This is a genomic window from Labrenzia sp. THAF35 (assembly GCF_009363595.1).
In the GTDB taxonomy this organism is placed as follows: Bacteria; Pseudomonadota; Alphaproteobacteria; order Rhizobiales; family Stappiaceae; genus Roseibium; species Roseibium algicola.
The window spans coordinates 1-55,946 of sequence record NZ_CP045380.1; the positions used below are offsets into that span (position 1 = coordinate 1).

Annotated in this window: 58 protein-coding genes (1 of these 58 running past the window's edge); 29 read left to right on the plus strand and 29 right to left on the minus strand. The window is 59.5% G+C overall.

Translation table 11 applies throughout. The features are described from left to right. Together dnaA and FIU93_RS00010 are read left to right on the plus strand one after the other, a co-directional pair. Complete coding sequence (dnaA, locus tag FIU93_RS00005) at positions 1–1,464, plus strand: chromosomal replication initiator protein DnaA (protein WP_152504519.1); 1,464 nt, start codon at positions 1–3, stop codon at positions 1,462–1,464. Positions 1,465–1,882: 418 nt separating this feature from the next. After that, positions 1,883–2,314 carry a glyoxalase superfamily protein gene (locus FIU93_RS00010; protein WP_023001881.1) on the plus strand — a complete coding sequence of 144 codons (432 nt, stop codon included), beginning with the start codon at positions 1,883–1,885 and terminating at the stop codon, positions 2,312–2,314. 107 nt (positions 2,315–2,421) lie between these two features. Here FIU93_RS00010 and FIU93_RS00015 read toward each other — a convergent pair whose 3' ends face one another. Both FIU93_RS00015 and FIU93_RS00020 read right to left on the minus strand, forming a co-directional pair. Next, complete coding sequence (locus FIU93_RS00015) at positions 2,422–3,297, minus strand: methyltransferase (RefSeq protein WP_152504520.1); 876 nt, start codon at positions 3,295–3,297, stop codon at positions 2,422–2,424. Positions 3,298–3,375: 78 nt separating this feature from the next. Then, positions 3,376–4,134: an SOS response-associated peptidase gene (locus FIU93_RS00020; RefSeq protein ID WP_152504521.1), complete on the minus strand. Its 759-nt coding sequence runs from the start codon at positions 4,132–4,134 to the stop codon at positions 3,376–3,378. 114 nt (positions 4,135–4,248) lie between these two features. Between FIU93_RS00020 and FIU93_RS00025 the strand changes: the two genes are divergently transcribed. From FIU93_RS00025 to FIU93_RS00040, 4 genes are all read left to right on the plus strand, one after another. Further along, a complete protein-coding gene (locus tag FIU93_RS00025) occupies positions 4,249–4,761 on the plus strand; it encodes a hypothetical protein (RefSeq protein ID WP_031269690.1) in 513 nt (170 codons plus the stop codon). A gap of 59 nt (positions 4,762–4,820) precedes the next feature. Then, positions 4,821–5,267 (plus strand): NUDIX hydrolase, encoded by a 447-nt coding sequence (locus FIU93_RS00030; protein WP_152504522.1) that lies wholly within the window; start codon positions 4,821–4,823, stop codon positions 5,265–5,267. Positions 5,268–5,327: 60 nt separating this feature from the next. Continuing rightward, positions 5,328–5,738, plus strand: a complete 411-nt coding sequence (locus tag FIU93_RS00035) for a TIGR02301 family protein (RefSeq protein ID WP_077290665.1) — start codon at positions 5,328–5,330, stop codon at positions 5,736–5,738. Positions 5,739–5,929: 191 nt separating this feature from the next. Next, positions 5,930–6,202 carry a hypothetical protein gene (locus FIU93_RS00040; protein ID WP_006933467.1) on the plus strand — a complete coding sequence of 91 codons (273 nt, stop codon included), beginning with the start codon at positions 5,930–5,932 and terminating at the stop codon, positions 6,200–6,202. An 80-nt stretch (positions 6,203–6,282) separates the two neighbouring features. Here the strand turns inward: FIU93_RS00040 and FIU93_RS00045 are convergent, their stop codons facing one another. Further along, complete coding sequence (locus FIU93_RS00045) at positions 6,283–6,936, minus strand: LysE family transporter (protein WP_023001887.1); 654 nt, start codon at positions 6,934–6,936, stop codon at positions 6,283–6,285. A 211-nt stretch (positions 6,937–7,147) separates the two neighbouring features. Between FIU93_RS00045 and FIU93_RS00050 the strand changes: the two genes are divergently transcribed. Together FIU93_RS00050 and FIU93_RS00055 are read left to right on the plus strand one after the other, a co-directional pair. Then, positions 7,148–7,837: a hypothetical protein gene (locus FIU93_RS00050; protein ID WP_152504523.1), complete on the plus strand. Its 690-nt coding sequence runs from the start codon at positions 7,148–7,150 to the stop codon at positions 7,835–7,837. Between the two features lie 182 nt (positions 7,838–8,019). Next, positions 8,020–8,232, plus strand: a complete 213-nt coding sequence (locus tag FIU93_RS00055; RefSeq protein WP_077290667.1) for a hypothetical protein — start codon at positions 8,020–8,022, stop codon at positions 8,230–8,232. Between the two features lie 92 nt (positions 8,233–8,324). On the opposite strand, the gene FIU93_RS00060 is transcribed toward FIU93_RS00055, so the two are convergent. After that, entirely contained in the window at positions 8,325–10,130 is a 1,806-nt protein-coding gene (locus FIU93_RS00060) for a tetratricopeptide repeat protein (protein WP_152504524.1), read from the minus strand. Positions 10,131–10,346: 216 nt separating this feature from the next. Here FIU93_RS00060 and FIU93_RS00065 point away from each other — a divergent pair, with 216 nt between their 5' ends. The 8 genes from FIU93_RS00065 to FIU93_RS00100 all read left to right on the plus strand — a co-directional run bounded on the left by FIU93_RS00065 (position 10,347) and on the right by FIU93_RS00100 (position 18,029). Beyond that, complete coding sequence (locus tag FIU93_RS00065) at positions 10,347–10,625, plus strand: hypothetical protein (protein ID WP_152504525.1); 279 nt, start codon at positions 10,347–10,349, stop codon at positions 10,623–10,625. 41 nt (positions 10,626–10,666) lie between these two features. Next, on the plus strand, positions 10,667–12,274 hold the full coding sequence (locus tag FIU93_RS00070) for an arylsulfatase (protein ID WP_082809831.1): 1,608 nt from the start codon (positions 10,667–10,669) through the stop codon (positions 12,272–12,274). Positions 12,275–12,384: 110 nt separating this feature from the next. Further along, entirely contained in the window at positions 12,385–13,353 is a 969-nt protein-coding gene (locus FIU93_RS00075) for an HAD family hydrolase (RefSeq protein ID WP_152507457.1), read from the plus strand. A 107-nt stretch (positions 13,354–13,460) separates the two neighbouring features. Continuing rightward, positions 13,461–13,814, plus strand: coding sequence for a hypothetical protein (locus FIU93_RS00080; RefSeq protein WP_145915829.1), 354 nt, complete (start codon positions 13,461–13,463; stop codon positions 13,812–13,814). Beyond that, positions 13,811–14,179 (plus strand): hypothetical protein, encoded by a 369-nt coding sequence (locus tag FIU93_RS00085; RefSeq protein WP_152504526.1) that lies wholly within the window; start codon positions 13,811–13,813, stop codon positions 14,177–14,179. The genes FIU93_RS00080 and FIU93_RS00085 overlap by 4 nt, the downstream gene beginning before the upstream one ends. Positions 14,180–14,323: 144 nt before the next feature. Next, on the plus strand, positions 14,324–16,279 hold the full coding sequence (locus FIU93_RS00090; RefSeq protein WP_152504527.1) for a multiheme c-type cytochrome: 1,956 nt from the start codon (positions 14,324–14,326) through the stop codon (positions 16,277–16,279). 134 nt (positions 16,280–16,413) lie between these two features. Further along, on the plus strand, positions 16,414–17,205 hold the full coding sequence (locus tag FIU93_RS00095; RefSeq protein WP_152504528.1) for a transporter: 792 nt from the start codon (positions 16,414–16,416) through the stop codon (positions 17,203–17,205). A gap of 23 nt (positions 17,206–17,228) precedes the next feature. Next, entirely contained in the window at positions 17,229–18,029 is an 801-nt protein-coding gene (locus FIU93_RS00100) for a hypothetical protein (RefSeq protein WP_152504529.1), read from the plus strand. Positions 18,030–18,113: 84 nt separating this feature from the next. On the opposite strand, the gene FIU93_RS00105 is transcribed toward FIU93_RS00100, so the two are convergent. Further along, positions 18,114–18,434 (minus strand): DUF1330 domain-containing protein, encoded by a 321-nt coding sequence (locus tag FIU93_RS00105; protein WP_062490148.1) that lies wholly within the window; start codon positions 18,432–18,434, stop codon positions 18,114–18,116. Between the two features lie 12 nt (positions 18,435–18,446). Further along, positions 18,447–18,860, minus strand: a complete 414-nt coding sequence (locus tag FIU93_RS00110) for a hypothetical protein (protein ID WP_152504530.1) — start codon at positions 18,858–18,860, stop codon at positions 18,447–18,449. A 130-nt stretch (positions 18,861–18,990) separates the two neighbouring features. Here FIU93_RS00110 and FIU93_RS00115 point away from each other — a divergent pair, with 130 nt between their 5' ends. Beyond that, positions 18,991–19,809, plus strand: a complete 819-nt coding sequence (locus FIU93_RS00115) for a helix-turn-helix transcriptional regulator (RefSeq protein ID WP_152504531.1) — start codon at positions 18,991–18,993, stop codon at positions 19,807–19,809. An 18-nt stretch (positions 19,810–19,827) separates the two neighbouring features. Here FIU93_RS00115 and FIU93_RS00120 read toward each other — a convergent pair whose 3' ends face one another. Together FIU93_RS00120 and FIU93_RS00125 are read right to left on the minus strand one after the other, a co-directional pair. Then, positions 19,828–20,553 (minus strand): class I SAM-dependent methyltransferase, encoded by a 726-nt coding sequence (locus FIU93_RS00120; RefSeq protein ID WP_152504532.1) that lies wholly within the window; start codon positions 20,551–20,553, stop codon positions 19,828–19,830. A gap of 257 nt (positions 20,554–20,810) precedes the next feature. Further along, positions 20,811–21,521, minus strand: coding sequence for a helix-turn-helix transcriptional regulator (locus tag FIU93_RS00125; protein ID WP_152504533.1), 711 nt, complete (start codon positions 21,519–21,521; stop codon positions 20,811–20,813). Between the two features lie 91 nt (positions 21,522–21,612). On the opposite strand from FIU93_RS00125, the gene FIU93_RS00130 reads away from it, so the two are divergent. Both FIU93_RS00130 and FIU93_RS00135 read left to right on the plus strand, forming a co-directional pair. Then, a complete protein-coding gene (locus FIU93_RS00130; protein WP_152504534.1) occupies positions 21,613–23,220 on the plus strand; it encodes an FAD-dependent monooxygenase in 1,608 nt (535 codons plus the stop codon). Continuing rightward, on the plus strand, positions 23,217–23,396 hold the full coding sequence (locus tag FIU93_RS00135) for a hypothetical protein (protein ID WP_023001905.1): 180 nt from the start codon (positions 23,217–23,219) through the stop codon (positions 23,394–23,396). Before FIU93_RS00130 ends, FIU93_RS00135 begins: the two co-directional genes overlap by 4 nt. 223 nt (positions 23,397–23,619) lie before the next feature. Here FIU93_RS00135 and FIU93_RS00140 read toward each other — a convergent pair whose 3' ends face one another. From FIU93_RS00140 to FIU93_RS00185, 10 genes are all read right to left on the minus strand, one after another. Next, entirely contained in the window at positions 23,620–23,970 is a 351-nt protein-coding gene (locus tag FIU93_RS00140; protein ID WP_023001906.1) for a RidA family protein, read from the minus strand. A 36-nt stretch (positions 23,971–24,006) separates the two neighbouring features. After that, entirely contained in the window at positions 24,007–25,107 is a 1,101-nt protein-coding gene (locus FIU93_RS00145) for an FAD-binding oxidoreductase (RefSeq protein ID WP_152504535.1), read from the minus strand. Further along, on the minus strand, positions 25,104–26,126 hold the full coding sequence (locus FIU93_RS00150) for a histone deacetylase family protein (RefSeq protein ID WP_152504536.1): 1,023 nt from the start codon (positions 26,124–26,126) through the stop codon (positions 25,104–25,106). Before FIU93_RS00150 ends, FIU93_RS00145 begins: the two co-directional genes overlap by 4 nt. Beyond that, positions 26,123–26,611: an N-acetyltransferase gene (locus FIU93_RS00155; RefSeq protein WP_023001909.1), complete on the minus strand. Its 489-nt coding sequence runs from the start codon at positions 26,609–26,611 to the stop codon at positions 26,123–26,125. Before FIU93_RS00155 ends, FIU93_RS00150 begins: the two co-directional genes overlap by 4 nt. A 2-nt stretch (positions 26,612–26,613) precedes the next feature. After that, positions 26,614–27,543: a 3-keto-5-aminohexanoate cleavage protein gene (locus tag FIU93_RS00160; protein ID WP_062490162.1), complete on the minus strand. Its 930-nt coding sequence runs from the start codon at positions 27,541–27,543 to the stop codon at positions 26,614–26,616. Between the two features lie 10 nt (positions 27,544–27,553). Next, positions 27,554–28,909 (minus strand): aspartate aminotransferase family protein, encoded by a 1,356-nt coding sequence (locus FIU93_RS00165; protein WP_023001911.1) that lies wholly within the window; start codon positions 28,907–28,909, stop codon positions 27,554–27,556. Further along, the gene (locus tag FIU93_RS00170) at positions 28,906–29,991 is read right to left on the minus strand and encodes an ABC transporter ATP-binding protein (protein WP_055657954.1); all 1,086 of its coding nucleotides are present in this window, start codon (positions 29,989–29,991) and stop codon (positions 28,906–28,908) included. The genes FIU93_RS00165 and FIU93_RS00170 overlap by 4 nt, the downstream gene beginning before the upstream one ends. Positions 29,992–30,077: 86 nt before the next feature. Beyond that, positions 30,078–31,217 carry an extracellular solute-binding protein gene (locus FIU93_RS00175; protein ID WP_062491878.1) on the minus strand — a complete coding sequence of 380 codons (1,140 nt, stop codon included), beginning with the start codon at positions 31,215–31,217 and terminating at the stop codon, positions 30,078–30,080. Positions 31,218–31,269: 52 nt separating this feature from the next. Then, positions 31,270–32,055, minus strand: a complete 786-nt coding sequence (locus FIU93_RS00180; RefSeq protein WP_077290682.1) for an ABC transporter permease — start codon at positions 32,053–32,055, stop codon at positions 31,270–31,272. Then, positions 32,055–32,921, minus strand: coding sequence for an ABC transporter permease (locus tag FIU93_RS00185; RefSeq protein WP_031269698.1), 867 nt, complete (start codon positions 32,919–32,921; stop codon positions 32,055–32,057). The genes FIU93_RS00180 and FIU93_RS00185 overlap by 1 nt, the downstream gene beginning before the upstream one ends. A gap of 107 nt (positions 32,922–33,028) precedes the next feature. Between FIU93_RS00185 and FIU93_RS00190 the strand changes: the two genes are divergently transcribed. The 3 genes from FIU93_RS00190 (at position 33,029) to FIU93_RS00200 (ending at position 36,755) form a co-directional block, all read left to right on the plus strand. After that, positions 33,029–33,997: a LysR family transcriptional regulator gene (locus FIU93_RS00190; protein WP_023001916.1), complete on the plus strand. Its 969-nt coding sequence runs from the start codon at positions 33,029–33,031 to the stop codon at positions 33,995–33,997. A gap of 162 nt (positions 33,998–34,159) precedes the next feature. Next, positions 34,160–35,242 carry an OmpA family protein gene (locus FIU93_RS00195; protein ID WP_152504537.1) on the plus strand — a complete coding sequence of 361 codons (1,083 nt, stop codon included), beginning with the start codon at positions 34,160–34,162 and terminating at the stop codon, positions 35,240–35,242. 7 nt (positions 35,243–35,249) lie between these two features. After that, positions 35,250–36,755 (plus strand): caspase family protein, encoded by a 1,506-nt coding sequence (locus tag FIU93_RS00200; protein WP_152504538.1) that lies wholly within the window; start codon positions 35,250–35,252, stop codon positions 36,753–36,755. Between the two features lie 48 nt (positions 36,756–36,803). Here the strand turns inward: FIU93_RS00200 and FIU93_RS00205 are convergent, their stop codons facing one another. The 4 genes from FIU93_RS00205 to FIU93_RS00220 form a co-directional block, all read right to left on the minus strand. Further along, positions 36,804–37,460: a class I SAM-dependent methyltransferase gene (locus tag FIU93_RS00205; protein ID WP_152504539.1), complete on the minus strand. Its 657-nt coding sequence runs from the start codon at positions 37,458–37,460 to the stop codon at positions 36,804–36,806. A 32-nt stretch (positions 37,461–37,492) separates the two neighbouring features. Continuing rightward, positions 37,493–38,755 carry a DUF3419 family protein gene (locus tag FIU93_RS00210; RefSeq protein WP_055657939.1) on the minus strand — a complete coding sequence of 421 codons (1,263 nt, stop codon included), beginning with the start codon at positions 38,753–38,755 and terminating at the stop codon, positions 37,493–37,495. Between the two features lie 244 nt (positions 38,756–38,999). Beyond that, the gene (locus FIU93_RS00215; protein WP_208992242.1) at positions 39,000–40,208 is read right to left on the minus strand and encodes a L,D-transpeptidase; all 1,209 of its coding nucleotides are present in this window, start codon (positions 40,206–40,208) and stop codon (positions 39,000–39,002) included. A gap of 264 nt (positions 40,209–40,472) precedes the next feature. Beyond that, positions 40,473–41,804, minus strand: coding sequence for a dihydroorotase (locus FIU93_RS00220; RefSeq protein ID WP_152504540.1), 1,332 nt, complete (start codon positions 41,802–41,804; stop codon positions 40,473–40,475). Between the two features lie 195 nt (positions 41,805–41,999). Here FIU93_RS00220 and FIU93_RS00225 point away from each other — a divergent pair, with 195 nt between their 5' ends. From FIU93_RS00225 to FIU93_RS00245, 5 genes are all read left to right on the plus strand, one after another. Next, positions 42,000–42,914, plus strand: a complete 915-nt coding sequence (locus FIU93_RS00225; RefSeq protein ID WP_209010257.1) for a folate-binding protein YgfZ — start codon at positions 42,000–42,002, stop codon at positions 42,912–42,914. A gap of 23 nt (positions 42,915–42,937) precedes the next feature. Continuing rightward, complete coding sequence (locus FIU93_RS00230) at positions 42,938–43,600, plus strand: HD family hydrolase (protein ID WP_152504542.1); 663 nt, start codon at positions 42,938–42,940, stop codon at positions 43,598–43,600. A 54-nt stretch (positions 43,601–43,654) separates the two neighbouring features. Further along, a complete protein-coding gene (locus FIU93_RS00235) occupies positions 43,655–44,161 on the plus strand; it encodes a tyrosine phosphatase family protein (protein ID WP_023001925.1) in 507 nt (168 codons plus the stop codon). Positions 44,162–44,181: 20 nt separating this feature from the next. Then, positions 44,182–45,225, plus strand: a complete 1,044-nt coding sequence (locus FIU93_RS00240; RefSeq protein ID WP_023001926.1) for an NAD regulator — start codon at positions 44,182–44,184, stop codon at positions 45,223–45,225. 313 nt (positions 45,226–45,538) lie between these two features. Then, on the plus strand, positions 45,539–46,708 hold the full coding sequence (locus FIU93_RS00245) for a cell wall hydrolase (RefSeq protein ID WP_023001927.1): 1,170 nt from the start codon (positions 45,539–45,541) through the stop codon (positions 46,706–46,708). Between the two features lie 87 nt (positions 46,709–46,795). Here FIU93_RS00245 and FIU93_RS00250 read toward each other — a convergent pair whose 3' ends face one another. The 6 genes from FIU93_RS00250 to dctP form a co-directional block, all read right to left on the minus strand. After that, entirely contained in the window at positions 46,796–47,299 is a 504-nt protein-coding gene (locus tag FIU93_RS00250; protein WP_055657928.1) for a YqhA family protein, read from the minus strand. 125 nt (positions 47,300–47,424) lie between these two features. Then, positions 47,425–48,942, minus strand: coding sequence for a malonyl-CoA synthase (locus FIU93_RS00255; RefSeq protein ID WP_152504543.1), 1,518 nt, complete (start codon positions 48,940–48,942; stop codon positions 47,425–47,427). Positions 48,943–49,034: 92 nt separating this feature from the next. Then, entirely contained in the window at positions 49,035–50,300 is a 1,266-nt protein-coding gene (locus FIU93_RS00260) for a malonyl-CoA decarboxylase (RefSeq protein ID WP_023001930.1), read from the minus strand. Further along, positions 50,300–51,616 carry a TRAP transporter large permease gene (locus FIU93_RS00265; protein WP_152504544.1) on the minus strand — a complete coding sequence of 439 codons (1,317 nt, stop codon included), beginning with the start codon at positions 51,614–51,616 and terminating at the stop codon, positions 50,300–50,302. The genes FIU93_RS00260 and FIU93_RS00265 overlap by 1 nt, the downstream gene beginning before the upstream one ends. Then, on the minus strand, positions 51,616–52,164 hold the full coding sequence (locus tag FIU93_RS00270; RefSeq protein ID WP_055657921.1) for a TRAP transporter small permease: 549 nt from the start codon (positions 52,162–52,164) through the stop codon (positions 51,616–51,618). Before FIU93_RS00270 ends, FIU93_RS00265 begins: the two co-directional genes overlap by 1 nt. Before the next feature lie 75 nt (positions 52,165–52,239). After that, entirely contained in the window at positions 52,240–53,226 is a 987-nt protein-coding gene (dctP, locus tag FIU93_RS00275; RefSeq protein WP_075282301.1) for a TRAP transporter substrate-binding protein DctP, read from the minus strand. Positions 53,227–53,359: 133 nt separating this feature from the next. Here dctP and FIU93_RS00280 point away from each other — a divergent pair, with 133 nt between their 5' ends. After that, entirely contained in the window at positions 53,360–54,016 is a 657-nt protein-coding gene (locus FIU93_RS00280) for a GntR family transcriptional regulator (RefSeq protein ID WP_023001934.1), read from the plus strand. A gap of 6 nt (positions 54,017–54,022) precedes the next feature. On the opposite strand, the gene FIU93_RS00285 is transcribed toward FIU93_RS00280, so the two are convergent. Then, on the minus strand, positions 54,023–54,958 hold the full coding sequence (locus tag FIU93_RS00285; RefSeq protein WP_023001935.1) for a GlxA family transcriptional regulator: 936 nt from the start codon (positions 54,956–54,958) through the stop codon (positions 54,023–54,025). 402 nt (positions 54,959–55,360) lie between these two features. On the opposite strand from FIU93_RS00285, the gene FIU93_RS00290 reads away from it, so the two are divergent. After that, positions 55,361–55,946: the 5' portion of a HupE/UreJ family protein gene (locus tag FIU93_RS00290; RefSeq protein ID WP_152504545.1), read on the plus strand. The gene runs 8 nt beyond the window's last position; only the first 586 of its 594 coding nucleotides appear in the window; its start codon is at positions 55,361–55,363; its stop codon lies beyond the right edge, outside the window.

Consider the following 55,946-nt stretch of genomic DNA (forward strand, 5'->3'; position numbering starts at 1 on the left):
ATGCAGGTTCAGAACTTAGCTGGTTCGGATCAATGGGATCGTGTGAAAAAGGAACTGAGAAACGAGCTCGGTGACGATGTATTTTCCAACTGGTTCGGCAGAGTAAACCACGAAGAAACCACGGGCGATGCAGTCCGCCTGTCGGTGCCCACCCGCTTCCTGAAAAACTGGATCCAGAACAACTACGAGAAGCAGCTCGTTGGGCTCTGGAAACGTGAGCAGGACGATATCAACCGTATCGAGCTGACCGTTCGCGGTGCTCTGCGTCCTCGTCAACTCAATGTCGGCCTTGCCCCCAAGGCGATCTCCGCCCGGCGGATCAGCGGCCGTCCCGGCCCCTTCAGCAGCACGCCTCAATTCGGCGCGGCCCATGGCATGTCGGTCATTCCGTGCCTTGCGGACAGCAACGAGGATGCGGCGGCGGATTTCCTGAACGGTGCGTCTCTCAATCCAAAGCTGACCTTCGACACCTTTGCCGAAGGCGCCTCGAACAGCCTTGCCTGTGCCGCCGTGCGCCAGATGGCTGCCGGCCACCAGGGCACACTGGACCTGCTCTATATCCATTCGTCCACCGGCATCGGCAAGACCCACCTGCTGCAGGCAGCGGCGGCCGAAGCTCGCAAGACGGGACGGCAGGTTGCCTATCTGTCGGCCGAATTCTTCATGTACCACCTGGTGCCTGCTCTCAGAACGCCGGCCTTCCCGGTGCTGCGCCAGGCAATGCGCTCCATCGACCTGCTCCTGGTTGACGATCTCCAGTTCCTGCATGGCAAGCAGGCCGCGGACGAGTTCAGCAAGACGCTGGAACTGCTCATGGAGTCGCCGACCCAGATCATCATGGCAGCCGACCGCTCGCCTGAAGACCTCGATACGCTTGGCGATGCGCTGCGCTACCGGATCCAGAAAGGTGAAGTCGTCGGCATCCAGTCAACCGATTATGCGCTGCGCCACGATATCCTGAAGAAGCGGATCACCGCGGCGCGTCGCACTCATCCGGGCTTCTCCGTTCCCGAAGATGTCGCCGACTACATTGCCCGCTACGTGATCGCTTCGGCCCGCGACCTGGAAGGCGCTCTCAATCGCCTGTTCGCTCACAACCAGCTGACGAAACAGCCGGTGACGATAGACCTGGCGGAAAAGACCCTGCACGACCTGGTGCGGATCGGCGAGCCGCGCTCCATCAAGGTGGAAGAGATCCAGCAGGTGGTGTGCAAGCATTTCAGCGTTACCAAGGCGGACCTCCTGTCGTCGTGCCGGGCGCGTACATTGGTCCGTCCGCGCCAGATCGCGATGTATATCGCCAAGGTGATGACCGGACGCTCGCTGCCGGAAATCGGCCGGCGGTTCGGCAACCGTGATCACACCACCGTGTTGCATGCGGTCCGCAAGATCGAGGACATGGTGTCCAAGGACAAGGCCCTTGCACAGGAAGTCGAACTCCTGAAGCGGCTGGTCCACGCCTGATCTGTTTCCGGGGACACCCCTCCCTCGGAAAACCTGCGGCGGCGGGCTTGCCCGTCTCCGCGATTGCCCTGCCCCCAATTCAGGGCAATCACCCTTCTGCGTCCGACGGGGCGCGGTCGAACTCAGGCGGTAAGAACCGCCGGGTGTTTCATCTTAACCTCCCTCTCCTTGAAGCCGCGCCAGCGGCTTTCTTTTTGCCGCGTTGACAGAGCTGGAGCCGGGGCGTATGCCTTGCGCCGGTTTGAGGGAACCGGCCGCCCGCAGGCTTCGGCCATGGTGAATTCCCTTGCGCAAGACATCTTGCAGCTTTGATCGACCTTCACGAGACAGTGCAGGCTGATGGCAACGCGGGCCCCATGACGGGTCGCCGCCAATTGGCGAACACCTTACCGCCTGCCTTTCTTGGAAAGGTAATCCCATGACGCTGCCCAGCGTTGCCAATCTCAAAGCACAGGCCAAGCGCCTGCGCGCCGCGCTAGCTGCCAAGGGGCAGGATATCTCCCACAGCCAGGCGCTCGAACTCCTGTCCGCCCAGTACGGCTTCAAGGACTGGAACACCGTATCCGCGACAGCCGCCAGACCAAACCAGATGCAGTTTGCCGTCGGCAACCGTGTCTCGGGCACCTACATGAAGCAGCCTTTCGAAGGAGAGGTGCTGTCGCTGACACGGGTTGGTCCGGCAGGCCAATACCGGGTGACCATCAAGTTCGACACGCCCGTGGATGTGGTCACCTTCGACAGTTTTTCTGCTTTTCGCAGCCGGGTTGTCGTTCTGATCAACGGTGACGGTGTCGCCGTCAAGCGAACGTCCGACGGTGAACCCTATCTGCGCATGCAAAGGGCCGACTGACGGAAAGGCAATAGTCTGCCGTGCCATCGGCCACGATGGAACGGCAGATGATCCTTGGCCTTTCCGTTGAATATCGAACCGGAGAGATGCTCTTCAGCGCATGGGCTCTAGCGCAGCCGCGCAATCACAAGGTGCCCGGGGACAGGGTCTCCGTCCTCGAGACGAACGGTGATGGGGTCCATCGCGAGAATGTCGAAGCCAGCCGCATCCAGAGATGAGCGAATATAGCCTTCCCCTTGCGCAAACCGGCTTTTCGGCCCGACCATGTAGGGACGCCCTTCAAGTGCTTCTTCAGACAGGGTTTCGGTGGAGAAAGCCAGGTAACCGCGTGGTTTCAGACGGTCAACTGCACCGGCAAGAAATGGTTCAACCGCCCCCAGATAGGGAAACACGTCGGTTGCCGCAATCATGTCCCAGCCGGGACGAGAGCCATCGTCTTCCTCGAACTCCTCAAGGAATGCGACGGCCTCGCCCACATAAAGGTCGTCATAGACTTCCCGGTCATAGGCAAGTTCAACGATCCGCTCAGAGAGATCGACGCCGGTCCGGTGGCCCGTGCAATCGGCAAGAGCCATACCTGTAAGACCCGTGCCGCAGCCGAGGTCGAGCAATCGATCGAATGGGCCAATCTCGAGCTTCTGGACGAGATCGCGAACCAGCAGAGGCACGCAGTAACCGAGCTCATCGACCAGAATGTCGTCAAACACATCTGCGTGCTGATCGAATAGGGTCGCGACATAGGCATCAGGCATTTTCTGGGGGGCGGCTTCCGCGCCGATTGCCGCCAGACGAATGCTGACGCCGCCCGGGTCGTCCGGATCCAGCGCAAGGGCTTCGCGATAGGCCTGCGCGGCACCTGCCAGATCGCCCGATTTCTGCAGGGCGAGACCTCGATTATAGGCTTCGGCCAACGCTTCGTTCTCCGATGCGTCGTCTTCCAAGGCCTCGTCTAGCTCAAATTCAGGCGTGTCGTCGTTGCTCATGATCCATCCTTGCGGCTGAGCCCCTGCCCTACAGCCATGAGCAGACTTTTGCACGGCAATTCTGATGCCTGCGACGGTTCAGAACAGATCGAGCTGGTTCTTGTCCTCCTGCGATTTCTCCGTGGCTGACGGCTTGGCAACCTTTTTCAAGGGCACCGACATTTCTTCCGGCGATATCTCGCGCTGCACATCAGCATCGTCATTGACCACCTTGTTCACCCGGTTGGAAACCGGCGTCGCGACCAGAAAATCGTCTTCTACCGGCTGCAGCAGCTTTTCGGCTTCACGCCTGTCGACGTTGGCAACATCCAGCCACGTTCCGAAATCTTCCCGTTTCAGGATCACCGGCATCCGGTGATGGATCGCAGACATCATCCGGTTGGACTGGATCGTCAGGATTGCACCCGTGTCGATGTCACCACCATCGGGATCCGACCAGGTTTCCCAAAGGCCGGCAAAGCCCATGACGTCGCCCTTCGCCGGACGGATCCAGAAAGGCTGCTTGCCTTCCGGCGTGCGACGCCACTCGTAAAAGCCGGACGCCGGCACGAGGCACCTGTGATGACGCATGGCATTGCGGAACGACGGTTTTTGCGACGCTGTTTCCGCCCGGGCATTGATCAGAAGCGTGAAGCTTGCCGGGTCCTTGACCCAGGGCGGCATCAAGCCCCAACGCACAAGATGAAAGCGGCGTGTGCCGTCGAGCGTCTGCCGCACAATGGCCAGCGGCTGGGTTGGCGCAATGTTGTATCGCGGCGGAAAATTGGGCTGATCGACATAGTCGAAGAAGCTGCGCACAGCGTCCGGTGGTGTCGTCAGAGCCAGGCGGCCGCACATCGTTTTTCTCCGGTTGGGGCCCCTGAAGCGGGGCAAACAGGGTTCCGCCAAGTTAGGCAATTGGAAATAAAAAAGAAGTACCGTAGGCCCCAAGTCAATAACAGGGGGACCGGTATGGAATGTTTGCATCCAGTTTTGGGCGCCGGGGAGCTGGCAGCCGAAAGGCTGGAACAGGCAAACATTAATCCCCAAACCGGTTTGGCGACCGATTATCTCAATCATTTCAATGAAGTCATGATGCTTCTGGAAATGCTGCCGGATATGCCGGATTGCGCCGAAGATGTTCTGGAGTGGGAGCCGCTGGACTATGAGGGCCACTTCGAGAACTCGAGTTTCAAGGACAAGAACCTGGCCATCATGGCCTATCATGCCGCCCCTAACTTCTTGCGCGAACACCTGGAAAAACAGGTTGCGGGCATAAACAGGCTCGTGGGCAAGATTCAGGACCAGCTGCGCGAGACACCGGATCCCGCAATGATTGCGACTGACATTGCCGACCGGGCCACGAACGAAATCAAGCCGCTGATAGCCGTTGCCGGCGCCGTCATCCACGGCCATGTGGAACCCGAAGCGACGCAGCACGAAGGCGAAGGCGCACAGGCGGAAATCGACGCTCTGTTCGCATAACGCCTTGGGGCTTATTGTGCCCGGGCAGAATCAGCCGTCTTTCCGTCCGCCGAGGTTCCATGTCCAGGTTTTATCCGGAAGCGCCACGCGCCAGTGTCAGTGTCCTGTGCCATCGTGATGGCCGTGCCCTGCTGGTGAAGCGCGGCAGGCCTCCTTTCAAGGATCACTGGAGTTTGCCTGGTGGAGTGATCGAGCTTGGGGAGACCCTTCAGGAAGCGGCCGCGCGTGAACTGCTGGAGGAAACCGGTGTCACTGCCGCGATCAGCGAGCCTGTCGAGACCTTCGATTCCATCCAGAGAGATGATGACGGCCGTGTCGTCACTCACTTCATCCTGACTGTCTTTTGTGGACCTTATGTATCGGGAACTGCAGTTGCCGCCGATGATGCCGCGGCGCTCGAGTGGGTCGGCCTGGAAGATCTCGACGGGCTGTTGACCACACCCGGTACGCCGGACCGCATTCGGCGGCACCTGGCTATCCCTTCAGCCGAGCAACCAGACCTCTAATCTTTGGATCAACTTGCCATAGTGCTTGCGGTGCGGCGCCGGGTTCAGCATGATCCGCCCATGATCAAACGCCGAATGCACGTTTTCCTGTCCCGGACTGCTGTTGTTCTGGCCCTTGCGGCCATGTGCCCGGTGCAGGTTGTATCGGCGCAGGAAACCGCGATCGACGCGCCCCCTTACGAACAGCAACTCATGCGTCTGTCGGAGATATTCGGAGCGCTGCATTTCCTGCGACCGCTGTGCAAGGAAAGCGATAACCCGAGCTGGCGTGACCGCATGGAAGATTTCCTGGACGCTGAAACGCTGGACGAGAATCGCCGCCGAAGGTTCATTGAGCGATTTAACCAGGGTTATCGTGGTTTCTCAGTTGCTTACCGAGAGTGCACAGAGGCTGCCCGTCTCGCAATGGGACAGTACTTGAGCGAAGGCGAGGTCATCATCAGCGACGTCACCAGTCGCTATGGTCGGTAATTTTCGCAGAAATCTTCAAATCGTTACGAGTTGGTTAACCTTTTGAATCAAATTTGTGGGTGGCCGTTAAGTTTGCGTTCACGGTTACTTATCAGCGCGGTTCGCCGTGCTAGGATCATTACTCAAGATTCGGGGCAGGAACACGCGGGAGTTGTCCCTCTTGCGTTCGGGAAGGACCGGTAAGGAAGCGAATGATAAACGACGATTACGCCGACGCGGCAATGGAAGCCGAATTTGCTGAAGACGAAGACATCAGACGTGCTGCACTCGGCTTCATTTCCGACGCCTGGGCCGAAGCCATCGCCAATGGTGTAGATGCGGACGCCGTCGCTCACGCGGCGATGTTCACTGCACTTGCGGATCTGGTTGCTGCCTATGGTGAAGATGCCGTGGCCAAATTGGCTGAAGGCCTGCCGGACCGCATCCTGCAGGGCGACTACACCGTGAACCGCGTACTTCAGTAAAACGCACGCTCACGACACGCATTCTGAAGAGGCCGGTCGCCCGGCCTTTTTGATTCAGGTGTATTTACGCCAGGCCCGTGCTACGTGATCAGCCCAACGCCTGCCGCTTCGAGCGCCAGCTTGAGATAGATCAGCGCGCCGAACACGACCAGCAGAAATCCGGCAATATGGTTGGCACGATCCAGCCAGAGATCGTCGATACGCGACTTGAAGTGTGAAACGGACGCCGAGACCAGCACCCACCAGGTGGTCGCCCCTGCCGTGACACCGGCAACCATCACCAATGCGCCGAAATGATCCCCCGTCTGGGGGCGATAGTCTCCGAGACCACCAAATATCGCCACGAAGGCGAGCACTGCACCCGGATTGGTGATCGCCATGAAAAAGGCTGCGGTGGCATCGGCCAAAAATCCATGTTCTCTCGGATTGCCGTTCCGGGTCAGATGCGGATGGGTGTTCCAGATCTTGATGCCGAAAATGATCAGCAGAGCTCCGCCGACGATCTCGATGAGGTCGAACTGGCCTTCGATGAAATTGGTGACCGCGGAGATGCCGAAAATCGCAGCAGCCGCAAAGATGGTGTCGGCAACGACAGCCCCCAGCCCCACGAAGACACCCTGTCGAAACCCGCCATGCACGGCGTGTTGAATGGCCATGATGTTTACAGGACCAACCGGGGCTGTTGTGATAATGCCAACAAAAAACCCGATCAGCGCATATTCGAAAAACGACACGGCCGGTCCTTTTCTAGACCCTTGATATTACTTTTAAAGCGAACGGACCTCTCGATAGCGGCCCCGCGGCGTCGTGACAAGACAAGAGGAAATTCCAGTCCCGATGTTTTCAGTCTCGCATGAATTGTTTAAGGAAAGGCGCGGGGCGATGCCTGCTTGTGCCAGTGTTATACGACGGGGACCGGCAGGTGCGGATAAACGAGGAACTTTCATGAGTCGGATTTATCAGGCTGCGGTTATTGCCGCCGGTCTTCTGGCGGGCACAGCGCTCGCAGCCCCGGGTTTCGCCAAGACTGTCCAGGTGGAAACAATTCCGGTTGCGCCGTCCGAGCCTGAAAATGCACCCGCAATTCCGGCGGAAGATCTCGCAGCGCCCGAAGCTGGAGAGCCGGCAGCCGCAGAAGGTTCCAAAGCACCTGCGCCGGCCAGCGCCGAGTTGCCTCAGGTGCTCTACAGCACGTCCTATCTGCCGAAGCCTGTGCAGCGCATGCAGGCCCAGCTGAAGGAAGCAGCGCTTTCGGGCAACATGGAACGGCTGCGCATGGTGTTCGAAAGCAACGAACTGCCGCCTACGGTCTCTTTCGGGCAAATCGACGACCCGATAGACTTTCTGAAGGAAATCTCCGGTGACGGCGAAGGCTTCGAGATCCTGGCCATTCTCGCCGACATCATGGATGCAGGGTTCTTGCATGTAGATGCAGGTACACCCCAGGAAATGTATCTCTGGCCGTATTTTGCCCGTTACCCGCTTCACGATCTGACACCCGATCAGAAAGTGGAGTTGTTCCGGATCGTTACCGCAGGCGACTTTGCTGAAATGCAGGATTTCGGTGCCTGGACGTTTTATCGCGTCGGCATCGGTCCTGACGGCACGCTTCATTACTTCGTGGCCGGTGACTGACAAAAGCCCCCCTCAGAACGCAAACCACCAGATAAATCGGGCGCCTGTACCGATGGGGCTATTGCAGCAAAACAAAAAATCGTGACAATCAATACGAGCGCAAGAAGTTCATTACGCGAAAAGCACGTACTTGCGCCCCGCCTTCCAACTCCCGCCATCTGCGGCGCATGCGAGTGACCAATATGATTGTAAGATTTTTCTCTGCTGCCTTTCTGATTTCGCTTCTGGCCCTGGGCGGCTGCCAATCCAGCAACCAGTCCGGCGACGGCCTGGAGAACGGTAGCGCGGCGCCTCCGATCGGCGGCCTGAGTTCAGTAGACCAGGGCCCGGATGGCGACCCGGACGCTTGCGCAGGCGAAATGTCCGAAGGCACTTCGATGACACCGGGCTGCTAACCGCCCACAACTCGTTCAGAACACGCTTTCCGGAACGGCTGCCGCAAATAGCACAACCGTCCCGGAAAGCTTCCGGGCTGCTTCGCCGGACCTCACTGTCCGGCAGGGGCGGTCCATCCTGCTTCTTTCAGTCCTGCCATGAGGGAAGTAACAATCTGCTCGCTAGCCCGATGGGAGCGGAGGAAGGCACCTGGGTCACGGCTCAGGCCGGGAGAAACGTCGGCCATCTTTTCCAACGCAGCACGAGCCGCTTCCTTGTTGCCAAGTTTCGATTGGGCAACAGCGACAAGACACCAGCTCACTCCGGATCCGTCCAGAACGCCCTTCTTCGCCGCTGTCAGCATCTCGGCGTAGTGGCCGTTCAGCAGGTGGTTTATGGCAATCAGGTGGAAATACCAGCCGGGCGCGTTCCGCGTACGTTCGATCGCCTTTTCCAGATAGGGAATGCCTTCCTCGAACTTGCCCACAACGGACAGCCGCCAACCAAGTTGAGCCAGTGTGTCCGGATCGTTGGGATTTAGTTCGAGTGCCTTCTTGGCAAGCCTTTCCCCTTCCTCGACGTTTCCCATGTAGTGATTGATCGATGACAGCGCCTTGAGCGCCAAAATGTTGTTGCCATCAAGGCTCAGGGCATGTGACGCGGCGTCCAAGGCGCGGTCGAAGGCAAGTTCCTTGTTTCCGTCTGCTGCCAGACCAAAGCGACCAGCATCCAGATAGATCCAACCCAGCATAGCCCAGGCTTCAACATAACCCGGGTCCCGTTTGACCGCACTATTCAGGCACGCCTCGACTGTTGCATGCAGTTGCCTTGAAAAGTTCCTCCGATACACGTAGCCGCGCAGTACGCATTCGAAACTGTCGTTGCTCGGTTCACTTCCAACGGACAGGTTACCTGCGAGTTCCGACTTGATAACACCGTAGGGCTGACCAGCGACGGTAGCGATTTCCGAGGCGATGCTTTTTTCGATTTCCAGCAGAGTCGTCCGGCTGCGCATACGATCATAGCTGCCCGACCAGAGCACCCGCTTGCTGGGGCTGTGCACCAGCTTCGCACTGACACGGACAACCCCGTCTTCCGACCCGACAGATCCGGTAATCAGGAAAGAGACGTTTTCCTGCCGGCCGATTTCAACCGGATCAAAGGTTTCGGCTGTCTTGGTTCCGACGGGGGGCCAGAAAATACGGAAGTCCGGAAACCGGCTTAGGGCAGTCATGATCTGCTCGGCAATACCCGCCGCCAATATCTGTTGTTCCGGATTAGCCGAGGTAACGCTGAATGGAAGAACCATCACGGAAGGTTTCGAAGTCTCGAGACGCTCCTGCTTTGGGGCCACGAGGTACATCACGAAAGCGGCTCCGAGCACCAGGAGTGCGAACAGCACAGCGCCCAAAGCAACCAGCCATGGCAGCCTGGGTGAGGTTCGTGCAGGTCTTGGCGACGCATTGACCTCTTCCGGCACATGAGTATCTGCCTTCTCATCGTTGCCGGTGGTCGAGCCGTCCCGTGCAGTCACACTGGCCAGATTGTCATGAAACTTCGGCGCATACTGGCCTTTGGGAATGGAAATGCGGATCGGATTCCGCGCGCCTTCGGCGATGTAGTAACTGTCCAGATCATGCCGCAGTCGGCGGGCCTCCAGACGAACGATCGGGTCTGATTGCGGGTCAAAGTTCTCGTCACGACCGAAGACGGCCAACCCGATAACGTAGCCCTTCAGCGTGTCCGCGCGCCCGGCCAACGCTTCCTCTATCAGGAATGTCAACATGGCGCGGCGCTTGGGCGTTGCGTGAAAATGATCGCTTTGCAGGACGCGGGATAGTTCCTCCCGAACGCGGGCCGGGCAATCGAACTCCTCCACATCTCCCGCTGCAACTATTTGTTGCCTGCCAGTCCGCATCTTTCCCCCTGAAAGTGCCGGAAAATAACTTTAACCGAACGATAGTCCAATGCCATGAGCTTTGTCATCTTTAACAAGTGACTTAACGCAAAAAGACGAACAACAGATTGCATCAGACTCCTGTTCGTACCTGTTCATACCTTGTAAGTGGCTTGAATCCCGTAGGTAATCTTGGTGGAATTTTCCTGGAGCCATCGACAACGGGGCAATGTCGTCATGCCGACAGCAGCTCTCATCATGCGTCGTTTCAACGTGGACGAACTTGCTGTCCGCCGCCTCTGCAACTCTCATCCTGCCTTCTTGTCACTGTGCGAGGACTACGCAACCGCATGTTGCGCCCTCGAACGCTGGCAGAACGATGAAGCAAAGGCTTCCGACTATCGCTCCGTGATTGAAGAACTTGAACGGGAAATTTCAAGCTTCCTGACCGGAAGCGCACCTATCGACGGGCCGTCATCGGCCTACTCCACGAATGGTCCAAAAAGGAGCCATTAGGTATGTTGACCAGAATAGTAACCGGACTGGCGGTCGCAGGCATGGCCTGCACAGCGCTGTCAGGTGTGGCCTTCGCGCAAGACGCGAAGAAACCCAACATCCTCTTCATTGTGTCGGACGACACCGGCTACGGTGACACTGGCCCGTATCTGGGCGGTGAAGCCCGCGGCATGCCGACGCCGAACATCGACAAGCTGGCTGACGACGGCATGATGTTCACGCATTTCTACGCCCAGCCCAGCTGCACGCCGGGACGTGCCGCCATGCAGACCGGACGTATTCCCAACCGCTCCGGCATGACAACGGTGGCCTTCCAGGGCCAGGGTGGCGGCCTTCCCGCTGCCGAGTGGACATTGGCGTCGGTTCTGAAGACCGGTGGCTACGACACCTATTTCACCGGCAAGTGGCACCTTGGTGAAGCGGACTACGCGCTGCCAAATGCCCAGGGCTATGACGTGATGAAATACGTCGGTCTTTACCACCTCAACGCCTACACCTATGCCGATCCGACCTGGTTCCCGGATATGCCGAAGGACCTGCGCGAAATGTTCGCGAAGGTCACAAAGGGGTCGCTCTCCGGCAAGGCCGGTGAAAAGCCGACAGAGGACTTCAAGATCAACGGCCAATACGTCGATACGCCGGACAAGGGTGTGGTCGGCATTCCCTATTTTGATGGCTACGTCGAAAAGGCGGGGCTCGAGTTCCTGGAAGAAGCTGCCAAGAAGCCGGACACGCCGTTCTTCATCAACGTCAACTTCATGAAGGTGCACCAGCCGAACATGCCGGCGCCGGAGTTCGAAGGAAAATCGATCTCCAAGACCAAATATGCAGACTCCGTCGTCGAACTGGACAGCCGCATCGGCAATCTGGTCAATAAGCTCGACGAGCTCGGTCTCTCCGACAATACGATCGTCTTCTGGACCACGGACAACGGCGCCTGGCAGGACGTTTATCCGGACGCCGGTTACACGCCGTTCCGCGGCACCAAAGGCACCGTGCGTGAAGGCGGCAACCGCGTTCCGGCAATCGTCCGCTGGCCCGGTCACGTCAAACCGGACACGAAAAGTGCTGCTGTTGTCGGCGGTCTCGACCTGATGGCCACTTTCGCTTCTGCCGCCGGAATTACGCTGCCGACCGAAGACCGTGAAGGCCAGCCGATCATGTTCGACAGCTACGACATGACACCTGTATGGGAAGGTTCCGGAGACTCCGGCCGCAAAGCGTGGTTCTATTTCACCGAGAACGAGCTTTCCCCTGGGGCAGCGCGTGTCGGCAACTACAAGGCCGTTTTCAACCTGCGCGGCGACGATGGCGCAACCACCGGCGGCTTGGCAGTCGACAGCAACCTTGGCTGGAAGGGTCCCGACAGCTATGTTGCTACTGTTCCGCAGGTGTTCAACCTGCTGGACGATCCGCAGGAGCGCTATGACATGTTCATGAACAACTTCACCGAACGCACCTGGTATTTGCCGGTGATCAACAACGAGGTGACGGAACTCATGAAGTCCTACGTCAAATATCCGCCGCGCAAGCTGCAGTCGGAAACCTATACAGGTCCGATCACGCTCAGCCAGTATCAGCGGTTCAAATATGTTCAGGAGGCTCTTGCCAAGGACGGCTTCTCGATCGGCCTGCCAACCGGCAACTGATCTTCGAAGTATATGAGTGTCCGCCCCGGCGACGTTCGGGGCGGACATCGCGTTGAACAACACGAATTTGGAAGGTTGCAGCTATGAAGGTCAAATTCCTCTTCGGCGCAATGGTCTCCGGCCTGTTGGGAGCAAGCGTCTGGATATCGGGTGCCCTTGCACAAACCGACCCGCTGCCATCGTGGAACGATGGCGCGAACAAGCAGGCGATCGTCGAATTCGTCGAAGCCGTAACGAGCGAAGGTGGCGCGGATTTCGTGGCACCGGGAGAGCGGATCGCAACCTTCGACAATGATGGCACCTTGTGGGTCGAGCATCCCATGTACACCCAGCTTGCTTTCGCGCTCGACCGGGTGAAGGCAATGGCACCGGACCACCCGGAATGGAAGACGACCCAGCCTTTCCAGGCCGTTCTTGAAAACGACATGGAAGCCCTCGGCAAGGCCGGTGAAAAGGGATTGATGGAGATCGTCGCAGCGACTCATGCCGGGATGAGCACGGATGAGTTCGAAAAGACGGTCACCGACTGGATCGCAACCGCCAAGCACCCGAAATTCGACAAGCCCTATACCGAGCTTGTCTATCAGCCGATGCTGGAACTTCTCGCCTATCTGCGTGCCAACGACTTCAAGACCTTCATCATCTCCGGTGGCGGCATCGAATTCATGCGCCCCTGGACAGAGAGCGTTTACGGGATACCAACCGAACAGGTGGTCGGCTCATCGATTGTCACTGAATACGAGGTCGTCGACGGCGTTCCCACCTTGATGCGGACACCCAAGATTGCCTTTGTCGACGACAAGGCTGGCAAGCCCGTCGGCATCCTGACCCACATAGGCAAACGCCCGTTGGCGGCCTTCGGCAATTCCGACGGCGATTATCAGATGCTGCAATATACGACTGCCGGTTCCGGCAAGCGCCTCGGCATGTTTGTCCATCATGATGATGCAGATAGAGAATATGCTTATGATCGTGATACCCATTTCGGGTCGCTGAACAAGGGGCTGGACGACGCCCCGAAGGAAGGTTGGCATATCATCAGCATGAAAGACGATTGGAAGCAGATCTTTCCGGAATAGATTAACCGGAAAAGACACATGAATTGAACAGCAACTGGAGTGCACCGCGCCCGGCTCGGAGACCTGAAGGGACAGACCGAGGGCGATGCAAGCTGCAAGGATAGATCATGAAAAGAATTTTTTGCCTCGCCCTCATGACAGGACTGGCATTTGCCGGCCCGGCGTTGGCGCACGATCCCCAAAAGATACAAAAACGCATGGAAGAGCGTATGCGGACACTCGGACTGGATGTCGGCAATGCCTACGCCTGCACGCCGGACGACCAGAAAAAGGCGTTCCGTGACCAGGCCCGCCACCTGTTTGTGCACGTCCTTTACGACCATGGTGAAGATGCCGCCTACGACTATGCGGCCTCCGTCGGTTTTGGCTCTGCTCGCGATCTGGAAAGCATCAACTGTGAAGAGCGGCTCGCCTATTGGGAAGACGTCAAGGAAACGCTGGAACTGGAGGAAAAGGAATGAGGCTTCGCACGATCAGACTTTTTGGTGTTGGCGCTGCCCTGCTCCTCGGCAGCAGCGGGATCGCAATGTCCCATGACGTTGTCCGCGGCGGATACCATGGCGGTTATCACGGTGGTTACCACGGGGGATATCACGGCGGGTATCATGGTGGCCACAACGTGGTCGTGGAAAACAACAGCAGCCATGGCTACTACGGCCGCCCCTATTATGGCCCGACTGGCGGCTACCTGGCCGGAGCGGCCGTTGGCGCAGCAACCGGTGCGCTGGTCGGATCTGCAATCGCCAGTTCGAACAGCGACAATGGTTGCCAGGTAACGGATGCTGCCGGCCAGAAACACGTCGTTCCCTGTTCAGACCTCGACTAGGCAACATCGAGACGAAGCCGTGCGGAGAAGCAGCCGGTAGGCAGCAGCTTCTCCGCATGGAGCCTGCACAAGCGCCAGGCAGTGCCGGCAGTCAGACGTCTCGTTTTACCCAGCGGCTTTGACGGAGAGGTTTGAGCGCACAGAATGTTGTTCACCCGATTGCTCGTCGCGCTCCTTGCCGTGCTCTGGTTCCAGAGTGCCAATGCAGCCGAAAACCTTTCTGCCGCTGTTCCGGACTATGCCGGCACAGCAACATGTACCGGTTGCCACGAGGCGGAGGCCGGCGCCTGGCGCGCTTCACACCATTCCAAGGCATGGATGGAGCCCGGACCGGATACGGTCGACGCGGACTTCGACAATTCGCAGTTCACGCACAAGGGGCGCACCAGCCGCTTCTTCACACGCGACGGCGACTATTTCATCGCGACGAGCGACGTTCCGGGTAAGACGCAAACATTCAAGGTGATGGGCGTCGACGGAATTGCTCCGCTGCAACAGTATCTTGTCGAAACGGAACCGGGACGGGTTCAGTCTTTCGACGTGGTCTGGGACCAGCAGAACAAGCGCTGGTACCACCTTTACGGAGACGATGCTCCACCGCCTGAAGACGGGCTGCACTGGACCGGACCTTACAAGAACTGGAATGCCCGCTGCGCCGAGTGCCACGCCACCGGCTTTGAAAAGAATTATGACCCCGCCACCAGGACCTACTCCAGCCGGCAGGCGGAAATCGGCGTCGGATGCGAAGCCTGCCACGGACCGGGCGCAGCCCATCTTGCCTGGGCGAAAGACCCGGAGACCTACGGCAAAAGCCCCTTCCCCGGAACCGGGTCGACCGGTCTTCTGCCGGTGTTTGCAAAAGGCCAGCCGGAAGCGGAAATCCAGCAATGCGCAGGTTGTCATTCGCGCCGCGAAGCCTTTGAGGACGGCAATCCGGTGCCTGGCACACCGTTCCATGATGCCTACCGTTTATCGCCACTACGCGAAGGCCTTTATCACGCCGATGGGCAGATCCTTGACGAGGTCTATGTCTACGGTTCGTTCCTGCAGTCAAAGATGTATGCCAAGGGCGTGAGCTGCAGCAATTGCCACGAGCCGCACAGCGGAGAATTGCGCGCGGAAGGCAACGCCGTTTGCACACAATGCCACAGTCCCGCAGGCAACGAGGGGTTCCCGTCGCTGACGGGCAAGCTCTATGACGACCCTTCCCATCATTTCCATCAGCCGGAGACGCCAGGCGCCGAGTGCAAATCCTGCCACATGATCGAGCGCGTCTATATGGGCATCGACGGGCGAAGAGATCATTCCTTCCGCGTTCCACGGCCGGATCTTTCGGAAAAGCTCGGCACGCCGAATGCCTGCAACGACTGCCACACCGACAAGTCTGCCGCCTGGGCGGCCGGAGAACTTGAAAAGCGCTTTCCAGACAGTCGTCACCGTGGGCCGCATTTCGCGGAGATCTTTTCGGCGGCACGGCAGAACCCGGGCGTGAACGCTGCGGACCTTCTGGCAGTCGCCCATCAGGCGAGCTACCCGGGCATCGTTCGGGCGAGCGCGCTGGACCTGCTGCTGCCTGTTGCGACACCGGAGATTGCCGAGGCCGTCACCGACCTTCTGGCAGATCCGGAGCCAATCGTCCGCGCCGGAGTGCTGGCGTTACAGCAGCCGGTTCCGCCAACCCAGCGGCTTCCGCGGATCATTCCTGCCTTGAGTGATCCGGTCAAAGCCGTCCGGATTGCCGCGGCCCGTCTCATGATCGGCGCTCCCATTGCCCATATGCCGGACCAAATGGCCGAGGCTGCGTCCAGTGCCACAACCGAATGGCAGCAGTCACTCGCGAACAAGGCGGATTTTCCGGAGACCCAGCTCGTGCTTGGTGGAACTGCGCTCGTTCTTCGCAATATCCCGGCAGCCATAGCAGCCTTTGAGGAAGTCACGCTGCTGGATCCGCAAATGATCAATGCCTGGGTGATGCAGGTACGCATCAAGATGGCAGTCGGTGACATGGCGGGAGCGCAGCTCAGTCTGCAAAAGGCCCTGGTTGCCAATCCTTCGGACCCGACATTGCAATCCTACAGGCAACAGCTTTCACAGCAATAAGACGAAAAGGCATGCTATACTCCTGATTGCCATTTCCAGAAGTACATCCAAAAAACCCGGAAGGAGCTTCTGGGTCACATAGATGATCCCCCCCCTGCAAGGGCAGTTCTCTTGAGCATGGAAGGCATGAGACCATGAAGCAATTGGTTACCTTGGGCGTTCTGGCGCTTTTCTTCCAGATGACACCGGCAGGTGCTCAGGATTCCGAACTTGCCAAGAAGCTCTCCAATCCCGTGGCGTCTCTCATCAGCGTTCCGTTTCAATGGAACTACGATCACGGATTTGGCCCTGCCGACGGCAACAAGGTCACGCTCAACATACAGCCCGTGGTGCCGTTCTCGCTAAACGAGGACTGGAACCTGATCTCTCGAACGATCCTGCCCGTTGTCTGGCAGGATGACATTGCCGGAAATTCAGGCACGCAGTTCGGTCTCAGCGACACGACGCAGAGCTTCTTCTTTTCGCCAAAGGAGCCAACGTCCGGCGGGATCATCTGGGGCCTTGGTCCGGTGTTGCTGCTGCCCACAGGTACCGACGACCTGTTGAGCACCCGCAAATGGGGCGCCGGTCCGACGGGCGTTGTGCTGCGTCAATCCGGCCCGTGGACCTATGGCGGGCTCGTCAATCACGTCTGGTCATACGCAGGTGACGATAATCGTAGCGACGTCAATTCGACCTTCCTGCAGCCGTTTCTGTCCTACACGACCGACGACGCCTGGACCTTCACGCTGAACTCGGAAAGCACCTATGACTGGACGTCGGACGAATGGTCCGTGCCGATCAACGCCATGGTTGCCAAACTTGTGACCATCGACAAGCAACCTATCAGCTTTCAGGCAGGTGTTCGGTATTATGCGGCAAGTTCCGACAACGGCCCGGAGGGCTTCGGCGCACGGGCTGCAGTGACCTTTCTTTTCCCGAAATAGGGACTCAACAGGGGCGGGGTAATATGAAAAGAGCTGCATTTCTTCCGATTTTGGTCAGCCTGCTGTCCGGGGGTGCTCAGGCTGCCGATCTGGCCCAAGCGCCTGCTCCGGTTGAAACACCGGATGTGCGTGTCGACCGAGCGTGGAAATTCGTCATCGCGCCTTACCTGCTTGCCCCGACCATTCAGGGAAACAGCCGTATCGGCCGATTGCCCAACACGTCGCTCGATGTTTCCCCCGGAACCATTTTCGAGAACCTACAATTCGGGGCGATGGGTCATTTCGAGGCGCTTTACGACAATCGTTTCGGAGCAACATTGGACGTGGCCTACATGGACCTTGGCAAGGGCCGGAGTTTCCCACGTGTCGGCGGCAGTATCGATGCTGGCGTCAAGCAATTGGTGACCGAAGCCTTCTTCGGCTACCGCTTCTGGCATCAGGACCGGAACTGGGCCGAAGCCTATGCCGGGGGGCGCTGGTGGTACAATCAGCTGAAGGTCAGTGCCAACACGCCAGCCAACACCTTTACTCAAACAATCACCGAACAATGGATCGATCCGGTGATCGGCGTTCGCGGGCAGGTATTCGTGGCACCCAAATGGTCGCTGTTCGGCAGCGGTAACGTCGGTGGTTTTGGCCTGGTATCGGACTTCACCTGGGGTCTGCAAGGCGGTGTCGGCTATCACTTCAACGATCGTGTCGCGCTGCATCTGCAATACAAGGCAACCGGCGTCGATTACGACAACGGCAAGTCCGGCCGATCCGCCTTCAGCTATGACACGGTCACACACGGCCCGTTGATGGGAGTTGCCATCAGCTTCTAGGACGCATGCAAGGACAACAAGTCGAAAGGCCGGTTCCTCATCGGGACCGGCCTTTCCTTTTCGTGCTGCGACTTCGTCGGAAGATCACGAAAGTACATCCGTTGCCTTGTGATCCGCGTCGACACCTTCGATCAGGAACACCTCGCCCACTGCCTTGTTCAGGCGCAGTGGCAGGATCGTCCGGTAGGCCGGCGATGCATACCAGGCCTCGGCCCGTACCCGGTCAGGAAAGGCAATCACGATGAGGTCTCCCTGGAACGCGCCTTCCAGCTGATGTTTCTCGCCACCATGGATGATGAAGCGACCGTCAAAGGGTGCCAGCGTTGCGTCGATCCCTTCCAGATAGGCCACGATGTCGGGCCCCATTTCGATTTCGCGCAGATGGCCGATGGCGTAACAGGTCATGGTCCGGCCTCTTCAAGCAAGCGGTTGCGCAATGGCGAGCTGAAGCCTTGCGGCTTTCCACTCCAGCCAGGTGAAACAGAGCACGACGACGGCCTGCGCCAACAGGAACGCCCAGCCCAGCACGTTGGGCGCAAACAGGCCCGTCAACGGCAGCAGCAAACTGGCCAGCACCCAAAGAAGATTGCCGGCAACTACCAGGCTTGACGCCCAGACAGGCACCTGACCGGCAAACGCGAATACTCCCATGAAAACCGCTACCGGAAACAAAGCCAGACCTGCCCAGAAAAGGAGCTCGCTCGGAAGTGCCGTCAATCCGGCAATCCATCCGGATGCGCCGACCAGCAGGACACCCATCACCGCACAGGTCAGCGCGTCAAACCGTAGAACCACCTGTGACGAAACACCTGAATTCGATTTGGTCATCATCTGTCTCCACTCGTGAAATCCACCCGCACACTGCGAGTGGCGATGACAAGAGGATTGCCAATCGATGTTCTCAAGTCGATTACTTCGCAGGTAATTGAATCTTCGAAACCGCGCCGGCAGGGTAATGCTCATGAATCGAACAGCGGAAACGGCGGGTGACCTGCTGCGCCAGTGGCGACAACACCGGCGAATGAGCCAGCTTGCACTGGCCAGTGAAGCGGATATCTCTCAGCGCCACCTGAGTTTTCTGGAATCAGGACGGTCTCGTCCAAGCCGGGACATGGTGATGCATCTTGCCGAACGGCTGGATGTCCCCTTGCGTGAACGCAATGCCATTCTTGTTGCGGCAGGCCATGCCCCGCAATATCCGCAGCACGGGCTGGATGAGCCTGAACTTGCCGCGGCAACCGCTGTTGTCCGGCAGATCCTCGACGGACATCTGCCCCACCCTGCCCTTGCCGTGAACCGGCATTGGGAGCTGCAGGCCGCCAATCAGGCGATCTTTGCCCTGCTGGACGGCGTCGCGCCGCACCTGCTGGAAGCACCGGTAAATGTGCTTCGTCTCAGCCTGCACCCTGATGGCCTGGCACCACGCATCCTCAACCTCGGTGAATGGCATGCCCATATTCTTGCACGCCTCGCACATGAGGTAGATCAGTCCGCCGACCCGAAGCTTGCCGCGCTCAGGGAGGAACTCGCCGAAATGGCTCCGGAGCGGTCGCGCAAATCACGGACCGAGGTACCGTCACAGAAGGGACGCATCGCCGTTCCGCTTTATCTGCAAGGCCCCAACGGAACCTTGAGCTTCCTGAGCACCACGACGGTGTTCGGCACGGCCGTGGATGTCACCTTGTCCGAAATCGCCATCGAGGCCTTCTTTCCCGCAGACCAGGAAACGGCAAGGCAGATGAGCGCCTTGAGCGCTGGAAGCGCGGGCGGTCGTTCCTGAACCGCCCGCGCTCCGGACTCAAACGCGTGCCTTGACGATCAGGATCATCGGGCGCTCCATCTCTTCCGCCAACGATGGCATGGCTTCGATTTGCTCTTCGCCGGGGAACCATTCCAGTACATGATCAACCGTGAAACCTGCCGCGATCAGCGTGTTGAGCGTGGTGCCGATGGTACGGTGGTATTTGACGACGCCATCGGCCAGCCAACTGGTTTCCCGTGCTCCTTCGCGAAGATACTGGTTGACCGGCCAAGACTTCCGGCCGTTCAGTTCGATCCATCCAGGTTCTACTGGTGCCATGAAGATCGGGTGTTCGATGCTGAAGACGAAACTGCCTCCTACCTTGAGTGATCTGAAGATCTCTCCGGCCAGGCGGTTGAAGTCCTCTATATAGTGAAAGGCGAGCGAGCTGTAGACCAGGTCGAAGGCTGCCTGAGGCAGCTTCAGGGTTTCCAGGTCAGCAGTCCGGTAAACGATCGCATCGTCTTCGGTTTCGTCCCGCGCACGGGCAAGCATTTTTTCAGACAGGTCGAAACCGAGTACATGCGCAGCACCAGCGCTCCGGACCCAGCGGGCAAACCAGCCGAAACCGCAGCCGAGATCTGCAACGTGCAGCCCATTTGCTTCCGGCAACAGTGCCCGGATTGCGGGCCATTCGGGAGCCCCGTCAAGGCCGAACTGCGACCTGGGCAGCTGGCTGTAGCCTTCAAAAAAGGCCGGTTCGTCATAGATGTTTTGTGCCATTTATTTCTCCATCAGAGTGCCGATGGACGGCGCGCACCGCAACAGGCAAAGCCCCGCCCGATCCGGCGGGGGTGCAGGTGCGCGAAACGCTTGAAACTCAGCGTACACAATCAGCCTGCATCCCGCCTATTGGGATGCAAGCGAACCGGGACACGATATGAGTATCTTCTTCGCACATGAGAGCATCATTAGGAGCGCCCTTGGTGCCTGTCAACGAGTTGCAGGTGTCTGACGCGGCTTGCCCTGGCAAGATGGAGCTACTTCCCGCAGATTGCGAAAAGGCCGGCTCTGGAGGCAATGCCAAGCTTTGCGTAGGCGCGTTTACGGTATGTGATGACTGTCGAGGGAGCGACGTCGAGATCTGCTGCAATCGCCTCCGCCTTGCGACCTGACAGGATGCCCAGACACACCGAACGCTCCCGCTCGCTGAGCGCCGCCAAAGGCGGTGGCAGATCCGTGTCCGATGCCTTTTCGAAATGGAGCAGAGCCAGACGGCCTGCAAGGCGTGCAAGATCCGGATCACACAGGGGAGCGGCAGGATCGCTTTGATAGAGGCTGACGAAAAGGCGCAGTTTTTCTCCGACCGCAAGCAATGTCGTCTTTGCCAGCATGCCGGGATTTTCGAAAAAGAGCTTCCGATAGTCTGCGCTCATCCGGCCCTCGATCTCGGCGAGCCGGCTCAAGGTCACGGACTGAGGCGGTGACGCCACCAGATCGGGCAACAGAGGATCCTTGAGAAACCAGCCGTTGAGATAGGTCTCGGCAAGTTTTCCGGCCATGACGGAGCGGCTGAAGTGCCACGACAGCAGACAGCGAGCCTGCGTGTTCTCGATTGCAAAAACCATGATCTGGTCGACACCGAGCGTTTCGACAAACGAGACAAAGGTCTGGGCAAACCGATCCGTGCCCAGATCCGCGAGGCAGGCTTCAATGTGACAGGCAGTGGTGTGTCCGTCCGGAGTGCTCATGAAATGCTGATAGCATGTCCTCCCCGAAAGGGGACAGACGCGAGACGGCAAGGCTCCTAATCTTCCGCCAACAATCAGGGAGGATCCTCAAATGAGGCCAGCCGGACGTGCCGAAACGGACTCGCTCTATTTCACCTATCCGCATTTCGAAGCGCCGACGGACCGTGCGCATCTGACCCGGCCTGCACGTGTTGCCATTGCCGGAGCGGGGCCCGTCGGCATGACTGCCGCGCTGGCACTTGCCCGCGAAGGTATTGCTTGCGTCCTGTTGGATGCGAAGTCCACCTTCAACGACGGCAGCCGCGCGATCTGTATCGCCCGGCAGAGCTACCACATTCTCGACCGGCTTGGCGCAGTCAAGCCCTTTCTGGAAAAATCACTCGGCTGGACCACAGGCCGCAGCTTCTATCGCGGCAGGCAGATCCTCGAATTTGAAATGCCGGACAGTCCGCGCGAGAAATACCGGCCGATGTACAACCTCGAACAGCAATATATCGAGCAGTACCTGTGGGATGCTATCCAGCGGGAGCCGCTGATCGAAACGAGATGGCAAAGCCGGGTCTGCGGTCTGGACGATCTTGAGCAGGGTGTGCGACTGGCAATCGAGGATCCGCATGGCACTTACCAGATGACCTGTGACTGGTTGCTGGCGGCGGATGGTGCTCGCAGCACCGTCCGGAGCTTGCGCGGTCTGCGGCTCAAGGGCGAGAATTTTGAAGGCCGCTACGTGATTGCCGACGTCCAGATGGAGCATGATTACCCGACGATCCGACGCGCCCTGTTCGATCCGGATTGTCGCCGGGGCGGAACGATCCTTGTTCACAAGCAGCCCGACAACATCTGGCGCATCGACTATCAGCTTCGCGATGGCGAGGACGAAGCCGAAGCCATCCGCGAGGACACCGTGCGTGCCTCAGTGGCCGCCGTTCTGACGGAAATCGGTTATGACGGAGACTGGGACCTGGAATGGTGGAGCATCTATTCGGCCAACACCCTGGCGCTGGATGACTACCGCGACGGCCGGGTGTTTTTCATCGGCGACAGCGCGCACATCGTGCCTATCTTTGGCGTACGTGGCCTCAACAACGGTCTCGCCGACGCCCACAACATTGCCTGGAAACTCGCCTGGGTGCTGAACGGCAAGTCCGGTCCGGATCTCCTCGACAGCTACACGCCCGAGCGGCGTGGAGCGACGCTGGATGTGTTTCGGAACGCCTCCAAGTCTGCCCGTTTCATGACACCTCCGACGGCAGGCTGGCAATTGATGCGCGACGCAGCTCTCAATCTTTCGCTCAGCCACTCCTTTGCGGGAGAGCTCGCCAACCCGCGCCAGATGACACCCTATACTTATGCCGACAGTCCGGTTGTTACCCCGGACGACGAAAACTTCGAAGGTGGCCCAAAACCCGGCGCCGTCTTGCCGAACGCGCGCGTTGGTGACGGGTTCCTGTCCGACTTGCTCGGTGACGGGTTCTCGCTGATCGCCTTCAGTAAAGAGGTGGCGGATCGTCTCGCCGACGTGGATTTTACCCGGGTCGTGCTGCAGCCGGGCTCGGAAGCAGCTGAAGTGCTCGCGGCTTCGGCCGGCAGTGCCTATCTTGTCCGGCCCGACATGCACATTGCAGCGCGCTGGCAAACCGCTTCACCAGAGGCGATCCGCCAAGCTCTCGAGCTTGCAGTAGCTGGAGGAAAAGCATGACGCCCGCCGATCTGGAAACCGTTTACGAGGCCTTGGCCGAACAGCTCGATGCCATCGGATCCGCTCAACGAGAGCTTTACCTCGCCAAGCTCGCCTTGCTGCTGGCGCATGAGATCGCCGACGCAAATCGTGCGCGCTCGCTTGTTGCCGAGGCTGCCAGCAATCTCGAAGTATGACGTCAGCGCAATTGAGCGGCGGCTTCTTTTGAACAGAACCCCTCGGCTCGTCATCCCGGACGCAGCGAAGCGGAGATCCGGGACCGGTGAGCCGGGGCCTCTCGTTTGAGCGGCCTCAAAAGATAGCTCCTTGGCTCCCCGATCTCGGCTCGCGCTGCGCTTGGCCGGGATGACGCCGGTGGGTGAAACCGGAGTCCCTGACTTCGAACCGGCCAACCTCGCTTTAAGCGAGTGCCGCGATGACGATGATCTCGACCTTGTATTCCGGGGCTGCCAGTTTGGCTTCGCCGGTAGCGCGTGCCGGCGGGTTTGCCGGATCGACCCAGGCGTCCCAGACCTTGTTCATCTCGGCAAAGTCCTTCATGTCGTCCATCCAGATAGTGGTCTGGAGAATGCGGCTCTTGTTGCTGCCAGCCTGCTCCAGAAGGGCATCGATGCGCTCCAGGATCGTCTGGGTCTGGTTGGTAACGGTGTCGCCCGGGTTGCCGACCTGACCGGCAAGATAGACGAGACCGCCATGGATAACAGCCTGGCTCATGCGCGGGCCAACTTCCAGCCGTTTGATGTCGGACATGATTGAATTCCTTCTTGTCTTGAAAGAGACGCCCGCTCAGAACAAGCGGGCGGGATCGAGAGCAGCCACTACCTTCTCGGGCAGTTCGCTCGGACGCTTGAGACAGAGATCCGCAACGAGCCGGGAGAGCGCTGGGGCCGTTTGTACGCCGTAGCCGCCCTGACCGGCAAGCCAGAAAAACCCTTCCGCATCCGGTGCAAATCCAACCACAGGTGTGCGGTCTGAAACGAAGCTGCGCAGGCCTGCCCAATTGCGCTCGACGCGCGTGACGGGCATCGTCACGGCCTGCTCGAACCGGTGCAGACCTTCAGCCAGAACCATGTCATCTGCCCAGGCATCGTGCGGCTCCACCGGGTCTTCATCGGCAGGCGAAACCATGAACTTGCCGGCATCCGGCTTGGCATACCATTGCTCCGATGCGCTGGCGACGAGCGGCCATTTCGTGACATCTATACCATCCGGCGGCGGCACGATGGCCGCCGAGCGGCGCATGGGCACCAGGCCGACCTTGCGAACGCCTGCGAGACCCGCGATCTGATCCGCCCAGGCCCCGGCTGCATTGACGAGAACCGGCGCTTCGAAGGCCCCCTTGGGCGTCTCGACACGCCACTGCCCGCCGCTTCTGAGAATGCGCTGCGCAGGCGCTTCCGTGACGAACCGCGCCCCGGCCTTTCGTGCAAGCCGGGCAAAGCCCTGCAACAATCTGTCGACGTCGATATCCTGTGCGTCCCGCTCGATGGCAGCAGCGGCAATCGTTTCCTTGCGAAGCAGTGGAAACAGGGCGACAGCTTCTTCCGCCGTCAGGACTTCCATACCGTCGGCACCGTCCAGATAGGCCTTGAACGCGTCCAGTTCGTCCTCGGTCGCAATCAGCATTTCACCACGGGGTGACAGCAGGCTTTCCTCCGATATCCCTTCCGGGTTCTTCAGAACCGGCTCCGAAGCTGCATTCAAGGCCCGCAACGTGGCATTACCGTAGTTGCGGATGAAGATGGCGGCGGAGCGACCGGTCGCGTGCCGGCCAAGCGCATCTTCCATTTCCAGCACGGTGACCTTTGCGTCCGGCGCAAGCCGTGCCGCAGCCCCGGTGCCGGCAATGCCGCCGCCGATGATCAGAAAATCCGATGTCTCGATCATGCGTTCTGGAACCCTTTCAGGAAACTGGTGAGGTTCTGGCCGAGTTCTTCCGACAGGTAACCGCCTTCCTGCACGAACAGCACCGGCAGGCCGAGCTTCGCGATGGCGGCACCAATCCGTCCGAACCCGGGTGTGGTGATGGCGAGTCCCTTGAGAGGATCTTTTTCATAAGCATCGAGCCCCAGGGCAACAACCAGAATATCGGTACCGAAGGCCCGAATGTGGTCGAAGGCCGTTTCCAGGGTTTTCAGGTACTCGTCATCCCCGGTGCCGCGTGCCAGGGGCAGGTTGAGATTACAGCCCCGTCCCGCGCCCTCGCCGCGCTCATGGCCGTGGCCCCAGAAGAACGGATAGAACCGCACCGGATCGGCATGCAGCGAAACGGTGAGAACGTCACCGCGCTCATAGAAGATACCTTGCGTGCCATTGCCGTGGTGGACGTCGATGTCGAGGATCGCCGGACGCTTGCCTGCCTTCAGAAGCCTTTCGGCCGCAATGCCGGAGTTGTTGAGAAAACAGAAGCCGCCCGCCAGATCCGCGAATGCATGGTGACCGGGAGGGCGCGACAGCACATAGGCGGCCTGTTCCCCGGTCGCCATCAAGTCCGCGCCGTGGACCGCACTTTGGGCAGACCAATAGGCCGCTTCCCAGGTCCCGGCTGCGATGGGACAACTGGTATCGGCCTGATGGAACCCGGCCTGACCGACTGCGGAGCACGGATAACTTGACGTGCGCCGGTCCGGATGAATGTTCGGGATGACCTCGTCGGATGCGCCCTCGATCCGGCTCCAGCGTTCATGGATGGTCTGAAGAAAAACGAGGTATTCCGCAGAGTGGAGAGCCGCAATCGGGCCGAGTCCATGATCTTCCGGCGCTTCGAAGCGGCACCCTGCCGCCTTGGCACCTTCGGTCAGGACCTCGATGCGCTTTGGCTGTTCCGGATTGGCCAGCCTGGTGCCGTTCGCCATGAAATGCTTGGGATCGTGCACCCATTGGCGGTCGTCAAAAATGGCTTTCATGAGCGGTCCCTCAATTTGTCGAGTGCCGGTGCGCGCAGATCGAAGACGGTTTCGCCTTCCCGAGGCGCAAAACCGAGCCGTTCATAGAAACGGCGTGCATCCGGATTGTCGTGATAAACGGCGAGCTTAAGAAAGATCGGCGTCCAGCTATCAGGCGCAAGATCCAGACTGGCGGCAAGCAGGCGCTGGCCCAGCCCTTCTCCGCGCGCTTCTCCGTCGACCCAAAGATCGGAAACATAGAGACCCGTGCCGCCACGCGTCGTCGAAAAGACAGGCGAGGCCTGCAACACGCCGAGCGTTCGGTCGTCAGACGGACGGATCGCTAGCAGCGCGAAGAAGGCGGGAGTTTCCGAGAAACCGTGACGGATCACATCATCAAGACTGGCGACATGAGTGTCGCCCATATCGGCCGAAAGCTGGAGCAGCGCTGCGTGAAGCCTTTCGGCATCAGCCCGCTCCGCCCGCCTGATCGTTATGTTGCTCATGATCAGAAGGCCGTCTCGCCGGCCCCTTTGAGGCCCAGCATCTGCCGGGCTTCTTCCGGTGTTGCGACCGTTCGCCCGAGTTCCTCGACAATCTTGCGGATCTTGGTGACCTGCTCCGCGTTGGAGCGGGCCAGCTCACCCTTGGCGATGTAGAGATTGTCCTCCAGCCCGACACGGACGTGCCCGCCCATGCTGGCAGCAATGGTGGCGAAAGGGATCTGCTGTCGGCCTGCCGCAAGAACGGAGAAGATATAGTCGTCGCCGAAAAGCTTGTCCGCCATCCGCTTCATGTGCTGCAGGTTTTCCGGGTCCGCACCGATACCGCCCAGAACGCCGAAGACGAACTGGATGAAGTACGGCGGCTTGACGAGACCTCGGTCGGCGAAGTGGCGCAGCATGTAAAGATGCCCGACGTCGTAGCATTCGAACTCGAAACGCGCACCGCGCTGCTGGCCCATCTGTGTCAGCACGAATTCGATATCCCGCGGTGTGTTCTTGAAGACGAGATCATCCGTTCCGCGCAGGAAAGGCTGCTCCCAGTCATGCACCCACGCGTCGTAACGGTCGGCCAGCGGATAGAGCGCAAAGTTCATTGTGCCCATGTTGAGCGAGCACATTTCCGGCTCTGCCTTCAGCGGACCGGCAAGCCTGTCTTCCAGGCTCATGATGGCGCTGCCACCGGTGGACAGGTTGAGCACCGCGCCGCAGCCCGCCTTGATCTCCGGAAGGAAGGCCATGAAGTCGGCCTCCCGCGCCGACGGCTGGCCGGTTTCCGGATTTCGGGCATGAAGATGCAGGATTGCGGCGCCCGCCTCGGCAGCACCTATTGCCTGGCCTGCAATCTCGGCAGGCGTCACCGGCAAGTGAGGCGACATGGTGGGTGTATGAATGGAGCCCGTGACGGCACAGGTGATGATGATCTTGTCTGTCATGTCTTGAATGTCAGCTGGCTCTGGCCTGTTGCTGCGAAATCCTGTCGAGAAACTGGCGGAGAGAAAGGTCGAGACCTTCGATGATCTCGGCTACATGATCCGGTGTCGAGATCATGGGGGGCGCAATCAGGAAGTGGTCGCCGCTGTAGCCGCCCCGCGTCCGGCGGGAATAGATGATAAGGCCGTTCTCATAAGCAATATCGACCAGTTCGTTGAAGGCGTTCAGTTCCTTTGCGAGCGGTCTCAGGCTTGCACGGTCCTCGACCAGTTCGAAGGCCAGCAACAACCCTTCGCCGCGCACGTCGCCAATGATCGAATAGCGGTCCATCAGCTTCTTCAGTTCGCTCTTCAGGAGCGCCCCTGTCTCGGCCGCGTTCTGGCACAGGTTTTCCCGCTCGATCTCCTCCAGCACCGCCAGACCGGCAGAGCAGGCAAGCGGATTGCCGGCATATGTGAAACCATGCAGGAAACCGCCATTGTCGAGCACGTTGGTGACGATGTCCTTATGCGCAATCATGGCGCCCAGAGGCGCATAACCAGCAGCAAAGCCTTTGGAGATCACCAGAATATCCGGATCGACATTCCAGTGTTCACCGGCGAAGAACTTTCCGGTCCTCCCGCCACCGGTCATGACCTCGTCATGGATCAGCAGGACGCCGTAGCGCGTACAGATCTCGCGAATGCGTTGCATGTACCCCTTCGGCGGCACGAGCGCGCCGGTGGAGGCGCCACCGATCGGCTCGACAATAAAGGCCAGGATCGTTTCCGGGCCTTCGGACAGGATCTTTGCCTCCAGCATGTCGGCGTAGTGTCTGCCCGTTGCCTCGTCGTCCGGATCCAGCCCGTCGAGATAGGCGCGCGGTGCCGGGATCTTCGGCATCGGCCGCATCATGGGGTCGAACGGCGCAGTAAGGGGTGCATAGCCTGTCAGGGCCAGAGCGCCGAGCGTGCAGCCGTGATAGCTCGGTTCGCGCGAGATGATCTTGTAACGCTGCGCCTGGCCGATCGCGATGGCGTTCTGGCGGGCCAGCTTGATGGCGCTCTCCACCGCTTCCGACCCACCGGAAACGAAGAAGACCTTTTCCAGCCCCTCGGGCGCCAGTGCGGCGGTCCTGGCGGCAAGCAGTTCCGCAGGCTCTGTCTCGAAATGGAGGCGGTAACCGAAGGTGGACTTGTCCATCTGCTTGCGCATTGCCTCCAGCACGCGCGGGTTGGAATGGCCGATGTTGCAGACCATCGCCCCGGACGAACCGTCGAGATAGCGCTTGCCGTCGACGTCCCACATGTAGACGCCGCGCGCCTGGTCCAGAACAGGCCGGCGCTGACGAGACTGATAGAACAGATGAGAGGTTTGCGGACGGCTCATGAAGCAGCTCCAGGCAGGGCTGCGCAATCGCGCGGACGGAAGCGAACGGAGACGTCCGAGCCTTCCTCGAAAGGGTGCTGATCGATCATGTTGATCACCTGAAGTTGCTGGTCGCCGACACGCACGAAATACCGTGCCGCCTGACCCTGGTAGTCCACCGCCTCGACCTTGCCGTCGAGCGCGATGCGATCATCCGCCGGAGCGGATTTTTCCGCCAGCAGAAGTTTTTCAGCCCGGATAACAAGCTGTGCAGGACCGGCCTGCGAAAGATTGGGGGCCTTTTCCCTCGGCACATTGATCTTGCCGAAGTAAGGCAGTTCAAGGGACAGCTCCTGCCCGTTCACGGCCTGGCACGTCGCTGGCAGAATGTTGGAGATGCCCAGGAAGCGCGAAACGAACTCGCTTGCAGGCGTGTTGTAAACCTCCTGCGGCGTGCCGATCTGCTCCACCCGTCCGTTGGACATCACCACGATCCGGTCGGACATGGCGAGCGCTTCGGACTGGTCATGGGTAACGAAAACGGTGGTGATGCCGATCTGATGCTGGATGCGTTTCAGCTCAACACGCATGTCCTCGCGCAGGTTGGCGTCGAGCGCGGACAGCGGTTCGTCCAGAAGCAGCACGTCCGGCTCTATGACGATGGCCCGCGCCAGCGCGATACGCTGCTGCTGACCACCGGAAAGCTGCTTGGGATAACGGTCGCTGACATGGGGCAGCTGAACCAGTTCCAGCGCATCGCGCACTTTCTTTTCGGCATCCGCCTTCGGGATATCGCGGTATTTCAGGCCGAAAGCCACATTTTCGGCAATCGTCTTGTGCGGAAAGAGCGCGTAGTTCTGGAAGACGAGACCAAGGTTTCGCCTGTGGATCGGCACATCGTTGATGCGTTGACCCTTGATGGTGATGTCGCCTTCGGAAGGATCGATGAGACCGGCGATCATCCTGAGGGTGGTCGTCTTGCCACATCCGGAAGGGCCGAGCAGCGTTACGAAGCTTCCGTCCGGGATGTCCATGCTCATCCGGTGAACGGCGGTAAAGCCACCGAACTTCTTGACGATATTGTTAAGGGAAACCGCGCTCACGCAAATTCTCCAGGTCCTGGGGAGAAGACGACCTTCCGGCAGCAACTGCCGGAAGGTGCTGGGTCAGTGATGGGGCCGTACCGGGCTCAGTACCCCTTCTGGATCCGTCCGAACATCTTGGACCAATCCTGTTCGTGGCTGTTCCAGTATTCCGGATTGGCGAAGGTCAGACCGTCAAGCGTGCCGGTCGGATCGAACGCCGGAAGGGTCGGGATCTTCTTGCCGAGATCAACCTTTGTCGGGTCAAGCGCCGGCGGGTAGTTCTGGCCTTCGGCGACCGCGATCGAGGTTTCGGGCGCCAGCATGAAGTTCAGAAGTTCCTCGCAAGCTTCCATGGGCGAGCCCTTGATCACGAACAGGCATTCCTGCCAGCCGAAACCGTTGGGCGGATCGATATAGCCGATGTCATGGCCTTGCTCCTGAAGGGCGTAGATCCGGCCGGACCAGCCCTCGGTAACGTAGATTTCCTCTTCGGCCAGAAGGCTCATCAGTTCCGCGCCGGACTGCCAGTATTTCAACAGCAGATCGCGGTTGGTGCGCACAGCCTGCCAGACCGCATCCATATCCGTTGCGTTGTTCGGATCCTGGTCGGTCTGCAGCGATGCGTACCAGATGCGGGTGCGCCAGTCGGACCAGCCGCCGATCTTGCCCTTGTAGGCTTCGTCGATCAGGAGCTTTGCACCCTTTTCCTTGGCTTCGTCGTCGGAGATGTATTTCCGGTTATAGGCAATGCCTGTGGTGCCGTAGTCATAGGGCACGCAGGACAGCTTGCCGTCGGTGACACCGCGGAAGACGTCGGTGAGTTTCGGGATCACGTATTTCAGGTTCGGGATGTTGTCCTCGTTGAGCGTCGAGTTCAGCCCGAGATTGACATAGCGTGCGTAGTCGAAGACGCCTGACAGGTGCGCGATATTGTATTCGCCTTCCTGGCTGGCCTTGACGCGCGACAGATATTCATCACCGCCGCCGAACGTTCCGTCGACAACCTTGATGCCGGTCTTTTCGGTGTAGGGATCGAAGGCATATTTGCGGAAGGCTTCCGAGACGACCCCGCCCCAACCATCGAAGCGGACTTCTTCCGTCGCGGCCATGGCATGGCGGGCAAAGGGTGTCTGCACACCGTAGGCCAGACCGGCTGCCCCGATCAGACCGAGAAACTTGCGACGGTCGAGATCACCGTTGAGATAGCGTTCGCGCAGACGCTCATAGCGTTTGGTATTGTCCATCTTGTTTTCCACTCTGGTTCTTGTGTCGGTTTCTTGCTTTGATCGCGCGGTTCTAACCGCCGCGCTGCATGGCCATCCGCCGGGCGATTGCCAGCCCGAGAAGCGGCAGGCCGACGGTCAGGAAAATCATCACGGTGCCGAGCGCGTTGATCTCCGGGGAGATGGAATTGCGCAGCATGGCAAAGATCTGGGTGGGCACGGTTTCGACACCGCCCGGCTTCCAGAACAAGGTGCCGGTGATATCGTCGAAACTGATGGTGAAGGCGAAGAGCATACCCGCGAAGACCGCCGGGGCCAGCAGCGGCAGCGTGATCTGGAAAAAGGCCTGCACGGGACTTGCGCCAAGGCTGAGGGCGGCTTCCTCGTAATCGCGGCGGATGCCAACAAGGCGGGCCTGCACCACCAGGATGACGAAGGGCAGCGTGAAGATGACGTGCCCCATCAGGAGCAGGAAGAAGCTCTTGTTGATCGACAGGAAATTCAGGAACAGCAACAAGGCGACCGCCAGCACCACCTCCGGCACCAGGATCGGCGCGATCAGGAGGGTGGAGATCAGGTTGCGGCCGGGCACCTCGTAGCGCACCAGGGCAAGACTTGCCAGAACGCCAAGTGTCGTGGAAATCAGCGCGGTCAGGGCACCAAGGACAATCGAGGTCTGGAACGCCCGCAGGATGGCGTCGTTTCCGGCCAGTTCGACGAACCAGCGGAACGAGAAGCCGGTCATCGGAAAGCTGCCGAACTGGCTGGCGTTGAAGCTGAGCAGAACCACCACCGCGACCGGCAGGAACATGAACAGATAGACCAGCAGCGTATAGGCCCGGATCAGTTGCCACCCCATCAGCCAAGCCCCTTCATCAGTTGGCCCATGCCGAGATAGTGGTTGTAGATCAGCACCAGGGCGCCGAGGACGGCGAGCAGCATGAGCGAGAGCGCAGAGCCGAGCGGCCAGTTGAGCTGTGTGATGATCGCCTCGAAAACGAGGTTGGCGAACATGGCGTCCGTCGGACCACCCAGAACCAGCGGTGTGATGTAGGTGCCCGCACTCAGCACGAAACAGAGCAGACCTCCCGCGGCGAGCCCCGGCAGGGACAGCGGCAAGGTGACTTCCCGGAATGCCTGCCAGCGGGTGGAGCCGAGGGAACAGGCCGCGTCCTCCAGCGAAACATCGATCCCTTCCAGCGCCACATAGACGTTCAACACCATGAAGGGCAGCAGGAAATGCACAAGGCCGAGGATCACGGTCGGCTCGTTGTAGAGCATCTGGACCGGTTCGGAGACAATGCCGAGGTTGAGCAGAGCCCAGTTGACCGCACCGGATACACCCAGGATGTTGATCCAGGACATGGTCCGGATGATGTAACTGATCCAGAACGGCAGCATCAGCAACAGCAGCAGTAACGCCTTGTTGCCACGTGAACGGGCAATGAAATAAGCCGCCGGATAGCCCATGACGGCACAGGCAAATGTGGTGATGGCGGCAATCCGCAACGTACCGAGCAGGATGTCCCGATAGAAGGGATCGGTCAGCGCCTCGTTCCAGTTGTCCAGGTAAAAGCCCGCCTGGTCAGCGCCTGTGGCCGTGCGCAGCCAGAACGAATAGACGACAATAAAAACGAGCGGCACGAAAAGCAGCAGTCCCACTGCTGTGAGCGCAGGGGAAAGGAGTATCCATGGCTGTCGTTTTTCCCGCGCCTCGACGCTCATGCGCTCAAACCCTGCCAGATGCCAGTCAAAATTGCTTGACTTCAGCGTCGCAGGCAGGTGTTCATTGATCAAATAGATAATGAAAATTATAACTATAGATCTGATCAATGGCTGATGGATTACGCCCGATCCAGGCGGAACGGCTTGCCCGCGAACTGGACTGGAACCTGCTGAGAACCTTCATCGTCCTGGCTCAGTCCGGAAGTGTGACGCGGGCGGCTGACAGACTGCGCCTCAAGCAGCCCACCGTTTCCAGCGCACTGAAGCGGCTGGAGGACCGGTTGGGACGCAAGCTCATCAATCGCAAGCCGGGTCAGTTCGAGCTGACGGAAGCCGGCGAATTGCTGTTGAAGGAAGCCATCGAGATCCAGGGTTCCATCCTGAGGCTCGGGACCCTGATGCGTGACGTCACCGACGAGATCCGCGGCCACGTTGAAATCGCCATGGCCAGTCACGTGGTTTCGCCGCTCTATGACGACACCCTGCGCGAGTTTCACGAACGGCACCCGGCCGCAACACTCACCATCAATGTTTCGGCCAGCAAGGACGCACTGGAAGCCGTCACGTCCCGCCGGGCTTCGCTCGCCGTCTGCCTGGTGCGCGAACGCAATCCAAAGCTTGAGTATCTGCGCCTTTTCCGGGAGTTTTTCGGCCTCTTCTGCGGTCCGCCTCACCCGCTTTACGGCAAGACCAACCTGACAAAGGCCGATCTTGCCGGTCAGTCCGCCGTCAGCTTCGTGACCGACCGGCTGGAAGACGCCCTTCGTCCGGTAACGCTGATGCGGGCGGAAGCGGATCTTGAAGACCGGATCGTCGGCACATCGGCCAACCTGGAAGAAGTCCGGCGCATGATCATTGCCGGACTGGGCATCGGCCCCTTGCCTGTCCACGTTGCCAAGCGGGATATTCGAGAGGGTCTTTTGTGGCAACTCCCACCCTATGACGCGCTGCCGGAGATCGACGTTCATGTGGTCTGGAACCCGAAGGCGAAACTCAACCGCGCCGAACAGGCTCTTCTGGACATGCTGCTGGAAAAGATAAGGCTGACGCCGATAGAGGAGCGGACCTATCGCTGACACATATCGCGGAGCATTGGCCTGCCGGCTTCTTTACCAACCCGAGCGACCAATACGGGAAACCCGGCAGCGGCCCGTTGCATTCCCCCGCTGACGTTGTAAAACTTTCAGGACGCTACGAAAATTGGCGATCAACGCCGTCCGGGTTGAAGGGGTAGGAAGATGAATGGTGTGCGGTTCGCCTGGAAAATGCTCTTCCTTGCGCTGGTGACAGTGGTCCTTATTCAGTCGCCTGCCAATGCATCGGAAGAATTCTTTGAAGGCGGCTGGACCCTGCAACGGGATGCATCTTCCCTGCGGTTCCAGTCGGTCAAGAACCTGACCATTGTGGAATCCAGTTCTTTCGCGGAATTTGAAGGCGGCATTGACGATGCCGGCAATGCCAGGGTCCGCGTCTTTCTTGACTCGATCGATACGAAAATCGACCTTAGAAACGTGCGCATGCGGTTTCTCTTCTTCGAAACGTTCGAGTTCCCTGAAGCCGTCATCTCGACGAAAATTGATGCGTCAGCCCTGGCTGATCTTCCGACCGTCAAACGCAAGACGATCCCGCTTGCCTTCAATCTCGACCTTCACGGCGTCTCAAAACCGTTCGAGGCCAATGTTACGGTGACCTATCTGAGCGAAGACCTGGTTGCCGTTTCGAGCACCGCGCCGGTGTCTGTCGCAGCTTCCGACTTCGCCCTCGGTGGCGGTATCAAGAAGCTCGAGGAAGCCGCCGGCGTCGTCATCGTGCCATCGGCAACGGTCTCCTTCGATTTCGTCTTCGCCCGCAAATCGGGCGAAACGGACGAGGACGATGCCGACGACCAGACCCAGCAGGCGGCCGCTTCTCAGCCAGCTGCAAGCACCGCGCTTGAACCGGAAGGCAACCTGGATAACGAGGCTTGCACCGGCCGGTTCGAGATCCTGTCCCGCACGGACAACATTTACTTTCCAAGCGGCAGTTCGCAGCTTGATCCGCGAAGCCAGCCACTCCTGAACAGCCTCGTTGACATCATCATGAGATGCCCGGAGCTGACCATTGAAGTCGGAGGACATACCGACAGTGATGGCAGCGATACATCAAACCTGGCTCTGTCCGAACGCCGGGCGGGCGCGGTCAAGCAGTATCTTGTCTCCAAGAACGTTCCCGACAGCAGGATCAGGAGTGTCGGGTATGGCGAAAGCCGTCCCGTCGCTCCGAACACCTCCGCGGAAGGAAAGCAACGCAACCGGCGGATAGAGTTTGTCGTTGTCGAATAGGTCCAACATGAACCGCTTTGCAATCGCAATCCTCCTGGCACTGACAGTGACCATCGGCGCGATGTCTGAGAGGGCTCACGCGGAACCGCGGCTGGCTCTGGTTGTCGGCAATGGCGCCTACACGACCGTGACGCCGCTGGACAATCCGGTAAACGACGCAAGCCTGATGGCCGACGCGCTGCGCAAGGTCGGCTTCGAGGTAACCCTCGTCACCGACTCCAGCCAGAACGAGATGATCACGGCGATTTCGCAGTTCGGCAGCAAGTTGCGGGCCGCAGGCGAGGACGCAACCGGGCTGTTCTATTATGCCGGCCACGGCGTGCAATCGTTCGGTGCAAACTTTCTCCTTCCGGTCGATATCGAACTTCAGGACGCTGCCGACCTCAGCCTGGTCGGTGTCCCTGCGCAGGCCGTTCTGCGGCAGATGTTCTCGGCACGGAACCGGACCAACATCGTCATTCTGGATGCCTGCCGAAACAATCCGTTCGTTTCCATCCCGGACCTCAGCGACAACGGTCTGGCAGAAATGAAGGCCCCCAGAGGCACCTTCCTCTCCTATTCCACCGCACCGGGCGACATCGCGCTCGATGGTATCGGCGGCAACAGCCCCTTCACCGAAGCGCTGGCCCGGCACATGCCGACACCCGGCATGCCCGTCGAAACCCTTTTCAAGGCGGTGCGGGTCGATGTTCTGAAGGAGACCGGCAACCAGCAGACCCCGTGGGATACATCCTCTCTCACCGTTGATTTTCAGTTTGTCCCGGCCAAGGCTCCCTCTGCCGAGGAAGTCGAGCTGCGCCAGATCTGGGACACGGTGAAACTCAGCAAGGACCCCTTGCAGGTCCTCCTGTTCCTGCGCGCGCACCCGGACAGCCGATACTCCGCAGAAGCCAGGGAACTCCTGACGGCTCTGATGGAGAAGGAAACGCAGCCCACCGCGCAGGCGACACCTGCCCCACAACAGGAATCCGAACCTGCCACGCCCCAGACAAGCGAGCGTGACATGATCGAAACAGCGCGCCGGGAGGGCACCGCAAGCGCCTATCAAACCTATCTGGACGCATATCCGAACGGTGCCTTTGCCGAACTCGCACGCCTGGAGCTGCAAACGATCGTCAACAAGGAGCAGAGCACGGACCCGGTCGCCAGTCAGCCGCAGCAGGAAGACGCGCCGGCCATCGCCGAGCAAGGCTCACCTGCCGCCGATCCGGGGGAACCGTCAGCCGTCATAGCATTCAACGCCCCCCTTGCCATGGGAGAGCCGGATATCGCCACCCGAAGCATTTCGGAGCTGATCACCGGATCGCCGAAATTCCCGCCGATCGAGGGCCTGCCGGAAGCGGTCTGGAAGGACAAGACTTGTGCCGCCTGTCATCAATGGGAGCAAGCGAACCTGTGCGACCAGGCCAAGACCTATGTCGCAGACAAGTCCAGAACCATCGAGAAACAGCACCCCTACGGCGGCACTTTCAAGAATGCGTTGCGGCTTTGGGCCGAACAGGGGTGTCCGTAACTTCGACGCCGGTTCTGTAGCGATCCGACGTGTTTTCGCGTGCCTCGGTTACCGCGATTTCGAGATCACCGCATAGTCGGAGTAGCCGGCGTAAAGGCGATGGAAAGAGGCAACGGCGCCGATGCTGGCAGCCAGGGCTTTCAACTCGCCTTCCAGGTCGGCTCGCGGAGATACGTGGAAGGATTTGAGCCAGGCAAACAGGACGCGCTTGAACCAGCCAGGCAAGCGTTCCTGCTGACCGAAATCGACCACGTGGATCCGCCCGTCCGGCGCCAGCCGCGCGGCACCTGCCGCCAATGCTTCGCGCCAGATCGGGATCATGGACAGCGTATAGGAATAAAAGACGCGGTCGAAAGCCGGAACACCAAAACCTTCCGTTACCGCCGGGTTTGCGGCATCGCCTTCCACAAGCGTAATCCGGTCTGTCAGGCCTGCCTTGTCGATGTTCTTCTGGGCGGTTTCCAGCATGTTCCTGGAAATGTCGAGACCGTAGAAACGAACGTCCGGATAGGCTTTCGCAGCCGCAATCAGGTTCCGGCCGGTGCCGCAGCCAAGTTCCAGCACGACGCCGTCTCGCGGCGGCTGAAGCTCTCGGATCAGCTTGTCGCGCCCGAGCAGGTAGAACTTGCGGGTCAGGTCGTAAAAATGGCGCTGATGGCGATAGACGGCATCCATCAGCCGGGCTGTTTCGACGGCTTGGGTCATGACGCTATGTTTCCGTACGCAGGACGGCCAGCTTAGCCGTTGAACACATAAAGATGGAAGCCACCATAAATGGAGGAGCGGTCCTGACGGCCCAGCTCCAGGCTTTCCTCTTCCTCGTAGGTCCAGCGGTTCAGGATCTGGTCGGATACGCGGCCCGGCAGAAGTGTCGGTTCGGCAGCGGTGCGGAAGATGACCCGGGCACCTGGAAGAGCGGTCCGCGTTATCTCGGTCCAGAGTGCATTGAGCTGATGATCTGTCATCCAGTCCTGCGCATCTAACAGCACATAGGCGTCAAGCGTATTGTCCTGAACCGACTGAAGGTGTTCGGTAAAATTGCGATTGAGCACACGGACCCGGCCCGCACGCTGACGGATTTCCTCGAAATGTTCGCGCTTTAGGTAAGGCGGCAACGGCCCGGCCGGCCCAGTGCTGTCCTGACCGCTTGGAGCATAGCCACGGCCGAAGGCCTGCCAGGCGAAATAGTTGTCCTGCATGGAGAAGTCGCAAGCGAGTTTCTCAAGCCGCTGACGCAGAACCGCAGACATGTCACGTTCGGCACTGGCCGATACCAGGGCGTCATACTGCGCCGGCGGTATGCCGAGGCCGTAGAGCGACATCTTCTTGGACGTAGCCCAGCGCACCAGACGCTTGTCGAACAGAGGTGCCAGTGCGGTATCGAAGAAGGTGCGCTGTTCTTCCAGCGACCTGGTCTTGACCATGTGCTTCGGATCGATGCCATAGAGCCTTGCGACCAGGTGTCCCGCGCCGATGCAATAGCCCAGCAGACCGTGATGATAGAGGTCGCGCGAGAACAGCGTGATCCTCTTGCGGCCCCAATTGGCCATGTCACGGCCTTCCCAGTAGGCGACCGTTTCAGGATCGAGCTTGTCTTTCAGGAACCGCTGATAGGCGGCAACATTGGCCTTTTCATCTGCTTCGCCGAAGAACCTGTAGAAGATCTCGTAATTCGGCAGATGCTTGGCTGCGGCCAGTTTCAGCCGGCCCAGTGCCACATGTGCACGGTTGAGGTCCACCGCAGTGATCTCGGCCGGATTTGCCGTCAGGTAGGACATGACGTTGCAGCCGCCCGACGCGATCGTGATCATTCGGGAGTCCGGCGTCAGGCGAAGAGCCCTCATGTCGACATCCGGATCTTCCCAGATCTGCGGATAGACAAGGCCCTTGAAAGCGAATGTGAACAGGCGCTCGAGAAAACCGTCCTTGGAGGTGGCTTCGGAACGGTGAACCGCATTCTTGAGACGTTTCTTCGATGCGGTAAGCGTGCTCTGCGCCATGTCTTTCTCCCGAGTCACCTGCGCCAATAAACTGCCTTCCGATACGTGACGGACGCGACAGTTTGGTGACGTTTGCGGATAAACGAGCCGTTATCCGGATAATAAACCGCCAGTGAAGACCTGCCTCGGCAGTCCGGGAGCGTCTTCGCCGATGGGAAGCCTTCCCCCCCAGCGGAAACGAAACAAAAAAGCCCCCGCCGAAGCGGGGGCTGTGTTTCCGTCCGGAACGTTGGGAGATCCGAACCTAGCGCGTGATAACCACGAAGTCGGTGCCAAGACCCGTGTTGCGGGTGAAGTTTCGGTCCGTGACCGTCAGGGACGAACCCGGGGTCAGCATCCTGGAAACTTCAAGCGCGACCTTCTTGGACATCTCGATCCGGTCGAGAACGTCCATCGACGCGCCACCGCGTTCACCTTCGGCAGATACCGCCATCCACTCGACCGACGAGTCACCGGGCTTGAAATCCATGGCAGTGAAAACGTGCGTTCCGATTTCCTGGTCGATATCCTTGATCGAGACAGGGGCGGAATAGACATCGCGGAACTTGCGACGGATCCGCAGCGTTGCATTCTTCGGCTCTTCGTATCCGGCATCGGCATGGATGCGGAACTCAAGCGCATTGGTCAGCTGACCGGTTACCGGCAGTTCGGCACCTTCCTGGTACAGGCTGATTGCTGCACGGGTCTTGCGGCCCATGACACCGTCTTCCGGACCGGCATTGAAGCCCATCTGGTTGAGCAGCTGTTGCAGCACCTGAATGCGGCTTGGTGCTTTCTGCGGCGTGATGATCATCCGAAGAGGCTGATCGAAATAAGGATTTTCCGGCTGTACTGCCGGCAGGTTAGCCTGCAGGGGCGCTTCCTGAATGGCACCACGCAGAGCCGGATCGGCTGCAATGGTCTCGTCCGTCAGGCTTGCGACCTCGGTTTCAGGCACATAGGGCTGCGGCAATACAGCGTGATGCACACCAAGCGGGTTCGCCTCGCCCCGTGTCACGACAACATGCATGCCGCGCTCGGTCATGCTGTAAAGCGACTGTGCAAATGCTTTCGGAAGACGAATGCAACCGTGCGAAGCCGGATAGCCGGGCAACCTTCCCACATGCAGGGCAATACCCGACCATGTCAGACGTTGCATGAATGGCATCGGCGCATTGTCGTAGAGGTTGGAAAAGTGCTTGCGCCTCTTTTCCAGAATGGAAAACACACCGGTCGGTGTGCTGTGGCCGCGCTTCCCGGAGGAAATCGACGACACTTCGATCAGATCAAGGCCGCGGTAGACCTTGATCTTCTGCTCGTCCAGCGACACCAGCATGTGCAATGGCGGTTCGCTTGTCACATCCGTTTCCGGAGCGGCGTCACGCGCGAATGCGGCCGACATGGCGGCGAACGAAATAACTGCGGCACCGGTCAAGTTGAGCAGCGAGCGCTTGTGCCTGCTCCGGCTATTCATTTCCAATGACAACATCCCTGAGCTCCCCAACGCAAATACCCATAAAGCTCGATTAAAACTGTAACCAACATCTGTGTAGATCGGGTTAGGAAACACGGTTACTTATTGGTTTCCTTCGACCTTTCAGCCGCAAAGTCGCACATTACCCAGCTCGCGGCTGTTATTCACATCACATTTTGTACAGCTAGCAGCCACAACGTGAACGGGGCCTGAATGGGGAAAACGGCCCATTCACGCCAACGGTTCCCGCAGGAGTGGCTTTTCTCAGGCTTTCAGTCCGTCCAGGAAACGGACAGGTTCGCCACGCGAAGGTGTCGTCAGCTCGCCGTCCCACATGACGCGCTGCCCGCGGACAACAGTCCCAACCGGCCAGCCGGTAACGTCCTTGCCGTCATAAGGTGTCCAGCCGCACTTGGAGGCAATCCGCTCGTTGCGGATCGTTTCCTTGCGCTTCATGTCCACCACGGTGAAGTCGGCATCGTAGCCGACTGCGATCCGGCCCTTGAGCGCCGTCTGGAAAAGACGGGCCGGGCCTGCACTGGTCATGTCGACAAAGCGCGCGAGGCTGAGGCGACCTGCGTTGACGTGATCCAGCATGATCGGAACCAGCGTCTGCACACCGGTCATTCCGGACGGGGACGCCGGATAGGGCTTCTGCTTTTCTTCCAGAAGATGCGGGGCATGATCGGAACCGAAGATGTCGAGAATGCCCTGCTGCAAGGCCCACCAGAGACGTTCCGAGTGGCGCGGTGCACGCACCGGCGGGTTCATCTGAACCAGCGTACCCAGCCGGTGGTAGGCTTCGTCCGTCAATGTCAGGTGGTGCGGCGTCACCTCGATGGAGGCGACATCCTTGTGGTCGATCAGGAAATCGACCTCCTCTGCCGTAGACAGATGCAGAATGTGGATCTTGGCGCCGGTTTCGCGCGCAATGCCCACAAGACGCTGGGTGCACTGAAGCGCTGCGATCTCGTCACGCCAGATCGGATGGGAGCTTGGGTCGCCTTCAACACGTTCTCCCTGGCGTTCGCGCAGACGGAATTCGTCCTCGGAGTGGAAGGCCGCCCGGCGGCGGGTTACGGACAGGATTTCCTTCACGCCCTGGTCGTCTTCCACCAGAAGGTCGCCGGTGGAAGACCCCATGAACACCTTGATGCCCGCTGCCGCCGGCAGTCGTTCCAGGTCAGGAATGTCCTTGACGTTATCCCGCGTACCGCCGACCCAGAAGGCAAAGTCGCAGTGCATGCGGTGGTGTCCGCGCCGCACCTTGTCCGCAAGGGCTGCCTCGGAAGTCGTCAGCGGATTGGTGTTCGGCATCTCGAAGACCGCGGTGACACCGCCCATGACGGCAGCACGGGAACCGGATTCCAGGTCTTCCTTGTGGTCGAGACCGGGCTCGCGGAAATGCACCTGGGTGTCCATGACGCCCGGCAGGACATGCAGGCCCGTGCAATCGACCGTTTCGCCTGCCTGTGAAGCGTCGAAGGAGCCTATGCCGACAATCCGGCCGCCGCGAACAGCGACATCACGCTGCCCCTCGCCGTCCTGATTGACTACGGTTCCGCCCTTCAGGATCAGGTCATAGGTCGCGCTCATGTGGCTCCTCCGCGTTAATTCGGGTCTGTCGGCAGGTCTATTTAACGGGCTTATACGCGGCCCGGCCGCAAAGAACCAGACAGGGGTCGACAGATTCAGAACCTTGCCCACGGTGGGGAAAGCGCCTATGTGGCACTCAAGTGAAACTGGCCAGTCAACCTGTCTGAAACAGTCATCCGTTCCATGGAGCCTGCCGTGTCGACCCTGTCCTATGCCCACCTGTCCGACCGCTCGTTGATCCGCGTTGGCGGTGCCGAGGCACAGCATTTCCTGCAAAACCTGGTGACGGCAGATATCGACGGCATGACGGAAGGTAGCGCTCGCGCAGGTGCCCTGCTGACGCCCCAGGGCAAGATCCTGTTCGATTTCCTGATTTACCGCGTCGAAACCGGGTATCTGCTGGATGCCCCATCAGCAACGGCAGCCGACCTTCTGAAACGGCTGACATTCTATCGGCTGCGGGCAAAGGTGGAACTGGAACTGCTGCCGGAAGACATCGGTGTGATTGCGGTTTGGGACGACACATCGGAAGCGGGCAACGCTTCGAACTTTGGTCTGGAGGCAACCCTGGCCTGCGTCACGGATCCGCGGCTGCCAGCGCTCGGGATGCGCATTTCCGGTTCAGTGGCTGATGTTTCCGCAATGCTCGACGGTTCACCCGCGGACGTTGCAGCCTATGATCTTCACCGCATTTCAAAAGGCGTGCCGGAAGGTCTGAAAGACTACGACTACTCGGATATTTTCCCTCACGATGCCGATCTAGATCAGCTTGGCGGTGTCTCCTTTTCCAAGGGATGTTACGTCGGCCAGGAAGTGGTTTCGCGCATGCAGCACCGGGGCAGCGCCCGCAAGCGGTTCGTTCAGATCGAAAGCGGCGCGATGCTCCCCGAAAAGGGCGCCGATATCATGGCCGGCGGCAAATCCGTTGGGGCGCTCGGGTCCAGTGCCGGTACCGGTGACAGCGCTGTGGGCCTTGCCCTGCTCCGTCTTGACAAGGTTGCCCAAGCCAAGGACAACGGCATCCCTCTGCAATGCGGTGACGCGGAGATTCTGGTCAAGGTGCCCGACTGGGCATCGTTTTCCTTGCCGGAGCCCAGCACCGCGGACTGAAACCGCGAGACCTTTGAGGACCGATGGCCTCTGCCCGAACCGACCAGCCCCCGCGCGCCTGGCAGCGCATGTTGTCCGGCAGACGGCTCAATCTTCTGGACCCCTCACCGCTCGACGTCGAGATCACCGACATCGCCCATGGCCTTGCCCGTGTCGCCCGCTGGAACGGACAGACCTATGGCAACCATGCCTTCTCGGTCGCGGAACATTCGCTGATCGTTGAAGACATCGCCATGATGCTGAAACCGGACCTGCCGCCGCACTGGCGCCTGGCTGTTCTGCTGCATGATGCGCCGGAATATGTCATCGGCGACATGATATCCCCCTTCAAGTCCGTCATCGGTGAAGCCTACAAGGGGGTGGAATCCCGCCTGCAGGGGGCAATCCACCTGCGGTTCGGTCTGCCTGCGGCAATTCCCGTGGCCGTGAAGAAGCTCGCAAAGCGCGCCGACATCATCTGTGCCTATTTCGAGGCGGTGGAACTGGCCGGTTTCGACGAAGACGAAGCTGCCAAGATTTTCGGCAAGCCACGTGGTTTTCCGCTCGATGCGAACGGCAAGTTGCGTTACGGCCTTGAGCCTCTGCCGGTGAAATCTGCCCAGGAAATGTTCATGCAGCGCTTTGAAGAGATCGAAGCCCTGCGCGAAGCTGGGAACAACCCGAAAAGCAGACAAGCTAACGGGTGACCTTGCCCACGAATGACCCTAGTTTATTGACGGATACGAAGAACCGGTTCTGTCATGCTGCACGTTTGTTCCCTGTCGAAATTGCCCGAAACGGTGGTCTCCACCGGCGCCAAATCCGTGATCACCCTGATCAACGCCGAAATGAGCGTGCCGACACCCGTCGGTATCTTGCCGGAACGCCATCTGTTTCTTGCCTTCAACGACATTGTAACGCCGGTGAAGGGGCTGGTTCCGGCCAGTGAAAGGCAAGTGGAGGCTTTTCTGTCCTTCGTGAGATCCTGGGACCGGCAGGAACCGCTGGTGATACACTGCTGGGCAGGCATCAGCCGCTCGACGGCCGGTGCCTATGTGGCAGCTTGTGCGCTCAACCCGAATGCGGATGAATACGATCTTGCGAAGATCCTTCGGACGCGGTCGCCGTCGGCCACACCGAACGCCCGGATTGTTGCGATGGGCGACAAGATCCTCGGCCGTGATGGCCGCATGATCGACGCGATCCGGGGCATCGGCCGCGGTGCAAATGCCTTTGAAGGCAACCCCTTTGTCATGCCGATCGACTGACGACCGACCACGGAGACGCAATGCCCCACCGGCAAGCCAATATTGAAATCGGATTGAATGCCGTCATCGTATCGGTTGCCGGAGGCCTGCCCCAGATCGTTCACGTGAACGATGCGAAGGAGGCCAGTACACAGACAGGCCAGAAAACCGGAGCAGAGAGCGGCACGAACGCGCCGGGTGAGGCAACACTCGACAGCCTTCCGTTTGGTCCATTCGACCCGATCCGTCACCGCACCTTCGAAATCGGCCTGCGTTCCTGGGTGGAAAACCAGACCGCGCTGAGGTTGGGATACGTCGAACAGCTTTACACCTTCGGCGACCGTGGCCGGCACCGGGTCTTCGGTGATGAAGGACCGCATGTGGTTTCGGTCGGATATCTGGCTTTGACACGTCAGACCCCGGATTCGGAAAGCATGCTTCTGCGGCACGATTCGGCATGGCGCTCCTGGTACGACTATTTTCCCTGGGAAGACTGGCGCACCGGGCGTCCCGATGTCCTGGATCGGGACATTCTGCCGGCTCTCGACGCCTGGTCCAGCGAACCGCCGCCTTCGGGTGAGCCGCCCAAACCACTTGGGCGTCAGGAACGGGTACGGCTTGCCTTTGGCACCGGCGGGACTTCCTGGGATGAAGAAAGGGCGCTGGAGCGGTTCGAACTTCTTTATGAGGCTGGCCTCGTCGAAGAAGCCCGGACCGATGGACGGCCAGCGGCCCTGCGGCGGTCAAACCTGCCTTTTCTCGGCGCGTCGATGCGCTTCGACCACCGCCGGGTGCTGGCGACAGCCATTTCCCGGTTGCGCGGCAAGTTGAAATACCGGCCGGTGATCTTCGAACTGATGCCGGAGACTTTCACGCTCACCGAGCTTCAAACCTCTGTCGAGGCCATTTCTGGACGTCATCTGCACAAGCAGAATTTCCGCCGCCTGGTAGAAAACGCCGACCTTGTTGAACCGACCGGTGCAACGTCGACCGCGACCGGGGGCCGCCCGGCCGCCCTGTTCCGGTTCCGCCATCAATTGTTGAGCGAACGGCCTGCCCCCGGGCTTCGTGTAGGCGGACGCTGACGGCTTTCTGCGATTTTTTTCGACACGGCCATTAAAGTTAAGTCCTTAGTAATATTAACCATAACTCCTCCTATCGGCGCGAAAACTTCCACGATTTTCCACGAATTCCAGTCTTATTAACGCTCTTTCAAGGTTAAGCAGACATCTTCAATTTCAGCGTCGTTGTTTACACAGCGTTCACGCTGTTCGTCCGGCGTTTTCGGGACGATGTGTAACGAGTTGGAGTTGGCTGCGTATGTCTGGCCTTAAGTCCCGCAACGGAAAGCGGTTTTCTTCTAAAGTGACACAAGATTTCGGCCCGGTCCGTGCGCGTATGCGACGGCTCAAATATGTTCTTGTTGCCTGCCCACTGGTCTGGCTCGGTATCGGCGGATCGGTTGGAAACCAGGACATCTTTTCGCTCGTCAACTCACGCAAGGCGGAATCGCCGCGCTGGATGATGTATCTTGAGCCAGCGAATTTCACGACGAAGGTTGCACCGAAACTGGCGCTCGGCACGACGCCGGTACCCGACCATATCTCTGCACCGATCCTGACACTGACGTCGGCAGATGAGGATTTCGAGGCCAGGCCACTCGTCGGTTTTGAAGAGGTCGCCATGAACGCCAGGCCGACCGAAGTGCCCGACACGATCCTCACCAACAGCACCGCCAAAAGCGACCGCTTGATCACGATGGCGCCGGACCGCCAGATGGTCGACAGGGCAGCCGGCAATCTCTACGCCATGTCGAGCCTGATCTCGACGGAGAAGAAACACGAGGATCTGCCGCGCGTCGCCTTCGTCAAGGCACAGCCGCTCAACTCCCAGGAAACCAGCATGCTCGCCAGCAACGGTAAGGATGGTTTCCCGGAAGGTGGGCCGTTGGACCTGCAAAAGGTCATGATGGCGCGCAATGCCGCTGCCGCCAGCTTCTCCCTCGTTTCCGCCTACGCTCCTGAAAGCGTGAAGGAAACCAAGGAACCCTTCGACGCGCTGTTCGGCGCTGCCATGTACGAGCAGGAGCTGCCGCCGCCGGAAGATCCCGACAACCCGCATTGGTGGGCGCAAAAGCCGCTGCCGCTGTCCGTTGGAGACAAGAAAGAGCAGCGCTGCCTTGCCGAGGCCATCTACTTCGAAGCTCGCGGTGAAAGCGAAGATGGCCAGGTGGCCGTCGCACAGGTCGTGTTGAACCGGGTCAAGAACCCGGCCTACCCGGACAGCATCTGCGGCGTCGTTTACCAGAACCGCCACAAACGCAACCGCTGCCAGTTCTCCTTTGCCTGCGATGGTATCAAGGATCGCATTTCCAGCCCGACCGCCTGGGCAACCGCCCAGAAGCTGGCAAGGGATGTCGCTGACGGCAAGCGCTATTCGAAGATGGTCGACGCTTCGACACACTATCATGCGACCTACGTCAACCCGCGGTGGGCGAAGTCCATGGCAAAACGCGGCAAAGTCGGCCTGCACATCTTTTACAAGACCTACGCCGGCGGCTGGAACTGATCCTGCCGCCCAGGGCCTTCTCCACGTCCTTCTTCGGCCTGCTCGTGCCATAGGCATCCTCAGACGCCTGTGGCCCGTGCTTTCCCGTCAGTCGCTCGACTTGAAGACGTTGGTGACCACATAGGTTGCCAGAAGGACGAGATGAAACCCCAGAAGGGCGGCAACCTGAAGCGGTGTGGTCTGGGAAAATTCCAGAAGTTCGCTCAACACGTGGATCGATGAGATGATGATGATCGTCGAGACGATCCGGTGCTTCATCCGCCTGTAGGCCTTCTCGCCCTGCTGGATGTAGTCATCGCCCTGCACAAGCGCCTTCAGCCGGAAGGTGTTGTAGGTGTTGGTCGCCACCATGATCACCAGATTGGCGATGAACACCATGTCGAGCAGATTGAGTATCAGCAGAATCGTCTTCTTTCGATCCAGAAACTCGAAGCTCTGGATCGCGTCGTAGATATCGACGAAGAAGGTGACGAGAAACAGCACCATGGCAACAGACAGACCGGCCAGGATCGGAACCTGCGCGTAACGGGTCAGCCTGATTACCGGGTCGCTTGCCGGGATCTTGCGGTCTTCGTTCTCACGTTCGCTCATGTGCCTGCCCCGACTGTCCTTCTTCAGAGCTAGCACGAGTATGGATTGCAGACCAACCCGGAAGGTCGGCCTGCAAACCGCAATCACGGCCGGCATCTAACGCCGGCCGGATCAAACGGCTGAGATCAAGCGGTTGCGAAAGTGTCCTTGAACTGCTCGCGAAGAACGTTCTTCTGCACCTTGCCCATGGTGTTGCGCGGCAGGCTGTCGACCAGAACAAGCTTCCGCGGATGCTTGAAACGGGCGAGCGATGTTCCGGCAACAGCAAGGATCGCGTCCAGATCGGGCGTTTCCGGGCTATCCGGCACCACTAGGCCCAGCACTGTTTCTCCGAAATCGGAATGCGGCACACCAATGACGGCGCTTTCCCGAACCCCGGGCTGGGCATCCAGGATCAACTCAATCTCCTTCGGGTAGATGTTGTAGCCGCCGGAAATGATCAGGTCCTTGTTGCGCCCGACGATATGGACATAGCCGTCTGCGTCGATCATCCCGAGATCACCGGTGATGAAGAAGCCGTCCTCCCGCAATTCGGCAGCGGTCTTCTCCGGCATCTGCCAATACCCCTTGAAGACGTTCGGGCCGCGCACCTCTATCTGGCCAACCGTTTCGGCCGGCAACGTGTCGCCTGTCGCGGGGGCCGTGATCTTCAGCTCCACGCCCGGAAGCGGGAAACCGACCGTCCCGGCGCGGCGCTCGCCTTCATACGGGTTGGAGGTATTCATGTTGGTTTCGGTCATGCCGTATCGCTCCAGGATCCGGTGACCGGTCCTTTCCTCGAACTGCCGGTGCGTTTCGGCAAGCAGCGGCGCGCTTCCGGAAATGAACAGCCGCATGCCCTTTGTGAGGTCCGCCGTAAAACGCTCGTCCTGAAGCAGTCGGGTGTAGAATGTCGGCACACCCATCATTGTCGTTGCCTTGGGCATAAGATCGATCATGGCGTCGAGATCGAATTTCGGCAGGAACAGGATGGCGCCACCAGCGGCCAGCGACACGTTGGTCGCAACGAAAAGCCCGTGTGTGTGGAAGATCGGCAAGGCATGCAGCAGCACATCGTTCTCGGTGAAGCGCCAGAGTTCCGCCAGGGTGGCGGCATTCGACAACAGGTTCGCCTGTGTCAGCATTGCCCCCTTGGACCGCCCTGTCGTGCCGGAAGTGTAAAGGAAAGCGGCCAGATCGTCCGGCGCCCGTTCCACTGTTGCAAATTCGGAGGGTTTGGCTTTGGCCTGATCCGTCAGCGACCCGCTTCCGTCAGCGTTGAGCGTCTCGAGGCGGGCGCCGAGTTTCGAGACGACAGGGTCCAGCAAGGTCTTGCTGCCACCGTCACAGACCACGGTCCTGGCGCCGCTGTTTTCGATAAAGTAGCTGAGCTCATCGACGGTGTAGGCCGTATTGAGCGGCAGGAACACGATCCCCGCCTGGGCACAGGCCGCGTAAAGAGCCAGAGACGTGGCTGACTTTTCGACCTGGGCGGCGAGACGGTCGCCAGCCACCATGCCGTTGTCGGTCAGAACATGGGCAATCTGCGCCGCGCTTTCCAGAAACGCCGCATGGGTCAGGATGGAGCCGTCCTGAAAGATCAGAAAGGGAGTGTTCTTGCCGGCATGCTTTCCGAACAGTTGGTCGTAGAGTGGGTTTGTCATCTATGGGGCTCCTGGATCAGCAGGCTTTCGATCTAACCTTGCAAGGCCAAAAAGCTGATCGATTCTATATTGTTAGAGCTTATTAGCCGCATTCAGTTCAGTGCGGATAGCTCTAAAGTGAACGCATTTTCTCCAGCAGTGCTGAGTGATTTGATTTCAGATGAAGCGGCAATTGTCCGGGTCGAAGCGAACCTCTCATGGTTCTGGGTTACCTTCTCCAGATCATAGAGATAATTGACCATGACGCCGGCAGACTGCTTCATTCCCTTGTCGGAAAGATCCGCGCCTGCGTGCACCTGGTGAACCAATGCGCCGTTGCCAAGGTGGAAGCGGGCGACAGGGTCCAGCGGCAGACCGTCTTTGCGCTTTGCGGTCATCAGGTACCGGGCTGCAAGCTTGCGCAAGGTATCCTCGTCGGCAGAGCCGTGGTCGATCCCCTCGCCTTCCAGCCAGCGGACCAGCCCCGGGATCGGCGACAAGGTGACGAATGTCTTGAGCTTGGGCAGCTCAAGCGACAAATCCGCGGCCACCTGTTTGATAAGCGAGTTGCCGAAGGAAATGCCGGCAAGGCCGGCCTGGCAGTTGGAGATCGAATAAAACACCGCGGTATCCGCCGTATCTGCTTCGATCTGGGTTCTGTTTTCGGCAAGAAGACCCTGGATGGAGCCTGGAATTCCCTTTGTCAGGGCAACTTCAACGAAGATCAGCGGCTCGTCCGGCATTGCCGGATGCAGAAACGCGAAGCACCGCCTGTCGACAGGTTCCAGACGCCGGCGAAGATCGCTCCAGCTGTCGATCGCGTGAACGGCTTCGTAGGCGATGATCTTTTCCAGAAGCTGGGCCGGGCTTTCCCAATTGATCGGCCGAAGCACCAGGAAGCCGCGATTGAACCAGCTGGCAAACAGATGCCGGAAGTCCAGATCAAGCGCCTGAAGGGCATCATCGCCCTTGCTGAGGCGCAACAGGTCCTCGCGCATGCCGACCAGAAGCCGGGTTGCATCCGGAACCTGGTTGAGCCGTCGGATCAGTTCCTGCCGCGGAGGTTCGACAGCCTCCATGAATTCGCGGTAACTGGCCTTCGACTGCCCCTTCTCATAATGCTCCAACGCCGATCTGACAGCCGGAGCCGATACGGCCAGACCGTCCGCGAGATGACGGAAGAAGGCACGTTTTTCCTCGTCATTGAGAGCGCCATACCGGCTGAGGATCTGCCGGGCAAGATTTTGCCCGGAGACCTCCCCGGTTGCACCGATCAGATCGGCGACGAGCGCCTCGAGCGGACGGTCATCCGCCTTGTCCGCCCCCTTCGACAGGTATCTTCGTTCGAAAACGGTCGTCAGCAGATCGGCCAGAAACATCACCGCGCTTCTCCCATCACCACGTCCGGCAGCCAGGTGGCCAGTTCCGGAAACAGACAGAGGATGACGATCGCCACGAACATGCACGCCACGAATGGCAGGGACCCGGTGAGGATCGTCTTCAAGGAAATGTCCGGAGCGATGCCGTTGATCACGTAGAGGTTCAACCCGACCGGAGGAGAGATCAGACCGATCTCCATGTTGATGGTCAGGACAACCGCGAACCAGATCGGATCGAAGCCGGCTGTGGTGATGATCGGCAGCAGGATCGGTGCCGCCATCAGGATCACCGCGACGGGCGGCAGGAAGAACCCGGCAATCAGCAGGAAGACGTTGATTGCCGCCATCAGGATCCAGCGGTTGACGGACAGCGTACCGATCCATTCTGCAATCGCCTGCGTGATGAAAAGCGACGACAGCATGTAGGAGAAGACACCGGCTGCCGCGATGATGAAGAGGATCATCACGCTTTCCCGTGTGCTGTCGCGCAGCACCGTCCAGAGCAGTTTCGGGCTCCAGAGCCGGTAGATGATGACCGCGATCAGCAGACAGAGCAGAGCGCCGACGGCAGCGGTTTCAGACGGTGTCGCGATGCCGCCGTACATTGCATAGAGCACACCCAGAATAATGAGCATGAACGGCAGGACGCGCGGCAGGATCTCGAACTTTTCCGCCCAGGAATAGTTGCCCGCGCTGAGCACGCTGGCATTGCCGCTGCGCCAGGTCGAATAGAGCGACCAGGCCATGAAGAGGCCCATCAGCATCAGGCCGGGAATGACACCTGCCAGGAACAGACGACCGATCGAGGTTTCGGTTGAAATGCCGTAGACGATCATCGTGACGGACGGCGGGATCAGGATGCCGAGCGTGCCGCCCGCGGCGATGGAACCGGCGGCGACACCATCCGGATAACCGCGCTTGCGCATTTCTGGAATACCCATCTTGCCGATGGCCGCACAGGTGGCGGGTGAAGACCCGGACATGGCAGCGAACAGGGCGCATGCACCGAGGTTCGAGACGACCAGTCCACCGGGTACCCGGGTGAGCCAGCGTTCCAAAGCTTCGTAGAGATCGGCCCCCGCACGAGTGGAGGCGATGGAGGCGCCCATGATGATAAACATGGGGATCGACAGAAGGGCGAAGTTATCAAGTTTGCCGAACAGGATTTCGGGCATCAGTTCGAGCGACCGGAAGCCGTCGAATGCCAGCAGGAAGCCGGCGGACACGATCAACAGACCGATCGCAACGGAAATGCCGGAGAAGAGGATCAGGATGGTGGCGACCGCCACCAGTGCGCCGAGCAGCAGGGGATCCATTATTTGTCCTCCAGACCGAAGGGTTTGTCGATACCGATGAGAACCGCGTAAAGATCTGCGGCGAGCTGCAGCAACAGCAGCCCGAATCCAACGGGGATCGACAGATACGGGATCCAGAGCCTGACGCCCCAGACAGTGTCTGAGGTCCAGCCCTTCGACCAGGCGAGGTACCAGAACTCAGTGCCGTAAAAGAGCATCATCGCCATGACCAGGATCGAGATCGACAGCGTGATGCAGGCCAGCACGAAGCGGGCACGTGGTGCCAGCGACAGGGGAAACAGGTCGACATTGACGTGCCCCCGGAGGCGCTGAACGTAAGGCAGCCCCACAAGGGTTGCGGCGATGACCAGATAAATGACCGTTTCGGTCTGCCAGACGGTGGAAGCGTTGAGCACGAGGCGCACGAAGATCATCTGGCAAGTGACGACGACGGCGACAACGATCATCGCTGCCGCACACCAGCCGGCCACGGTCGAAATCGCTGCGACAACGCGCAAGAAGGGGTTGCTGCCGGCATGCGCTACCGCAGCCGTACTGTGGCCCGCCATGGGTCACTCCTTGAAATGAGGTCCTTTGGAACAGGTTTCGGGGCGGCTTTCAGGCCGCCCCGCAAGTTCAGTCGCTTATTCGACGGCGAATGCCAGATCGAGAAGCTGCTGACCGTTCGGGGTTTCTTCCACGAACGCCTTGTAGGAGGTTTCCTTGGCAAGAGCCCGCCAGGCATCGAAGTCCGCTGCGGTCATTTCGGCGATTTCGACACCGTTCTCACGGAAGACTTCTGCAGAGGCCGCATCTTCCTTCTTGGCTTCTTCGAGATAGAAAGCCTGCGCCTTTTCAGAAGCCGCCAGCAGCGCTTTTTGCTGGTCTTCGGTCAGGCTGTCGAACTTGGCCTTGTTCATCAGGAGCGGCTGGTACATGAACCAGAGCGCATATTCGCCAGCCGGGGTGTAGCAGGACACCTGCTCGTAAATGCGATAGCTGACGAAGGAAGAGGACGAGGTGTTGACCGCGTCCAGAACACCGGACTGCATGGCATTGTAGACTTCCGAAGACGCCATCGAGGCAATCGAGGCGCCTGCGCCTGCAAGCATCTGCTCAAAGGCCTTGCCCGCAGCGCGGGTCTGAAGGCCCGGCATGTCTTCCGGCTTGGTGATGCACTTGTCCTTGGCTGCAAAGCCGCCGGCCAGATAACCGTGCACCAGCACGATCACATCGTCCTCGGCCATGATTCCCTCAATGGCCTCCATGAACGGGCTTTCGTTCATGCGGGCCGCATGGTCATGGTTTTTCACCAGACCCGGCATCAGGGTGAGGTTATAGGCAGGTTGCTGGCCACCGGCATAGCTGAGCGGCAGAACGGTCATGTCAAGCAGACCGCGAGACAGCGGCTTATACTGTTCGCGCGCCTTCAAAAGCGACTGGGACGGGAAAATCTTGATGTCGAGATCGACACCGGCCGCCGCCACGTCGTCGGCAACCATCTGGGCCACCTTGTGGCGAACGTCGCCGGTGGACCACTGGTGAGACAGGCGCAGCTCGGTCGCGTTGGCGGTGAGCGCGCTGGCGAAAAGCGTCACGGCAGCAACCGACGCTGAGAATTTGAAGTTCATTTTTTCCTCCCTGATGGTTCCGGACGGGAACCGGAGTTTGATCTTACCCTCATGTGATGTTTTTCTGTCAAGTCATTTTGTATACAAGATCGACAATATTGCGCGCGAAAAACTCCTATGCTAAATGCGAAACATGGAAAGAAAACGATCCGACCGCATCGCGGATGCGCTTGAAGGGCTGATTTTCGACGGCACTTTCGCCGATGGCGACAGGCTGGACGAGGTTCAGCTTGCCGGCCGGTTTTCGGTTTCCAGAACACCGGTCCGGGAAGCCCTTCACAGGCTTTCCCAGTCCGGTCTGGTCGTGCAGATACCCCGCCGCGGTGTCTTCGTCCGGCAACCCGGCCCGGTGGAACTGATCGAAATGTTCGAAGTGATGGCAGAGCTGGAAGCCGTGAGTGCGCGCCTGGCTGCCGCGCGTATTTCCGAATCTGCCCTTGCTGATCTTCACGCTGCGAACGAGCGTTGCAAACACGCCGTCGAGGCGCAGGACACGGATGGCTACTATCTGGAAAACGAACAATTCCACGCCATCATCTACCGTCAGTCAGGCAACCGTTTTCTGGAGCAGGAATGCCTTCGCCTTCAACGGCGTCTGCAGCCCTTCCGAAGGGTGCAGCTGCGCGTGCGCGGGCGCATGAAACAATCCATGGCCGAACATGAAGACGTCGTTGCCGCCATCGAGGCTGCCGACGGTGAACGGGCGGCGGCTGCCATCCGTCGGCACGTTTCCGTACAGGGCGAAAAATTCCATCACCTGATGGCAAGCCTGAAGCCCGCAGCCGAGTAAGTCCTGCTAGAATTCGAAAACCCGGCCATGCTGCTGACGGTCCGCGGCAGGACTTGTGCCGAGGGCTGACCGGTAGCGTTTCGAAAAATGGGATGCGCTGGCAAAGCCGCAGGCCATCGCGATGTCGATCATGCGCATTGAGGTGCGGCAGACGAGTTGGCGGGCAATGTCCAGACGAACCTTGGCGTAATATTCCTGCGGGCTGCACTTCAGATATTTCTGGAATTCACGCTGCAACTGGCGGGGGCTGACGTCCAGTTTCTGCGCGATTTCCTGCAAGGAGAGCGGCTCGACGACGTTTTCCGTCATCAGGGCGATGCTGCTGCGCACCCGCTGCGAGACGGATTCCAGATCATCACGCATGTGCTTGTGCTGCCGCTCATTGCCACTGCGCCAGTCGTGATGAAGGGCAATTTCGGCGACGTCCGCAGCAACTGCGCCGCCGTGGACCTGGGCCACGAAGCCGATCATCAGATCGAGCGCGGAGGTTCCCCCGGCGCAGGTCATGTACTTGCCGTCCGTCTGAATGAGACTGTCCACCAGCCGCGCATCCGGGAACCGCTCCTTGAAGAAATCGGCATATTCCCAGTGGATCGTACAGTTCCTGTTGTCCAGCAGGCCGAAGTCGGCCAACACATAGGCACCAGTGCAAATGCCTGCGATCCGGCTGGAGCGGTTGGCCAATTTCCGGATGGCAACCTTCTGGGCCAGTGTCAGCCCAATGCGTTCCACATCGTCACTGCTGCAGACCGCAAGAAGGTCCGGCCGTTCGACATCGCCGATGGCGCAGTCAGCCCGTATGGTGCTGCCGTTGCTGGCAACGGCGTCGCTGCCGTCCAGACTGCAGCAGCGATATGTGAAGGCCTTGCGTTTCAACACCTTGTTCGCGATCCGCAGAGGCTCGATTGCAGAGGCAAAGGAGAGCAGGGAAAAATTTCTCATGAGCAGAAAGCAGATCTCGACGGTTCGCGAGGCAAGCGCCTCTCCGCCGTCATCCCCTTCGCTTCGGCCGGGGGCCGGAGAGGATTTCCGCCCTGGGGAAACTTGTGCTTCGTCCAATCTAGCGCTCACAGGTATCCTGCCTTCACCATCTTCATCGGCTCGAACCGATCTTGAAGAACCTTCGGCCGAAAATTTAGCAGCCTGAAAAGCTGCTCCCTATCGGGAAACCGGACTACATTGTCGCAGTTCTTCCGTTGCGCTACCCGGCACACGCCTCACGAAAGAGACCGCCGTTGTGGTTTACAGGCTCCCAGAATCATCGATAGTACACGGGTCTTGAGCTCTTCATGAACGGTGCGACCCATCCCGGGGCACCGGAGTGACCAACCGAAGGAACATTTCATGCTCTACCGCCTCGGCCTTGCCACCGCATTCGGCCTGTTGACCGCCTCTCCCGCCCTTGCCCATCTGGATCCGTCCGAACACGGCTCCTTTGCCGCCGGCTTTACGCATCCACTGTTCGGTACCGATCACGTGCTGGCGATGATTGCCGTTGGTCTTTGGGCCGCCCTTCTTGGCGGGCGCGCCGTCTGGGCTCTGCCGACCGCCTTCGTCGGTGCGATGATCGTCGGATTCCTGCTCTCGCTTGCCGGCGTTCCGCTGCCCTACGTCGAACCGTTCATTCTGACATCGGTCGTGGTTCTGGGTGTCGTTGTCGCCCTTGCCTTGCGCCTGCCACTTGGCGTGTGTGCGGCACTGGTGGGGGTGTTCGGCATTTGTCACGGCCATGCCCACGGCGGTGAAATCGGCTCGGCTGGCGAACTTTTCTATGCCGGTGGCTTTGTTTTGGCGACAGCGCTCCTGCATGCGGCCGGGCTCCTGATCGGCTACGGCGCCAATGTGGCCACCCGGAACGATCCCGCCTGGGCACCACGCATCATTCGCAGCCTGGGTGTGCTGACGGCACTCGGCGGCTTGTATCTTGCAG

Bases quoted from the DNA above. Each gene is read 5' to 3' on its own strand.
- dnaA (WP_152504519.1), top strand. From the start codon at position 1: ATGCAGGTTCAGAACTTAGCTGGTTCGGATCAATGGGATCGTGTGAAA.
- FIU93_RS00010 (WP_023001881.1), top strand. From the start codon at position 1,883: ATGACGCTGCCCAGCGTTGCCAATCTCAAAGCACAGGCCAAGCGCCTG.
- FIU93_RS00015 (WP_152504520.1), bottom strand. From the start codon at position 3,297: ATGAGCAACGACGACACGCCTGAATTTGAGCTAGACGAGGCCTTGGAA.
- FIU93_RS00020 (WP_152504521.1), bottom strand. From the start codon at position 4,134: ATGTGCGGCCGCCTGGCTCTGACGACACCACCGGACGCTGTGCGCAGC.
- FIU93_RS00025 (WP_031269690.1), top strand. From the start codon at position 4,249: ATGGAATGTTTGCATCCAGTTTTGGGCGCCGGGGAGCTGGCAGCCGAA.
- FIU93_RS00030 (WP_152504522.1), top strand. From the start codon at position 4,821: ATGTCCAGGTTTTATCCGGAAGCGCCACGCGCCAGTGTCAGTGTCCTG.
- FIU93_RS00035 (WP_077290665.1), top strand. From the start codon at position 5,328: ATGATCAAACGCCGAATGCACGTTTTCCTGTCCCGGACTGCTGTTGTT.
- FIU93_RS00040 (WP_006933467.1), top strand. From the start codon at position 5,930: ATGATAAACGACGATTACGCCGACGCGGCAATGGAAGCCGAATTTGCT.
- FIU93_RS00050 (WP_152504523.1), top strand. From the start codon at position 7,148: ATGAGTCGGATTTATCAGGCTGCGGTTATTGCCGCCGGTCTTCTGGCG.
- FIU93_RS00055 (WP_077290667.1), top strand. From the start codon at position 8,020: ATGATTGTAAGATTTTTCTCTGCTGCCTTTCTGATTTCGCTTCTGGCC.
- FIU93_RS00060 (WP_152504524.1), bottom strand. From the start codon at position 10,130: ATGCGGACTGGCAGGCAACAAATAGTTGCAGCGGGAGATGTGGAGGAG.
- FIU93_RS00065 (WP_152504525.1), top strand. From the start codon at position 10,347: ATGCCGACAGCAGCTCTCATCATGCGTCGTTTCAACGTGGACGAACTT.
- FIU93_RS00070 (WP_082809831.1), top strand. From the start codon at position 10,667: ATGGCCTGCACAGCGCTGTCAGGTGTGGCCTTCGCGCAAGACGCGAAG.
- FIU93_RS00075 (WP_152507457.1), top strand. From the start codon at position 12,385: ATGGTCTCCGGCCTGTTGGGAGCAAGCGTCTGGATATCGGGTGCCCTT.
- FIU93_RS00080 (WP_145915829.1), top strand. From the start codon at position 13,461: ATGAAAAGAATTTTTTGCCTCGCCCTCATGACAGGACTGGCATTTGCC.
- FIU93_RS00085 (WP_152504526.1), top strand. From the start codon at position 13,811: ATGAGGCTTCGCACGATCAGACTTTTTGGTGTTGGCGCTGCCCTGCTC.
- FIU93_RS00090 (WP_152504527.1), top strand. From the start codon at position 14,324: ATGTTGTTCACCCGATTGCTCGTCGCGCTCCTTGCCGTGCTCTGGTTC.
- FIU93_RS00095 (WP_152504528.1), top strand. From the start codon at position 16,414: ATGAAGCAATTGGTTACCTTGGGCGTTCTGGCGCTTTTCTTCCAGATG.
- FIU93_RS00100 (WP_152504529.1), top strand. From the start codon at position 17,229: ATGAAAAGAGCTGCATTTCTTCCGATTTTGGTCAGCCTGCTGTCCGGG.
- FIU93_RS00105 (WP_062490148.1), bottom strand. From the start codon at position 18,434: ATGACCTGTTACGCCATCGGCCATCTGCGCGAAATCGAAATGGGGCCC.
- FIU93_RS00110 (WP_152504530.1), bottom strand. From the start codon at position 18,860: ATGATGACCAAATCGAATTCAGGTGTTTCGTCACAGGTGGTTCTACGG.
- FIU93_RS00115 (WP_152504531.1), top strand. From the start codon at position 18,991: ATGAATCGAACAGCGGAAACGGCGGGTGACCTGCTGCGCCAGTGGCGA.
- FIU93_RS00120 (WP_152504532.1), bottom strand. From the start codon at position 20,553: ATGGCACAAAACATCTATGACGAACCGGCCTTTTTTGAAGGCTACAGC.
- FIU93_RS00125 (WP_152504533.1), bottom strand. From the start codon at position 21,521: ATGAGCACTCCGGACGGACACACCACTGCCTGTCACATTGAAGCCTGC.
- FIU93_RS00130 (WP_152504534.1), top strand. From the start codon at position 21,613: ATGAGGCCAGCCGGACGTGCCGAAACGGACTCGCTCTATTTCACCTAT.
- FIU93_RS00135 (WP_023001905.1), top strand. From the start codon at position 23,217: ATGACGCCCGCCGATCTGGAAACCGTTTACGAGGCCTTGGCCGAACAG.
- FIU93_RS00140 (WP_023001906.1), bottom strand. From the start codon at position 23,970: ATGTCCGACATCAAACGGCTGGAAGTTGGCCCGCGCATGAGCCAGGCT.
- FIU93_RS00145 (WP_152504535.1), bottom strand. From the start codon at position 25,107: ATGATCGAGACATCGGATTTTCTGATCATCGGCGGCGGCATTGCCGGC.
- FIU93_RS00150 (WP_152504536.1), bottom strand. From the start codon at position 26,126: ATGAAAGCCATTTTTGACGACCGCCAATGGGTGCACGATCCCAAGCAT.
- FIU93_RS00155 (WP_023001909.1), bottom strand. From the start codon at position 26,611: ATGAGCAACATAACGATCAGGCGGGCGGAGCGGGCTGATGCCGAAAGG.
- FIU93_RS00160 (WP_062490162.1), bottom strand. From the start codon at position 27,543: ATGACAGACAAGATCATCATCACCTGTGCCGTCACGGGCTCCATTCAT.
- FIU93_RS00165 (WP_023001911.1), bottom strand. From the start codon at position 28,909: ATGAGCCGTCCGCAAACCTCTCATCTGTTCTATCAGTCTCGTCAGCGC.
- FIU93_RS00175 (WP_062491878.1), bottom strand. From the start codon at position 31,217: ATGGACAATACCAAACGCTATGAGCGTCTGCGCGAACGCTATCTCAAC.
- FIU93_RS00180 (WP_077290682.1), bottom strand. From the start codon at position 32,055: ATGGGGTGGCAACTGATCCGGGCCTATACGCTGCTGGTCTATCTGTTC.
- FIU93_RS00185 (WP_031269698.1), bottom strand. From the start codon at position 32,921: ATGAGCGTCGAGGCGCGGGAAAAACGACAGCCATGGATACTCCTTTCC.
- FIU93_RS00190 (WP_023001916.1), top strand. From the start codon at position 33,029: ATGGCTGATGGATTACGCCCGATCCAGGCGGAACGGCTTGCCCGCGAA.
- FIU93_RS00195 (WP_152504537.1), top strand. From the start codon at position 34,160: ATGAATGGTGTGCGGTTCGCCTGGAAAATGCTCTTCCTTGCGCTGGTG.
- FIU93_RS00200 (WP_152504538.1), top strand. From the start codon at position 35,250: ATGAACCGCTTTGCAATCGCAATCCTCCTGGCACTGACAGTGACCATC.
- FIU93_RS00205 (WP_152504539.1), bottom strand. From the start codon at position 37,460: ATGACCCAAGCCGTCGAAACAGCCCGGCTGATGGATGCCGTCTATCGC.
- FIU93_RS00210 (WP_055657939.1), bottom strand. From the start codon at position 38,755: ATGGCGCAGAGCACGCTTACCGCATCGAAGAAACGTCTCAAGAATGCG.
- FIU93_RS00215 (WP_208992242.1), bottom strand. From the start codon at position 40,208: ATGAATAGCCGGAGCAGGCACAAGCGCTCGCTGCTCAACTTGACCGGT.
- FIU93_RS00220 (WP_152504540.1), bottom strand. From the start codon at position 41,804: ATGAGCGCGACCTATGACCTGATCCTGAAGGGCGGAACCGTAGTCAAT.
- FIU93_RS00230 (WP_152504542.1), top strand. From the start codon at position 42,938: ATGGCCTCTGCCCGAACCGACCAGCCCCCGCGCGCCTGGCAGCGCATG.
- FIU93_RS00235 (WP_023001925.1), top strand. From the start codon at position 43,655: ATGCTGCACGTTTGTTCCCTGTCGAAATTGCCCGAAACGGTGGTCTCC.
- FIU93_RS00240 (WP_023001926.1), top strand. From the start codon at position 44,182: ATGCCCCACCGGCAAGCCAATATTGAAATCGGATTGAATGCCGTCATC.
- FIU93_RS00245 (WP_023001927.1), top strand. From the start codon at position 45,539: ATGCGACGGCTCAAATATGTTCTTGTTGCCTGCCCACTGGTCTGGCTC.
- FIU93_RS00250 (WP_055657928.1), bottom strand. From the start codon at position 47,299: ATGAGCGAACGTGAGAACGAAGACCGCAAGATCCCGGCAAGCGACCCG.
- FIU93_RS00255 (WP_152504543.1), bottom strand. From the start codon at position 48,942: ATGACAAACCCACTCTACGACCAACTGTTCGGAAAGCATGCCGGCAAG.
- FIU93_RS00260 (WP_023001930.1), bottom strand. From the start codon at position 50,300: ATGTTTCTGGCCGATCTGCTGACGACCGTTTTCGAACGAAGATACCTG.
- FIU93_RS00265 (WP_152504544.1), bottom strand. From the start codon at position 51,616: ATGGATCCCCTGCTGCTCGGCGCACTGGTGGCGGTCGCCACCATCCTG.
- FIU93_RS00270 (WP_055657921.1), bottom strand. From the start codon at position 52,164: ATGGCGGGCCACAGTACGGCTGCGGTAGCGCATGCCGGCAGCAACCCC.
- dctP (WP_075282301.1), bottom strand. From the start codon at position 53,226: ATGAACTTCAAATTCTCAGCGTCGGTTGCTGCCGTGACGCTTTTCGCC.
- FIU93_RS00280 (WP_023001934.1), top strand. From the start codon at position 53,360: ATGGAAAGAAAACGATCCGACCGCATCGCGGATGCGCTTGAAGGGCTG.
- FIU93_RS00285 (WP_023001935.1), bottom strand. From the start codon at position 54,958: ATGAGAAATTTTTCCCTGCTCTCCTTTGCCTCTGCAATCGAGCCTCTG.